Below are 55872 nucleotides of genomic sequence, written 5' to 3' on the forward strand. Positions count from 1 at the left end.
ACCCTACATAAATGGACGCACGAAAACCCAAACCAAACAGAATGACAGTTTTTAGCGAAGGTTATCTATTGAATTTTTTCATAAGGTCTTATATATTTTACTTATAGTCAAAGATAGTCAAGGTCAGATGGGAGGATAGCATGAGAAACATATCTGATGTCATTGAGCAATACTTGAAACAGGTGTTGGAGGGGAGCAGGGAGAATTCTGCAGAGATAAAACGCAGTGAGATTGCAGATAAGTTTGAATGTGTGCCCTCTCAGATTAATTATGTGATTAATACTAGATTTACGATTGAACGTGGATATTTGGTGGAGAGCAAGCGCGGAGGCGGCGGTTATATCAGGATTATCAAAATCAAGCCGCACGACCATTTGCATTTGATCGACCAGCTTATAGAACTAATAGGTGTGAGAGTTTCCCAAGCTAGTGCGGAGGATGTTATCTTTCGTTTAGTGGAAGAGAAGGTGATTTCCGCTAGGGAGGCGAAGATAATGGTTAGTGTCATGGACCGCTCTGTCTTATATTTGGGCTTGCCTGAAAGAGATGAATTGCGGGCAAGGATGTTAACGGCCATGCTGACTACACTGAAGTATAGGTAGGGGGGATAAAGATGGTATGCCAAGAATGTAATGAGCGACCAGCTGCTTTGCATTTTACTAAAATTATAAATGGTGAGAAATCAGAGATTCATATATGTGAGCAATGTGCACAAGAAAAAGGTAGTATGTCGATGTTTACAGGGGGTTCAGGTTTTTCCATTAACAACCTGATTGCCGGATTGTTGAATACGGAACAGGCGATTCAAAGCCCACAGCAGGAAGATCTTGAGCCGAGGAAGATACTGCAGTGTGAGCGTTGTAAGATGACGTTTCCGCAGTTTACGAAGGTTGGCCGGTTTGGGTGTTCGGAGTGTTATCATACTTTTTCCGACAAAATGCAGCCCATTTTGAAAAGATTGCACAGTGGGAATACCTTGCATGCAGGAAAGATTCCGAAAAGAATTGGTGGGAGTATGCATGTTAGGAAAGAAATTGATTCGCTGAGAGAGGAATTACAGGAGCTTATTTTACAGGAAGAATTCGAGAGTGCGGCGAATACTAGAGATAGAATTAGAGAATTGGAAAGGCAACTGAGTGAAAAAAGAGAGGGGGAGCAGTAGATGTCTCTTGAACACTTTTTGAATAATGCGGTGAGTTCTTGGATGAAGCAGGAGGGGCCGGACTCAGATATTGTTCTTAGCAGTAGAGTTAGGCTTGCTAGAAATTTAGAAAAGCTCCAGTTTCCGACTGTGGCGAGCAATGAGGAAGCCAAGCAGATAGTGGATATCATGAAACAGCATTTTGGCGAAAAGAAGTTTCAGGATCTCGGGGAGCTAGAGTTTCTTTTAATGGAGGAATTGAATGCCTTAGAGAAGCGAGTACTGGTAGAAAAGCACTTGATCAGTCCACAACTGGCGGAGGATTCGGCATTTGGAGCATGTTTGTTATCACCGAATGAAGAAGTGAGCATTATGATAAATGAGGAGGATCATATCAGGATTCAATGCTTGTTTCCCGGACTGCAGCTAAATGAAGCGTTGCAGGTGGCCAATTCATTGGATGATTGGATAGAAGAAAAGATTGATTATGCGTTTGATGAAAAACGAGGATACTTAACGAGCTGCCCGACCAATGTGGGAACGGGGCTACGAGCTTCGGTCATGATGCATTTGCCGGCATTGGTGCTGACACAGCAGATGAACAGAATTGTTCCGGCAATTAACCAATTGGGATTAGTTGTTAGAGGAATTTATGGAGAAGGCAGCGAAGCTTTAGGGAACATCTTTCAAATTTCCAACCAAATGACACTCGGCAAGTCCGAAGAGGATATTGTCCAGGATCTTATGGGTGTGGTGCAACAACTTATTTCTCAAGAGCGCTCTGCCAGGGAAGCATTAGTCAAAACTTCGAACATACAATTAGAAGATAGGGTATTTCGCTCATATGGATTGTTGGCACACAGTCGTGTCATGGAGACGAAAGAGGCGGCAAATTGTTTGTCAAATGTGCGGCTTGGTATAGACTTAGGCTATATCACCGACATTTCGAGATCAATTTTGAATGAATTAATGATATTGACTCAACCTGGCTTCTTGCAACAATATGCAGGAGGACCATTAAAGCCTAATGAAAGAGATGTTCGCAGGGCTAGCTTGATTCGGGAAAGAATGCGATTAAATAGATAAATTATTCGGGAGGCGAATGGATATGATGTTTGGTCGATTTACAGAAAGAGCGCAAAAAGTATTGGCATTGGCACAGGAAGAGGCATTACGCCTAAGCCATAATAATATTGGAACAGAGCATATCCTGCTCGGACTGGTTAGAGAAGGTGAAGGGATTGCTGCGAAAGCGCTGATTGCCCTTGGCTTGGGACCTGAAAAGATTCAAAAAGAAGTAGAAAATCTGATTGGAAGAGGTCAGGACAGTGGTCAGGCAATCCCCCACTATACACCTAGAGCGAAGAAGGTAATTGAGCTTTCCATGGACGAAGCGCGTAAACTTGGTCATTCCTACGTAGGAACAGAGCATGTATTGCTTGGTTTGATCCGCGAGGGGGAAGGCGTTGCGGCACGAGTGTTGAACAACTTGGGAGTAAGCTTGAACAAGGCGCGCCAGCAAGTGTTGCAGCTCCTTGGAAGCAACGAGTCTTCCGGAGGACATCAAGGCGGTACATCTAATAATGTGAACACGCCTACACTTGATAGCTTGGCAAGAGACTTGACAGCGGTCGCACGTGAGGGAAGCCTGGATCCTGTTATCGGACGAAGCAAGGAGATTCAGCGTGTGATTGAGGTGCTTAGCCGCAGAACGAAAAATAACCCGGTATTAATCGGGGAGCCCGGTGTAGGTAAAACAGCCATAGCAGAAGGACTTGCACAACAAATCGTGAGCAATGAAGTACCGGAAATTCTTCGGGATAAGCGTGTTATGACTCTCGACATGGGTACGGTTGTTGCAGGTACCAAATACCGCGGGGAGTTTGAGGACCGCTTGAAAAAGGTGATGGATGAAATTCGCCAAGCTGGTAACATCATTCTTTTCATTGATGAGCTTCATACTTTAATTGGTGCAGGTGGAGCAGAGGGTGCCATTGACGCATCCAACATCTTAAAGCCTTCCTTGGCACGCGGGGAATTACAATGTATCGGTGCAACCACACTAGATGAGTACCGTAAATATATCGAAAAGGATGCAGCACTTGAGCGCCGCTTCCAGCCAATCACAGTGGATGAGCCGACAGCCGCGGAATCCATTCAGATTTTAACTGGACTTCGCGACCGTTATGAAGCGCATCATCGTGTATCCATTACAGATGAGGCGATTGAGCAGGCGGTTAAACTTTCCGATCGTTACATTTCCGACCGCTTCCTGCCGGATAAAGCGATCGACTTAATAGATGAAGCAGGATCAAAAGTACGGCTTCGTTCCTTCACCACTCCTCCTAACTTGAAGGAGTTAGAAGTGAAATTGGAGTCTGTTCGAAATGAAAAGGATGCTGCTGTGCAGAGCCAAGAATTTGAAAAGGCTGCATCTTTAAGAGATACAGAGCAGCGTCTTCGTGAACAATTAGAAGAAACGAAAAAAACCTGGAAAGAAAAGCAGGGACAAGAGAATTCTGAGGTGACAGTGGAAGATATTGCAATGGTAGTATCAAGCTGGACGGGAATTCCGGTATCAAAGCTTGCACAAACAGAAACAGATAAACTGTTAAACATGGAATCTTTACTGCACTCCCGTGTCATTGGGCAGGATGAAGCGGTTAAGGCAGTATCGAAAGCGGTTCGCCGTGCACGTGCCGGCTTGAAAGATCCAAAGCGTCCGATCGGTTCCTTCATATTCCTTGGGCCTACTGGTGTGGGTAAAACCGAGCTTGCGAGAGCGTTGGCAGAATCTATCTTCGGTGATGAGGATGCGATGATTCGTATTGATATGTCTGAGTACATGGAGAAGCATTCGACTTCCCGTCTTGTTGGTTCTCCTCCTGGATATGTGGGATATGATGAAGGCGGCCAGCTGACGGAAAAAGTTCGTCGCAAACCGTATTCTGTCATCCTGTTAGACGAAATTGAAAAGGCACATCCTGATGTGTTCAATATTTTATTACAAGTGCTAGAGGACGGCCGCCTGACAGATTCGAAGGGTCGCACGGTAGACTTCCGTAACACGCTTGTTATTATGACATCCAATGTTGGTGCGGACGCCTTGAAGCGCAATAAATATGTCGGCTTTAATGTTCAAGATGAGAACCAGAATTATAAAGACATGAAAGGAAAAGTGATGGATGAGCTGAAAAAGGCGTTCCGTCCAGAGTTCCTGAACCGTGTCGATGAAATGATTGTGTTCCACTCCTTAGAGAAGACGCATTTGAAAGAAATCGTAACCTTGCTATCTGAGCAGTTAACGAAGCGCCTGAAAGAGCAGGATATCGATCTAGAACTGACAGAAGCAGCAAAAGAGAAGATTTCAGAAGAAGGCTACGATCCGGAATATGGTGCAAGACCGTTGCGCCGTGCCATCCAAAAGCATGTGGAAGATAAACTTTCAGAAGAGCTGTTAAAAGGAAATATCGAGAAAGGCAAGAAAATTTCGTTGGATGTAGTTGACGGAGAATTTGTTGTTCGCGATGTGGAAATAGTGAAATAATGTTGCTGGTCGTTTGCATGACTGAATAGAAGTGGAGGTGAGCTCTTATCATAAGGGCTTTCCTCCTTTCTTGTATTTTCCAATGGTTTAGATTAGCGTAATTTGAGTGAAATAAGGTATCATAAAAGAAGGAAAACAATGGTATTTTCATAAAACTCTATTCATAAAGATATTGTTAATATAGAGAGGATTTTTGGATGGCAAAGCGTAAGACAAAGTTTATGTGTAAGGAATGCGGGTATGAGTCACCTAAGTGGATGGGAAAATGTCCTGGGTGCAACGCATGGAATACGATGGTGGAAGAACTAGAAGAGTCCAGGACGCCAAGGCGCGGAGGCTTTACGACATCGTCCTCCACACTCGCTAGAAAAGCAGAATCTATTACGAAAGTGGAAAACATAAAGCAATCAAGGATCTATACAGATATGGAAGAGTGCAATAGAGTGCTTGGAGGCGGATTGGTTCAAGGGTCACTTGTACTGATTGGGGGAGACCCAGGCATCGGGAAGTCTACTTTATTGCTGCAGGTGTGTTGTCAATTGGCATTGAAAAAACATCGTGTCCTTTACATATCCGGGGAAGAATCTGTTCAGCAGACAAAGCTGCGGGCAGATCGTTTAGGCGTACAGGCAGAAGAGTTGTATGTTTTGTCAGAAACGGACTTTGAGCTTGTTGCAAAAGCGGTGGATGATGTCCAGCCTACTTTGCTTGTCGTCGACTCCATTCAAACCGTTTACCATCCTGCCGTTACTTCTGCTCCAGGAAGTGTGTCGCAGGTTAGAGAGTGTACGTCTGAGTTGATGAGGATCGCCAAGACAAAGAATATTGCCGTCTTCATCGTAGGACATGTTACCAAAGAAGGGTCCATTGCAGGCCCGCGTCTTTTGGAGCATATGGTGGACACTGTGTTGTATTTTGAAGGAGAAAGACACCATACGTATCGTATTTTGCGCTCGGTGAAAAATAGATTCGGTTCTACTAACGAAATTGGGATTTTTGAAATGAAGGAAGAGGGGTTGACGGAAGTAAAGAACCCGTCAGAAATCTTTTTAGAAGAACGGTCAAAGGGAGCTGCAGGTTCCACAGTTGTCGCGTCAATGGAAGGTACAAGGCCCGTATTGGTTGAAATTCAGGCATTGATCTCTCCAACAGGTTATGGAAATCCACGAAGAATGGCAACCGGAATCGACCATAACAGAGTTTCGCTCATTATGGCAGTACTCGAAAAAAGGGTCGGGTTGTTGCTTCAGAACCAGGATGCCTATTTAAAGGTGGCGGGTGGGGTAAAACTCGATGAACCAGCCATTGACCTCGCAGTAGCGGTCAGCATCGCTTCTAGCTTCCGGAACCAAACGTCTGAACCAACAGATGTGGTAATCGGCGAAGTGGGGCTGACAGGTGAGATCAGACGCGTATCCCGTATCGAACAACGTGTCCAGGAAGCGGCGAAGCTCGGATTCAAACGAGTGATTATACCCGCGAAAAACCTGGGAGGTTGGACCATTCCGAAAGAGGTCAATGTAATCGGTGTAAACACTATTGACCAGGCTCTTCAATATACTCTAGGGGGATAGAGATGGAAGATCAACGGCAGAAAGAAAAAATCATGGCAGATACATTACAGTTTATTGCACCCGGAACACCTATTCGGGAGGGAATCAATAATATTCTAAGATCCCAAACCGGCGGACTTGTAGTCGTGGGTTTCAATGATAAAGTGAAAGAAATGGTAGATGGTGGCTTTTCTATCAACTGCCATTTCAGCCCGGCATATATTTATGAGTTGGCTAAAATGGACGGTGCCATCATCCTGAATGAAAAAGGGACAAAAATAATTTATGCCAATGCACAATTAACTCCTAACTCTACCATCATTTCTACGGAAACAGGAATGAGGCACCGTACGGCAGAACGGGTGGCGAAGCAGACAGGCTGTCTTGTCGTAGCGATATCTCAGCGTCGTAATGTCATTACCTTATATAAAGGCGACTTCCGGTATGCGCTCCGGGATATTGGGGTTATTTTCACCAAAGCCAATCAAGCGATCCAAACGCTCGAAAAATATAAAACCGTCCTTGACCAAGGAATTACGAATCTTGGTGCCTTGGAATTTGAAGAACAGGTATCATTATCGGAACTTTTACAGGTGATACACCGTATAGAAATGGTACTGCGCATTAAAAACGAAATTCTCAGCTACATTAATGAGCTTGGAACGGAAGGCAGGCTAATCCGTCTGCAAATGACTGAACTCCTTGCCCATATTGAAGAAGAGGCAATTCTACTTATTAAGGATTATTGTGTAGATAAAGAAATGGATGCTTTTATGATTTTAAGCAGATTGCAGGAATTGGCAAATACCGATCTGTTGGACGATGCTGTTATTTTGAAGATGCTCGGATATTCAGGATTTATGAACCCTGATGAGATTGTCCTGCCAAGAGGCTATAGAGTTTTGCATAAGATTCCTAGACTTCCTCCGCTCGTCATTGAAAACCTTGTCTGCAGATTCTGGAATTTAAAGCATATTCTCCAGGCAACAGTGGAAGAATTAGACGATGTGGATGGGATCGGTGAGGTACGGGCCCGGAAAATTAAAGAAGGATTGAAACGGATCCATGACCAGTTGCAAATCGACCGTCAAATGTAAACCTGCCAAGTCAGGAATGTGACAAAATCCTTACAAAAGTAAATTAAAAGTTTTTTCGACGTTTTATTTAAAGGAAACTGTTTATAATGATTAAAGGGAGGTGAGGCAATGTTAAGGCGTACGGTTCAACTATTCTTTTTAATTCTTGGAGGAACATTGGGAATCTTTTTCATTCCCGAGTTGTTTTCCCTTTTGAATCTAGGGGATGTCCCTATTCTTTCGAAGCCTTATACTGTTGCGATTTTAGGAGCAATTATATTTTTCATCCTTACTTTTTGGTTAGTGGATTATGTTGTAGGATTCATTAAATGGATAGAGGAGTCTTTGGTGAAAGCGCCGGTTACCGATGTTTTATTTGGTAGTTTGGGACTAATTTTCGGACTGATTGTCGCGTATCTGGCTGTTATACCTTTAGAAAGAATCCCGTTTGTCAGCGCCATTTTCCCTATTTTCATTACCATTCTATTAGGATATCTTGGCTTTCAAGTAGGCTTTAAAAAACGAGATGAATTAGTGAGTTTATTTTCAATCTCCTCAAAATTCGGGAAGAAAAAATCAGTAGAAGATGACGAATTGGATTTATCCTCAAAAAAGCTTAAAATCTTGGATACAAGCGTTATTATCGATGGCAGAGTCGCAGATATTTGCCAAACCGGCTTTCTAGAAGGGACAATCGTCATACCGCGTTTTGTTCTAGAAGAGCTGCAGCATATCGCGGATTCTTCAGATGTATTAAAACGAAACCGTGGTCGACGCGGTTTGGATATTTTAAACAGAATCCAAAAAGAATTAGCGATAAAAGTAGAGATATATGAAGGTAATTTTGAAGATATCCAGGAAGTGGATTCGAAGCTTGTAAAGCTAGCAAAATTGACCTCTGGTGTAGTAGTCACCAACGACTTCAACCTAAATAAAGTATGCGAGCTTCAAGGTGTGGAAGTATTAAATATCAACGATCTTGCGAACGCGGTAAAACCTGTCGTTCTTCCAGGTGAAGAGCTGACGGTACAAGTGATCAAAGACGGCAAAGAACATAATCAAGGTGTGGCGTATCTTGATGACGGAACCATGATTGTCGTAGAAGAAGGCCGTGATTACATCGGCAAGCACATTCAGGTACTGGTCACAAGCGTGCTTCAAACATCTGCAGGCCGAATGATCTTTGCCAAGCCCAAACAACTAGAACGGGCAGCATTATAAAAAAATATAAGAACTACTTACCCTCTTAAGCGTTGCTTTAGAGGGTATAAGTTATTTGTACATAAAAACCACCACCCACGGGAGAGTAAAACAATGAACTATCAAGTAATCATCCTGGCAGCAGGACAGGGGAAGCGGATGAAGGCAGGAAAAAACAAACAGTTCATCGAGCTTGAGGGAAAACCGGTCATCATACATACCCTCTCCGTCTTTCAAGCAGATCCATGGTGCAACGAAATCAAACTAGTCATCAATGAAAAAGAAAAAGATATATTCAAAGAACTTTTACATCAATATCCGATACCAAAAATTAACGAAATGGTCATAGGTGGAGAAGAACGGCAGGATAGCGTGTATAATGGGCTTAACTCGCTTCAAACCTCAGAAATAGTATTAGTTCATGATGGTGCAAGGCCGTTCATTTCTCACGAAGTCATCCACAACCTGGTGGAAACTGCGACCAGTGAAGGAGCTGCAATAGTAGGGGTGCCTGTAAAAGATACCATCAAACGTGTAAGCAGGGATGGAGTGGTGGAAGAGACTGTGGAGCGCTCCAGCTTATGGTCTATCCAAACACCCCAAGCTTTTCGTTATCCTATCTTAAAAGAGGCGCACGAAAAAGCAAAAACAGAGAGCTATCTAGGAACCGACGAGGCCAGTCTTGTCGAACGGATCAATGTGCCGGTACACATTGTAGAAGGCGAGTACGAAAACTTCAAACTGACCACACCCGAGGATTTAATCCTTGCAAAAGCTTTTTTACAAAAATAATATACTAACATAATTGGAGAGGTGCACTATGTTTCGAATTGGACAAGGTTTTGACGTACATCAGTTTGCAGAAGGCAGACCACTAATAATCGGAGGCATTACCATCCCTTACGAAAAAGGGCTACTCGGACATTCCGATGCCGACGTACTACTACATACAATTTCCGACGCATGCTTAGGTGCTATCGGAGAAGGGGATATCGGAAAACACTTCCCCGACACAGACCCGGCATTCAAAAATGCGGACTCTGCTGTTTTAATGCAACAGGTATGGGCAATAGTAAAAGAAAAAGGCTATACCCTTGGAAACGTGGACTGCACCATCATTGCACAAAAGCCAAAGATGGCTCCGCATATTGAAACGATGCGTAAACGAATTGCCGAATTGCTAGAAGCGGATGTGGAACAAGTCAACGTGAAAGCCACTACCACCGAAAAACTAGGCTTCACAGGCAGAGAAGAAGGAATCGCCGCCCAAGCAGCCGTCCTATTACTAAAGAAATAGCTACGTGCTTCACAACTTTTATGTTAAAATAATGCTTAGTTTTAAAAACCGTCCGGGCCCGAAAGCCGACGGAAAATGGAGGTAACAACACATGACAGTTCGTGTACGATATGCCCCTAGTCCAACAGGGCACTTACATATAGGAAACGCAAGAACCGCACTATTCAACTATCTGTTTGCACGCAGCCAAAACGGAAAATTCATCATCCGTATTGAAGATACAGATAAAAAGCGTAATATCGCAGGCGGAGAAGAAAGTCAGCTCAAATACCTGAAATGGCTGGGAATGGATTGGGATGAAAGCGTCGATGTAGGCGGCGAATTTGGTCCATACCGCCAATCAGAACGTAATGACATCTACACTAAATTCTATAATGAGCTTTTAGAAAAAGACCTTGCCTATAAATGCTATTGTACAGAAGAGGAACTTGAGGCGGAGCGCGAGGAACAGATTGCCCGCGGGGAGAACCCTAATTACTCCGGCAAGCACAGCAACTTGACCGTTGAAGAACAAAAAGCCTTTGAAGATGAAGGAAGAGAGCCGAGTATTCGCTTTCGCGTACCAAAAGGGAAAGAAATCAAGTTCCATGACATGGTAAAAGGAGACGTATCCTTTGAGTCCGACGGCATGGGTGACTTTGTTATCGTGAAAAAGGACGGAACACCTACTTACAATTTTGCAGTAGCTGTTGACGATCACCTTATGCAAATTTCCCACGTCCTTCGTGGCGATGATCATATTTCGAATACCCCTAAACAAATCATGATTTTTGAAGCATTAGGCTGGGATGTTCCAACATTCGGTCACATGACATTGATTGTGAACGAAAGCCGCAAGAAATTAAGTAAGCGTGATGAGTCCATCATCCAGTTTATTGAGCAATATGAGGAGCTCGGCTATCTGCCAGAGGCCTTGTTCAACTTCATTGCCTTGCTTGGATGGTCTCCTGTCGGGGAAGAGGAAGTCTTCTCTAAGGAGCAATTCATTGAGATTTTTGATACAGCGCGTTTATCCAAATCACCAGCTGTATTTGATACAAACAAATTAACGTGGATGAATAACCAATACATCAAGACGATGGACCTTGACCGACTTGTGGACCTTTCTTTGCCGCACCTAGTTAAAGCAGGCCGACTTGAAGCATCCTTAACAGAGGACCAAAAGGTATGGGCAAAAGAACTTATCGGGCTTTACCAAGAGCAGATGAGTTTTGGAGCGGAGATTGTAGACCTGACAGAAATGTTCTTCCAAACGCATATCGACTACGATGAAGAAGCAAACGCTGTCCTAGCTGAAGAGCAGGTGCCAGAAGTGATGGCGGCCTTCCATAAAGAGTTGGAAACGATGGAAGACTTCTCTGTAGACAACATCAAAGCCGCAACCAAGGCTGTACAAAAAGCTACTGGTCACAAAGGGAAGAAGCTGTTCATGCCGATCCGTGTGGCAACAACAGGCCAAACACATGGCCGAGATCTGCCGCAAACGATCCATCTATTAGGAAAAGAAACAGTTTTAGCAAGATTGTCGAAGCTAATCGGTTAACATTTTCGGTAAAACATAATATGATAGAACTAACCTATTTTTAAACGAGATGAACCTATTTTAGGAATGCTGGTTTAATCAGCTCTCTATATATGAGTGAACGTTGAAGAGGAGAGTAGAAAAGGTACATCCTTTCCAGAGAGAATCGCCATGGCTGCAAGCGATTTATGTGATGACTTTTTTGAAATGCCCCTCGGAGTCTGTTGCTAAAAGGCCATAAAGCCGAGTAAGCTACAGCGGCAACCTCCCGTTACGAGGCTTAAGTGGGGATATGGGTCCTTATAAATAGCAACCCATATCCAAACAGAGTGGAACCGCGCCATAAGCGTCTCTGTGTCAATGACACGGAGGCGTTTTTATTTTTGTATAACATTTATGGGAAAAGAAAGGAGGTTCACTCCATGTTTCGCGCACTAAAGGAAGACATTGAAGTCGTATTTGAACAAGATCCCGCTGCAAGAAATTATTTCGAAGTAATCCTAACTTACTCTGGCCTTCATGCAGTATGGGCCCACCGGATTGCCCATGCCTTTTTTAAACGGAAAATGTTCTTCATTGCCAGAGTCATTTCCCAAGTGAGCCGGTTCTTCACCGGAATTGAAATCCATCCAGGAGCCAAAATAGGCCGCAGATTCTTTATTGATCACGGAATGGGAGTTGTCATTGGAGAAACCTGTGAAATTGGGAATAATGTTACTGTCTTCCAAGGAGTAACCCTCGGCGGTACCGGCAAAGAAAAAGGAAAACGGCACCCGACCATACTCGATAACGCATTAATCGCAACAGGTGCCAAAGTATTGGGTTCCATTACAATTGGTGAAAACTCGAAAGTTGGAGCGGGTTCGGTGGTATTAAAAGATGTACCTGCCAACTCCACGGTTGTCGGCATTCCAGGGAAAATCGTCATTCAGGATGGAGTGAAGGTAAAAAGGGATTTGAATCATCACGAAATGCCAGATCCGACAGGTGACAGATTTGTGGAATTGGAAAATCAAATTGCCCGTCTGCAAAATGAACTGCTACTTTTAAAAGAGAGGAAGAAAATAGATGACCATTCATCTTTTTAATACATTAACGCGCCAAAAGGAAAAGTTCGTCCCGCTTGAAGAGGGCAAGGTAAAGATGTATGTGTGCGGACCGACCGTATATAACTACATCCATATCGGAAATGCAAGGCCGCCAATCGTGTTCGATACAGTTAGAAGATACCTAGAATACCGTGGCTATGAGGTAAACTACGTTTCTAATTTCACCGATGTGGACGACAAGCTGATCAAGGCTGCCAAGGAATTGGGAGAAGATGTACCGACTATCGCAGAACGGTTTATAGCGGCGTACCATGAGGATGTCTCTGCATTAGGTTGCAAACAAGCAACTGTCCACCCGAGAGTGACTGAAAGCATGGATATCATCATTGAGTTCATCGAAGCCTTGATTGAAAAAGGATTTGCCTATGAATCTGGAGGAGATGTATATTACAGAACCCGAGAATTCAAAGAGTATGGAAAACTTTCACATCAGCCGATAGAAGACTTGCAGCTTGGAACCCGTATTGAAGTGGGAGATAAGAAACAAGATGCACTTGACTTTGTGCTTTGGAAAGCGGCAAAAGAGGGAGAAATCTATTGGGAGAGCCCATGGGGGAAAGGAAGACCAGGCTGGCATATCGAGTGCTCGGCAATGGCTCGCAAATACCTTGGGGACACCATCGATATCCATGCAGGTGGCCAGGATTTATCCTTCCCGCATCATGAAAATGAAATCGCCCAATCAGAGGCGCTCACAGGCAAGACTTTTGCTAAGTATTGGTTGCATAATGGGTATATTAATATTGATAACGAAAAGATGTCTAAGTCACTTGGGAACTTCGTGCTTGTGCATGACATCATCAAAAAGCATGATCCGCAATTATTGCGTTTCTTTATGCTTTCCGTCCATTACCGTCATCCAATCAACTATAACGAAGAGTTGCTACAAAGCACCAAAAACGGCCTCGACCGTATACGAACCGCTTACTCTAACTTAAAGCATCGTTTGGATAATACAGCAGACCTTGCAACAGATGATATGGAATGGCTCCAAAAGGTAGAGGAATTTAAAAGTGAGTTCATCAAAGTGATGGATGATGATTTTAATACAGCCAATGCAATTTCCGTATTGTTTGATATGGCAAAACAAGCCAACACTTACTTGAACGGGAAAAACACTTCTGAAAAAGTGTTACAGGCATTCATTGCTCAATTCGAAGAACTATTTTCCGTCATCGGTGTATCCCTTACTGCCGAGGAAGAACTTTTGGATGAGGAAATCGAAAGCCTAATCCAACAGCGGATTGATGCAAGGAAGAACCGTGATTTTGCAAGAGCGGATGAGATTCGTGACGAACTGAAGGCCAAAAATATCATCCTTGAAGATACGGCCCAGGGTACGCGATGGAAAAGAGGGTAATACCGGTAATGAGTAAAACAAAAGTAGATGCAAAGCAATTAAATAGTCTTGCGCTTGCCTATATGGGGGATGCGGTGTATGAAGGGTACATACGCCATCACCTCTTAAAATCCGGACAGATTCGTCCAAACCAGCTCCATCGTGCTGCAACCAACTATGTGTCTGCGAAATCGCAGGCACACCTGCTTCATCAGCTGATGGACCGTGAATTTTTTACGGAAGAAGAGCAAGGTGTCATCAGACGGGGGCGCAATGCGAAATCAGGGACTGTGCCGAAGAATACAGATGTGCAGACATACCGCTACTCCACCGCATTTGAAGCGCTGCTTGGCTATCATTATTTAAGTGAAGACATAGACCGCATGGAAGAAATCGTGTTTACCTGCATAGAACTGGTAGACAGCAAGAGAGGTGAATAGAGATGACAAAAGAATTCATTATGGGAAGAAACCCAGTGCTTGAAGCACTAAAATCAAATCGTGAAATTAACAAATTGTGGATTGCAGAAGGTGGGCAAAAAGGCTCTATTCAACAGGTAATCGCAATGGCGAAGGAAGCGAACGTCCTTGTCCAATTCGTCCCTAGGAAAAAAATCGACCAGATGGTAGAGGGAAATCATCAAGGAGTCGTCGCTTCGGTTGCTGCATATGATTATGCGGAGCTTGATGATTTATATAAGATTGCAGAACAACGAAACGAAGATCCATTCTTTCTAATACTGGATGAAATTGAAGATCCGCATAACCTTGGTTCCATCATGCGTACAGCAGACGCAGTCGGTGCACATGGCATTATCATCCCTAAGCGGAGAGCGGTAGGATTGACGGCTACTGTAGCCAAATCCTCCACAGGTGCCATTGAGTATATCCCTGTAGTGCGAGTAACCAATCTTGCCAGAACAGTGGACGAGTTGAAAGAAAAAGGACTTTGGATTTTTGGAACAGATGCAAAAGGAACGGTGGATTATACCAAAATGGACGGCTCCTTGCCGCTTGGGCTTATTATCGGCAGTGAAGGAAAAGGAATGGCCAGACTCCTAAAAGAAAAATGTGATTTCCTAGTATCCTTACCAATGGTGGGAAAAGTTACGTCTCTAAATGCATCTGTCGCAGCAAGTTTATTAATGTATGAGGTTTTCCGCAAAAGATTGTCGGCAGGAGAGTAAGAAAGGATGGATATTCTACTGGTAGATGGATATAACATTATCGGTGCGTGGCCGGAGCTTAGGGTCCTAAAAGATCAGGACCTCGCAATGGCCCGTGATATCCTTATTTCTAGAATGGCAGAGTACCAGGCGTATACAGGTTACAAGGTGATCATTGTCTTTGACGCTCATTTGTCACAAGGAATAGAAACGAAGTATAAAAATCACCGGGTAGAAGTGATCTATACTCGTGAAAATGAAACAGCCGATGAGAGAATCGAAAAGCTTGCCATCAGCCTAAGTGACATCCGCACACAAATACATGTGGCAACATCTGATTTCACAGAACAATGGGCCATCTTCGGTCAAGGTGCACTACGCAAATCCGCCCGTGAACTTCTGAACGAGTCAGAAGCTATTGAAACCAGAATAAAAAAACGAGTAACAAAATTTACCAACGAAAAGCCGTCAAAACGCATAGAATTGGACAATGAAATTTCAGCAATTTTCGAAAAATGGCGTCGAGGACAGCGATGAGTGGTTGACGGTCAATTTATGCCTACTGTATAATATTTCTATCTACTGATTCAGTCGGAGGGATAGGTGTGATAGTGAGCGATCCAAGAAATGCTAACAGGATATTAGAGCTTATGGAAGACGAACAGATGGTAGAACTTGTGCATTTAGGTGATAGTGAAGCGCTAGATTATTTAATCAACAAGTATAAAAACTTCGTTCGCGCGAAGGCTAGATCCTATTTTCTTATTGGTGCAGATCGCGAGGATATTGTGCAAGAAGGGATGATAGGTCTATACAAGGCAATCCGTGACTTTAAAGAGGACAAGCTAACTTCTTTCAAGGCATTTGCCGAACTATGCATCACAAGACAAATCATTACTGCGATTAAAACTGCCACAAGACAGAAGCATATTCCATTGAATTCGTATGTTTCACTGGACAAGCCTATCTATGATGAGGAATCAGATCGTACATTAATGGATGTCATTTCGGGAGCAAAGGTTATGGATCCCGAAGAATTAATTATTAATCAAGAGGAATTTGATGATATAGAGGTTAAGATGGGCGAGTTGCTGAGCGACCTTGAGCGAAAGGTTCTCGCACTTTACTTGGACGGACGTTCTTATCAAGAAATTTCAGAAGATTTAAACCGGCATGTGAAATCCATCGATAACGCATTGCAAAGGGTAAAACGCAAGTTAGAAAGGTACTTGGAGCTTAGAGAGATTACGTTATAATTACTAGATCCTCCAATGCTAATGTATATCATATGATTGCGCCTTCAAATCACATTGACTAATTATTACGGCTATGTTACATTTTTAGGGACATCTATGTTTTGGTGGTGTAACACATGCAAAGTAAGGTAGCACTTGCTTGTGCGGCGTGCTCTTCCCGCAACTATTCAACAGTTAAAGGGAAATCGCAAAGCGCAGAGCGATTAGAGATAAAGAAGTTTTGTAAAGTTTGTAATGCTCACACCGTTCATCGGGAGACAAAATAGATCACTATCTGGGGTTGGAGGTTACATGGATGGGACGTTTGACTAACTTTTTTCGTGATGTAGCTCGCGAAATGAAAAAAGTAAGCTGGCCAAAACGCCAGGAACTAACTCGCTATACAATTACAGTAGTAACAACAGTAATGTTTGTAGCAGTATTTTTCTGGATTATTGACCTTGGTATTTCCGAGTTAATTCGTGCTTTGATTAATTAATAATTTAAGAGTGGACAATAATTTTTATCCTTATTCCTTTTGCTCTTGAATAAGTAATGTTATATCATGGTATAATGTAAATAATACTTTCTGACAAAAAGCCCGTTCAACGGGTTTTTTCATTTGGAAAAAAACACCACGGTGTTTTAATAGTTTCACTGATTTTATATAGGTGGTATTCTTGGCGATTAGCCAAACTCCCCCTGTTGATTGTAGTGAAGGGTGTGAGACTCCTCGAAAATGCTAACGCATTTTCTTCGTGCGATGAATCGCTGCCGAAGCGTTCCTTATCCTGAGGGAGATAGCGGTAGCTTGAGACCCCGCAACGAAGTGAGGAGGCTCAAGCACCGCCCCTAGGAAAGCGAACACCCAAAACGGAAATCAACAGGGAGTCCAACGGAATACTATTATTTATAGTCTCAAAAATAAAATGCTTGAAAAGGGAGGGACGGACACAAGTCCTAAACAATGGAGAAAAACTGGTACGTTGTTCACACTTATTCCGGATACGAGAATAAAGTAAAAGCAAACTTAGAAAAACGAGTAGAATCAATGGGGATGCAAGACAAGATCTTCCGTGTCGTAGTTCCTGAAGAAGAAGAAACAGACATCAAAAACGGCAAAAAGAAAGTAACCAAGAAAAAAGTATTCCCTGGTTACGTCCTAGTGGAAATCGTCATGACCGACGACTCCTGGTATGTTGTTCGAAACACTCCTGGAGTAACAGGCTTCGTAGGATCAAGCGGATCTGGTTCCAAACCAACTCCTCTATTGGATGATGAAATCGCATTTATCCTTAAGAGAATGGGCATGATGGAGAAGCAGATAGAAGTAGATTTCGATGTGAAAGAATCCGTGAAAGTAACAGAAGGACCTTTTGCAAACTTCACTGGTCACATCGTAGAGCTGGATAAAGACAAGCATAAAGTGAAAGTTCTAGTGAATATGTTCGGCCGTGAAACCCCTGTGGAGCTTGACTTTACACAGATTGAAAAATTATAATGTAAAAAAACTTGAAATAGTTTCGTAAAAATGATATTATTTCAAAGGTCAGTATGTCTCTGAAATAGAGACTATTAATAAAAAAATATTCTTTATTAAATATATAAAGAATGAGTTGAGTGGGAGGGAGAAATCCCAGATACCACATCACGGACTTAAGGAGGTGTGTCTCGTGGCTAAAAAAGTTATCAAATTGGTAAAGTTACAAATTCCGGCAGCGAAAGCAAACCCAGCACCACCAGTTGGACCAGCATTAGGTCAAGCAGGTGTTAACATCATGGGTTTCTGTAAAGAGTTCAACGCTCGTACAGCAGATCAAGCTGGATTGATTATCCCTGTTGAAATCACGGTTTTTGAAGACCGTTCATTTACATTTATTACGAAAACTCCACCTGCTGCAGTTTTACTTAAAAAAGCAGCTGGTATCGAGTCTGGTTCTGGTGAACCAAACCGTAATAAAGTTGCAACAGTTAAGCGTGATAAAGTACGCGAAATTGCGGAGACGAAAATGCCAGATCTAAACGCTGCAAGTGTAGAAGCTGCAATGCGCATGGTTGAAGGTACTGCTCGTAGCATGGGTATCACAATCGAAGACTGATCCCATTGCTTTTGATTTAACTGCTGTTCAGGGTTGCGGACTTTGGTTTATAGCCAATTCGCAACCTTTATTCGTGGGAGGTTATTCCGCTAAAACCACATAAGGAGGACGTTTAAAATGGCTAAAAGAGGTAAAAAATACATCGAAGCTGCAAAACTTGTAGACCGTCAAACGGCTTACTCTGTTAACGAAGCTATCGAGTTAGTAAAGAAAACAAACACTGCGAAGTTCGACGCCACTGTGGAAGTTGCATTCCGTCTTGGAGTTGACCCTCGTAAAAATGACCAACAGATCCGTGGAGCAGTAGTGCTTCCTCATGGAACTGGTAAAACTCAAAAAGTCCTAGTTTTCGCTAAAGGCGAAAAAGCGAAAGAAGCAGAAGCTGCTGGAGCTGACTATGTTGGGGATGCTGACATGATCGCGAAAATCAACCAAGGTTGGTTCGATTTCGACGTAATCGTTGCTACACCAGACATGATGGGTGAAGTTGGTAAATTAGGACGCGTATTAGGACCTAAAGGACTAATGCCAAACCCTAAAACTGGTACAGTTACATTTGATGTAACAAAAGCTGTTAACGAGATCAAAGCTGGTAAAGTTGAATACCGCCTTGATAAATCCGGTAACATCCACGTGCCAGTAGGTAAAATCTCTTTCGAAGATGCGAAGCTTGCTGAAAACTTCACAACTATCTATGAGACTTTACTAAAAGCTAAACCGGCTGCTGCAAAAGGTACATTCATGAAGAACGTTGCTGTTACTTCTACAATGGGACCTGGAGTAAAAGTTGATACTTCTACTTTCGTAGCTACCAAAAACTAACATATTGACACGAGATAACTAGACGGTTATAATAATCGTTGTGTTTATAAAATGATATTGTTTGTACCGTAGACAGTAGGTGCCGATTGGCTTAATTTCCTACCGAGGTGTGAATTTTTACGATTTAAAGCCTTGTGCTTTTAACGATAAAACTTCTGCCTCCACCTGCGTGGAGGCATTCTTTATGTACACCGGTCGGTATAAGTGGTAACCAACTTTTTAGGAGGTGTAACGATGAGCAAAGCAGTTGAAGTAAAAAAACAAGCTGTTGGAGAAATCGCTGACAAGTTTAAAGGTTCTGTATCTACTATCGTAGTTGACTACCGCGGACTTAATGTTGCGGAAGTAACTGAACTTCGTAAACAACTTCGTGAAGCAGGTGTTGAGTTCAAGGTTTACAAAAACTCTTTAACTCGCCGTGCGGCTGAAGCAGCAGAAATCAACGGACTTAACGACGCATTAACAGGACCTAACGCTATCGCATTCTCTACTGAAGATGTAGTAGCTCCTGCTAAGATCCTTAATGACTTCGCGAAAAAACACGAAGCGTTAGAAATCAAAGCTGGTGTAATCGAAGGAAATGTTGCAACGGTTGAAGAAGTGAAAGCTCTTGCTGAACTTCCATCCCGCGAAGGTCTTCTTTCCATGTTGCTTAGCGTCCTTCAAGCTCCAATCCGCAACTTGGCTCTTGTTACGAAAGCAGTTGCAGAACAAAAAGAAGAGCAAGGCGCTTAATTTTAATCTAGCAAGTTAAGTAAGTAAAACAAAAACTTATAATATCTAAGGAGGAAATTAACAATGACACACGAACAAATCATTGAAGCGGTTAAAAATATGACTGTTTTAGAATTAAACGACCTAGTAAAAGCAATCGAAGAAGAATTTGGTGTAACTGCTGCTGCTCCTGTAGCTGCTGCTGGTGTAGCAACTGAAGCTGCTGCTGAGCAAACTGAATTCGACGTAATCCTAGCTAGCGCTGGCGCACAAAAAATCAAGGTTATCAAAGTAGTACGTGAAATCACTGGCCTTGGTCTTAAAGAAGCTAAAGAAGTAGTAGACAATGCTCCTAAAGCTCTTAAAGAAGGCGTTGCTAAAGAAGAAGCTGAAGAAATCAAAGCTAAACTTGAAGAAGTTGGAGCTTCTGTAGAAGTTAAGTAATTACAGGCTCTTATAAAGGAAAGCTCGCTACGTGTTAGCGGGCTTTTTTTAAACGGTGCCACACTTGATGTAAGGACCGCTTGGTTACTGTCTTTTTCAAGGGTGCTAATATATGAAGTTGATTTGTTGAAAAGTGATGCAAAATGGCTTTTCAGGTAAGGAGACTAAATATGACGAATCATTATTATACAAACAAGCCATCTGTAGAAAGCAACCGTCAACAATGGAACTTTGATTTAAAAGGTTACAACTTTTCTTTCATAACGGATAGCGGTGTTTTTTCTAAAAAAGAAGTGGACTTTGGATCAAGGGTGCTGATAGAGGCGTTTGAAGAACCGGAAATCGAAGGTCGCATTCTGGATGTTGGCTGCGGTTATGGTCCCATCGGACTTTCTCTTGCAAAATCTTTTCCTCATCGTCATTTGGATATGATTGATGTGAATGAAAGAGCAGTGGAGCTTGCCAAAGAAAATGCTTCTATAAATAAAGTGGAAAATGTCACAGTGTTCACAAGTGATATCTACGAAAAAGTCACTGCCGCCGATTATGCAGCAATTCTTTCCAATCCGCCGATCCGCGCCGGAAAAAAAGTCGTGCATGAGATCTTAGAAAAAGCATGGACGCACTTGGCTCCAAAAGGTGAGTTGTGGATTGTGATCCAAAAGAAACAAGGTGCACCTTCTGCAATCGAGAAATTGGAATCCTTGTTTGAGGAAGTGGAAGTTGTGACGAAGAAAAAAGGCTACTCCATCATCAAATCAAAAAAGGGTTGACTTGGTTTTTTTGTTATGGTAGCATTGTTTAATGCCAATATGTATTTTTCTGAGCACTAATAATTTTATGTATTTTACATGTATAAAATTAGTATGCTTGGAAAAGATAGTAAAATCAATAGAGCGATTGTAAAAACGTGGTTTTCTGTATTGAAACCATTTTTTATTTTTCACATGGATTCTTTTTAGCAATATTGTTTCCATGTTGAATGTTTTTTTATGTTTGGCTTTGAGTGGTTTATATTTTTTGAACTACTATTTAATAACGCTTGATACGAGGGGTGAATCAGTTGACAGGTCAACTAGTTCAATACGGACGACACCGCCAACGCAGAAGTTATGCTCGCATTAGTGAAGTATTAGATTTACCAAATCTAATAGAGATTCAAACATCTTCTTATCAATGGTTCCTTGATGAGGGATTAAGAGAAATGTTTCATGACATTTCCCCTATTGAAGACTTCACAGGAAATCTATCATTAGAATTCATCGATTATAGCTTAGGGGAACCTAAATATTCTGTTGAAGAATCAAAGGAAAGAGATGTTACATACTCAGCTCCTTTACGTGTGAAGGTTCGTCTCATTAACAAAGAAACTGGTGAAGTAAAAGACCAGGATGTATTTATGGGTGATTTCCCGTTGATGACGGATACTGGTACGTTCGTTATTAATGGTGCAGAACGTGTTATTGTATCTCAGTTAGTGCGTTCTCCAAGTGTGTATTACAGCGGAAAAGTAGATAAAAACGGTAAAAAAGGCTTTTCGGCTACTGTTATTCCAAACCGTGGTGCATGGTTAGAATACGAGACTGACGCTAAAGATGTTGTATATGTTCGTATAGATCGTACTCGTAAACTACCAGTAACGGTTCTTTTGCGTGCTCTTGGATTCGGTTCCGACCAGGAAATCATTGATCTTCTTGGCGAAAACGAGTACCTTCGCAATACTTTAGATAAGGATAACACAGAAAGCACGGAAAAGGCATTACTAGAAATATATGAGCGTCTGCGCCCTGGTGAACCACCAACGGTTGAAAACGCGAAAAGTTTATTAGAGTCTAGATTTTTCGATCCTAAACGCTATGATTTAGCAAGTGTTGGAAGATACAAGATTAATAAAAAGCTTCATATCAAGAACAGACTTTTCAATCAACGTATCGCTGAAACACTTGTAGACCCTGAGACTGGGGAAATCATTGTAGAAAAAGGTACACTGTTAGATCGTAGAACTTTAGACCGCATTCTACCTAACATTGAAGACGGCATCGGCCTAACTTCCTTCCATCCGCATGGCGGGGTAGTGGAAGATGAAGTGCCAATGCAATCTATTAAGATATATGCACCGAATGATGCAGAAGGTGAAAAGGAAATCGTCGTTTTAGGCAACGGTTTTATTGAAGAAAAGGTGAAGAACATCGCTCCGGCGGATATCATTGCTTCTATCAGCTATTTCTTTGATCTTCTACATGGTGTAGGTGACACAGACGATATCGACCACCTAGGTAACCGCCGTTTGCGTTCTGTTGGAGAACTTCTTCAAAACCAGTTCCGTATCGGTCTATCTAGAATGGAGCGTGTAGTACGTGAAAGAATGTCCATCCAGGACACTAACACGATCACTCCACAACAATTGATCAATATCAGACCTGTTATCGCATCTATTAAAGAGTTCTTCGGAAGCTCTCAATTATCTCAGTTCATGGATCAAACGAATCCACTGGCTGAATTAACACATAAACGTAGATTATCTGCGCTTGGACCTGGTGGTTTGACGCGTGAGCGTGCCGGCTTTGAAGTACGTGACGTTCACTATTCTCACTATGGTCGTATGTGTCCGATCGAGACTCCTGAGGGACCAAACATTGGATTGATCAACTCCCTTTCTTCTTTTGCGAAAGTAAATAAATTTGGTTTCATTGAAACTCCTTACAGAAGAGTAGACCCTGAAACGGGCAGAGTGACAAACCAGATTGATTACTTGACTGCAGATGAAGAAGATAACTATGTAGTGGCACAAGCAAACGCCCGTCTTGGTGAAGATGGAACGTTCTTGGACCAAAATGTTGTTGCCCGTTTCCGTGGGGAGAACACGGTTGTCGTAAGTGAGAGAATCGACTACATGGACGTTTCTCCTAAGCAGGTTGTATCTGCTGCGACAGCTTGTATTCCTTTCTTGGAAAACGATGACTCCAACCGTGCACTAATGGGGGCGAACATGCAACGTCAAGCAGTACCTTTATTGCAACCGGAATCCCCGATTGTTGGTACTGGGATGGAACACGTTTCCGCAAAAGACTCCGGTGCAGCCGTTATCTGTAAACACCCAGGTGTTGTAGAACGCGTAGAAGCCCGCGAAGTATGGGTGCGTCGTATGGAAGAAGTAGACGGACAACAGGTAAAAGGCAACCTTGATAAGTATAGAATGCTTAAATTCATTCGTTCTAACCAAGGGACTTGCTATAACCAGCGTCCAATCGTTTCCGTTGGAGACGTTGTAACAAAAGGAGAAATCCTTGCAGACGGTCCATCCATGGAAAAAGGTGAATTGGCACTTGGCCGTAACGTAATGGTCGGCTTCATGACATGGGACGGTTATAACTATGAGGATGCCATCATCATGAGTGAGCGTCTGGTAAAAGATGATGTGTACACTTCCATTCATATTGAAGAATATGAGTCAGAAGCACGTGACACAAAACTTGGACCAGAAGAAATCACGCGTGATATCCCGAACGTTGGGGAAGATGCGCTTAAAAACCTTGATGACCGCGGAATCATCAGAGTCGGTGCGGAAGTAAAAGACGGAGACCTATTAGTTGGGAAAGTAACGCCTAAAGGAGTTACCGAACTTACTGCAGAAGAGCGTCTATTACACGCTATCTTTGGTGAGAAAGCTAGAGAAGTACGTGATACATCACTAAGAGTTCCACACGGTGGAGGCGGTATCGTACTTGATGTAAAAGTGTTCAACCGTGAAGACGGCGACGAATTGCCACCGGGTGTTAACCAATTGGTTCGTGCATACATCGTTCAGAAGCGTAAAATTTCTGAAGGTGACAAAATGGCCGGACGACATGGTAACAAAGGGGTAATCTCTCGTATTTTACCGGAAGAAGATATGCCTTACTTACCTGATGGAACGCCAATTGACATCATGTTAAACCCACTAGGGGTACCTTCTCGTATGAACATCGGGCAGGTATTGGAGCTTCACTTAGGTATGGCAGCAAGAACTTTGGGTATCCACGTTGCTTCCGCCGTATTTGATGGCGCGCGAGAAGAAGACGTTTGGAGCACACTTGAAGAAGCTGGCATGGCAAGAGATGCAAAAACTGTATTGTATGACGGAAGAACGGGTGAGCCGTTCGACAACCGTGTATCCGTAGGAATCATGTATATGATCAAACTTGCGCACATGGTTGACGATAAGCTTCACGCACGTTCCACTGGACCTTACTCACTTGTTACGCAACAACCACTTGGCGGTAAAGCGCAATTTGGCGGACAGCGTTTCGGGGAGATGGAGGTTTGGGCACTTGAGGCTTATGGTGCCGCTTATACACTACAAGAAATCCTTACAGTTAAATCCGATGACGTAGTAGGACGTGTGAAAACGTACGAGGCGATTGTAAAAGGTGAAAATGTACCTGAACCTGGTGTACCTGAATCCTTCAAAGTATTGATCAAAGAACTTCAAAGTTTAGGTATGGACGTGAAAATCCTATCCGGCGATGAAGAGGAGATCGAAATGAGAGATCTTGATGAAGATGAAGAACAAGCTTCCGAAGGTATTTCTCTGGATTCAGATAAAGTAGAAGAAGTAAAAGAAACTGTCGCTAAAGACTGATGGCCAACAGTACTTTAAAGATAAGCATTTGGGTAGAACCTGTAGATTATAAGGGAGGTAGGCCCCTTGCTAGATGTTAATAATTTTGAATATATGAAAATAGGCCTTGCTTCACCCGACAAGATCAGATCTTGGTCTTTCGGGGAAGTCAAGAAGCCTGAGACAATTAACTATCGTACATTAAAGCCAGAAAAAGATGGGTTATTCTGCGAAAGAATTTTCGGTCCAACCAAGGATTGGGAATGTCACTGTGGTAAATACAAGCGCGTCCGTTACAAGGGCGTCGTTTGTGACCGCTGTGGAGTAGAAGTGACAAGAGCAAAAGTACGTCGTGAACGCATGGGTCACATTGAACTTGCTGCTCCTGTATCCCACATCTGGTACTTCAAAGGAATCCCAAGCCGCATGGGTCTTGTTCTTGACATGTCCCCTCGTGCGCTAGAGGAAGTAATTTATTTTGCATCTTACGTGGTAACAGAAACAGGGGACACTCCATTGGAGAAGAAGCAACTGCTTTCTGAAAAGGAATTCCGTGCATACCGTGAAAAGTATGGCCAGACGTTCCAAGCAGCCATGGGTGCTGAAGCAATCAAGAAGCTTCTTTTTGATATCGACTTGGAAAAAGAAGTAGATACTCTTAAAGAAGAACTTAAAACTGCTCAAGGCCAACGCCGTACAAGAGCGATTAAGCGTCTTGAAGTATTGGAGTCCTTCAGAGGATCTGGAAATGAACCATCTTGGATGATCCTTGATGTACTTCCTGTCATCCCTCCTGAATTACGTCCGATGGTGCAATTAGATGGTGGTCGTTTTGCGACTTCCGACTTGAATGACTTGTATCGCCGTGTAATCAACCGTAACAACCGTTTAAAACGACTTCTTGATCTTGGTGCTCCTAGCATCATCGTTCAGAATGAAAAGCGTATGTTGCAAGAAGCTGTTGATGCACTGATTGACAATGGTCGTCGGGGCCGTCCGGTAACAGGACCTGGTAACCGTCCATTGAAATCTCTTTCTCACATGCTGAAAGGGAAGCAAGGTCGTTTCCGTCAGAACTTACTAGGAAAGCGTGTTGACTACTCTGGTCGTTCCGTTATCGTAGTAGGACCTAACCTGAAAATGTACCAATGTGGATTACCGAAAGAAATGGCCCTTGAGCTATTCAAGCCTTTCGTAATGAAAGAACTTGTAGAACGCGGGCTTGCACATAACATTAAGAGTGCAAAGCGTAAGATTGAACGTGTTCAACCAGAGGTTTGGGACGTATTGGAATCCGTTATTAGGGAACATCCAGTATTACTAAACCGCGCACCTACTCTTCACAGACTTGGTATTCAAGCATTTGAACCAACACTTGTGGAAGGTCGCGCAATCCGTTTGCATCCACTTGTATGTACAGCATACAACGCGGACTTTGACGGTGACCAAATGGCGGTTCACGTACCACTTTCTGCTGAAGCACAGGCTGAGGCGCGCATCTTGATGCTTGCTGCCCAGAACATCCTTAACCCTAAGGACGGAAAACCTGTAGTAACACCATCCCAGGATATGGTACTTGGAAACTACTACTTAACACTAGAGCGTGAAAATGCTGTTGGTGAAGGAATGGTATTCAAGGACACGAACGAAGCGCTTATCGCTTATTCAAACGGCTACGTACATCTGCACACTCGTGTAGCGGTATATGCAGGTTCCTTGAACAACGAAACATTCACTGAAGAGCAAAAACAAAAGCTTCTAATCACGACTGTAGGAAAGTTGATCTTCAACGAAATCCTGCCGCCGTCATTCCCTTACATTAACGAACCAACAAAGTATAACTTGGAAGTAAACACTCCTGAGAAGTACTTTGTGGAAAAAGGCGCAAATGTAAAAGAAGCGATTCAATCACAAGAGTTAATCGATCCATTTAAGAAGAAAATCCTAGGTAACATCATCGCGGAAGTGTTCAAACGCTTCAAGATTACACAAACATCTGAAATGCTTGACCGCATGAAGAACCTTGGATTCCGTTACTCTACAAAAGCTGGTATTACAGTTGGTGTAGCTGATATCGTAGTTCTTAAAGAGAAAGATGAAATCTTGGTTGAAGCACAAACAAAAGTTGATACGGTTCTTAAGCAATTCCGCCGTGGTTTGATCACAGAGGAAGAACGTTATGACCGCGTTATTTCCATCTGGAGTGCTGCGAAGGATAAGATCCAAGGGAAGCTAATGGAGTCCTTGCCACGCCTGAACCACATCTTCATGATGAGTGATTCCGGTGCCCGTGGTAACGCATCTAACTTTACACAGTTAGCTGGTATGCGTGGACTAATGGCCAATCCATCTGGACGTATCATTGAATTACCGATCAAATCCAGTTTCCGTGAAGGTCTTACGGTATTGGAATACTTTATCTCTACTCACGGTGCGCGTAAAGGTCTTGCCGATACAGCACTGAAAACTGCCGATTCCGGTTACTTGACTCGTCGTCTTGTAGACGTGGCGCAGGATGTTATCGTTCGTGAGATTGATTGTGGAACAGACCGCGGTCTACACATATCTTCTCTGAAGGACGGTACAGAAGTAGTAGAAAAATTAGAAGAACGTTTAGTCGGCCGTTATGCTAGAAAAGCTGTAAAGCACCCTGAAACCGGGGAAGTTCTTGTTGCGGGTAACGATTTAATTACTGAAGACCTTGCTACAACCATTGTAGAAGCAGGCGTGGAAGATGTTTGGATCCGCTCTGTATTTACATGTGACACTCGTCACGGTGTATGTAAAAAATGTTACGGCCGCAACCTTGCGACTGGCTTAGAAGTAGAGGTAGGAGAAGCAGTAGGTATTATCGCTGCCCAATCTATCGGTGAGCCAGGAACTCAGTTGACGATGCGTACATTCCATACAGGTGGGGTTGCAGGAGACGATATCACACAAGGTTTACCGCGTATCCAAGAGATCTTCGAAGCGCGTAATCCGAAAGGTCAAGCGGTCATCTCTGAAATTGATGGTGTTGTAACAGCCATCAACGAAGGTCGCGATCGTCAGCAAGAAATCACTGTCCAAGGTGAAGTAGAAACGAGAAACTACACAGTACCATACACTGGCCGTCTTAAAGTCGGCGTTAATGCAGAAGTTTTACGTGGTCAGGAACTGACAGAAGGTTCCATCGATCCGAAAGAACTACTGAAGGTAAAAGATATGGTTTCTGTACAGGAGTATCTATTGCTTGAAGTTCAAAAAGTATACCGTATGCAAGGGGTAGAAATCGGTGACAAGCACGTAGAGGTAATGGTTCGCCAGATGCTACGTAAAGTACGTGTTATTGATGCTGGTGATACAGATGTACTACCAGGAACACTGCTTGATGTTCACCAATTCACCGATGCAAACGAACGTGTACTTCTTGAAGGCAGAACACCTGCAACTGGACGTCCAGTATTACTAGGTATCACGAAAGCATCTCTTGAAACGGATTCCTTCCTATCTGCGGCTTCCTTCCAGGAAACGACTAGAGTCCTGACAGACGCTGCAATTAAAGGGAAACGTGACGAGTTACTAGGTCTTAAAGAGAATGTTATCATCGGTAAACTAGTTCCAGCTGGTACAGGTATGAACCGCTACCGCAAATTCGATCTTACGAAAGAAGTCGGTAAAGAAGAGCCTGTAACGGTAGAATAAAAGAAAGATTGTCGGGCATCCCCCGACAATCTTTTCAATGTTATTCGATAAAGTATTGACATTCAAAAATAGAGATGGTAATATAGCAAAGGTGCTTATATAACCTGTTGCTTTGGAGGATATGTTAATGTCTTATGAAAAAGTGATGCAGGCAAACACCTTCATTGTTGGTACAAAACAAACAGTGAAGGCGCTGAAATCCGGAACAGTAAAAGAGGTTGTCATTGCAGAAGACGCTGATGTGATTGTCACACAGAAAGTTGTCCAAACTGCCAATGAGTACAACATACCAGTCTTAAAAGTAGATTCGATGAAAAAACTCGGAAAAGCTTGCGGGATTGAAGTGGGTGCCTCCGCTGTTGCGATCATTCATTAAAAACTGTTTTTGTGAGTGTAGATTCGCAAAGACTTTGTTTTTTACCTAAAAATGAACCACCTGGATATGTGGTCTTAAAACATTAGGAAGGAGGAAATATTAATGCCTACTATTAACCAGTTAGTCCGTAAAGGACGTACAAGTAAAGTTGTAAAGTCTAAATCTCCAGCTTTGAACAAAGGTTATAACAGTTTCAAGAAGGCTCAGACTGATGTGTCTTCACCTCAAAAACGTGGTGTGTGTACTCGTGTTGGTACAATGACTCCAAAGAAACCGAACTCCGCATTACGTAAATATGCTCGTGTTCGTTTAACTAACCAAATTGAGGTAACTGCTTATATCCCAGGTATCGGTCACAACCTACAAGAGCACAGCGTAGTATTAATTCGCGGCGGTCGTGTAAAAGATTTACCAGGGGTACGTTACCACATCGTTCGTGGAGCACTTGATACTGCGGGAGTTAACAACCGTATGCAAGGTCGTTCTAAATATGGTACTAAGAGACCAAAAGCACCTAAGAAGTAATAAACTTCAAACTGCTTAACATTAAGTTACCCGAAAGGAGGAAAATATTATGCCACGTAAAGGCCCTGTTGCAAAAAGAGACGTATTACCAGATCCGTTATACAACTCTAAATTAGTAACTCGTCTTGTAAATAAATTAATGATCGATGGTAAGAGAGGAAAATCTCAAGCTATCATCTATAACGCATTCAAACTAGTTGGTGAGCGTTCCGGACAAGAACCTATGGAAGTGTTCGAACAAGCTATGAAAAACATCATGCCTGTTCTTGAAGTTAGAGCACGCCGTGTAGGTGGAGCAAACTACCAAGTACCTGTAGAGGTGCGCCCAGATCGTCGTACAACTCTTGGACTTCGCTATTTAGTTAACTACTCTCGTCTTCGTGGAGAGAAAACGATGGAAGAGCGTTTAGCTAACGAAATCCTTGATGCTGCTAACAACACTGGTGCTTCCGTTAAGAAGCGTGAAGATATGCACAAAATGGCAGAAGCAAACAAAGCGTTTGCTCACTACCGCTGGTAAGATCACATACTATCTGGAGCTGTTAAGACAAGTACTTAACAGCTTTAGGTATAAATTAAATCTAGTTACTTAGGAAGGAGAAATACACTATGGCAAGAGAGTTCTCCTTAGATAAAACACGTAATATCGGTATCATGGCTCACATCGATGCTGGTAAAACAACGACAACTGAGCGTGTTTTGTTCTACACAGGACGTATTCACAAAATTGGTGAAACTCACGAAGGTGCTTCTCAAATGGACTGGATGGAGCAGGAGCAAGAGCGTGGAATCACGATCACATCTGCTGCGACAACAGCTCAATGGAAAGGCCACCGTGTAAACATTATCGATACACCAGGTCACGTAGACTTCACAGTTGAAGTAGAACGTTCCCTACGTGTACTTGATGGTGCGGTAGCAGTTCTTGATGCACAATCTGGAGTTGAGCCTCAAACTGAAACAGTTTGGCGCCAAGCTACAACTTATGGTGTTCCACGTATCGTGTTCGTTAACAAAATGGACAAGATCGGTGCGGATTTCTTATATTCTGTAGGAACTATTCATGACCGCCTTCAAGCTAACGCTCATCCAATTCAACTTCCTATCGGAGCTGAAGATGAGTTTGAAGGTATCATCGACTTAGTAGAAATGGTTGCATATTTCTACGAAGACGACCTAGGTACTCGTTCTGAAGCAAAAGAAATTCCTGCTGAGTACAAAGACCAAGCTGACGAATATCGTCAACGCTTAGTGGAAGCAGTAGCAGAATTAGATGAAGAATTAATGATGAAATACCTAGAAGGAGAAGAGCTTACTACTGAAGAGTTGAAAGCTACTATCCGTAAAGGTACTTGTGACGTTAACTTCTACCCAGTAATCTGTGGATCTGCATTCAAAAACAAAGGTGTTCAGTTAATGCTTGACGCTGTTATCGATTACCTTCCAGCGCCAACAGATGTACCTTCAATCAAAGGTATCATTCCTGACACTGAAGATGAAGTAACTCGTGAACCTGGAGACGACAACCCGTTTGCTGCTCTAGCGTTTAAAGTTATGACTGACCCTTATGTAGGGAAATTAACGTTCTTCCGTGTGTACTCTGGTACATTAAATTCCGGTTCTTACGTTATCAACTCTACAAAAGGTAAGCGTGAGCGTGTAGGACGTATCCTGCAAATGCACGCAAACAGCCGTGAAGAGATTCCTGTTGTATATTCTGGAGATATCGCTGCTGCAGTTGGTCTTAAAGACACAACTACTGGTGACACTCTATGTGACGACAAAAACCAAGTTATCTTGGAGTCCATGGAATTCCCAGAGCCGGTTATCCAACTATCTGTTGAGCCTAAATCTAAGGCTGACCAAGATAAAATGACAACTGCTCTTCAAAAATTGCAAGAAGAAGATCCTACTTTCCGTGCACATACAGATCAGGAAACTGGTCAAACGATCATCGCAGGTATGGGTGAGCTTCACCTTGATATCCTAGTTGACCGTATGAAGCGCGAATTCAAAGTAGAAGCAAACGTTGGTGCACCTCAGGTTGCTTACCGTGAAACGTTCCGCGGATCTGCTAAGGTTGAAGGTAAATTTGCTCGTCAATCTGGTGGACGTGGTCAATTCGGACACGTTTGGATCGAATTCGAACCAAACGAAGAAGGAAAAGGCTTCGAATTTGAAAACAAAATCGTAGGTGGAGTAGTACCTCGTGAATACGTACCTGCTGTTCAAGCTGGTCTGGAAGATTCCATGAAAAACGGTGTACTTGCTGGTTACCAATTAATTGATGTTAAAGCTGCATTAGTTGATGGTTCTTACCATGACGTTGACTCCTCTGAGATGGCGTTTAAGGTAGCTGCATCTTTAGCTCTTAAAAATGCAGTTGCAAAATGTAACCCTGTAATCCTTGAGCCTGTCATGAGAGTTGAAGTAGTGACACCTGAAGAGTACATGGGAGACATCATGGGTGGTATCACTTCCCGTCGTGGTCGTGTAGAAGGTATGGAAGCTCGCGGTAACGCTCAAGTTGTTCGCGCAATGGTTCCACTATCTGAAATGTTTGGTTATGCAACATCCCTACGTTCTAACACACAAGGACGCGGAGTGTTTACAATGCATTTCGATCACTATGAAGAAGTACCAAAATCAATTTCTGAAGAAATCATCAAAAAAAATAAAGGTGAATAATTGATTTTCGCCTAATCTTGTTTTATAAATAGTATGTAGGTTAATAAGTGGAAATCACTTGTTAATGACATATAAAATAAAAACTTATGAAATTCTAAGGAGGATATAACAATGGGTAAAGAGAAATTCGATAGATCCAAGACTCATGCAAATATCGGTACAATCGGTCACGTTGACCACGGTAAAACTACTTTAACAGCTGCAATCACTACTGTTCTTGCTAAGAGAAGCGGTAAAGGTGCTGCAATGGCATACGACATGATTGATGCTGCTCCAGAAGAAAGAGAGCGTGGAATCACAATTTCTACAGCTCACGTTGAGTACGAAACTGAAAACCGTCACTATGCACACGTTGACTGCCCAGGACATGCTGACTATGTTAAAAACATGATCACTGGTGCTGCTCAAATGGACGGCGGAATCCTAGTAGTATCTGCTGCTGACGGCCCAATGCCACAAACTCGTGAGCACATCCTTCTTTCTCGTCAAGTTGGTGTACCTCACCTAGTTGTATTCTTAAACAAATGTGACATGGTTGACGACGAAGAGTTACTAGAATTAGTTGAAATGGAAGTTCGCGACCTTCTTTCTGAGTACGATTTCCCTGGAGACGATGTTCCTGTAATCAAAGGTTCTGCTCTTAAAGCTCTTGAAGGAGACGCTGAGTGGGAAGAAAGAATCGTTGAGCTTATGGCTGCAGTTGATGAGTACATCCCAACACCAGCTCGTGACACTGAAAAGCCATTCATGATGCCAGTTGAGGACGTGTTCTCTATCACTGGTCGTGGTACTGTTGCTACTGGACGTGTTGAGCGTGGACAAGTTAAAGTTGGTGACACTATTGCTATCATCGGTTTAACTGAAGAGCCTAAATCTACTACTGTAACTGGAGTAGAAATGTTCCGTAAGCTTCTTGACTATGCTGAAGCTGGAGACAACATCGGTGCACTTCTTCGTGGGGTTGCTCGTGACGACATCCAACGTGGACAAGTATTAGCTAAGCCTGGTACAATCACTCCACACACAAAGTTCAAAGCTGAAGTTTACGTATTGTCTAAAGAAGAGGGTGGACGTCACACTCCATTCTTCACAAACTACCGTCCTCAGTTCTACTTCCGTACAACTGACGTAACTGGTATTTGTAACCTTCCTGAAGGCGTAGAAATGGTTATGCCTGGTGACAACATCGAAATGACAGTTGAGCTTATCGCTCCAATCGCAATCGAAGAAGGAACTAAGTTCTCTATTCGTGAAGGTGGACGTACAGTAGGCGCTGGCGTTGTAGCGACTATCCAAGAGTAATCTTTGGATCTAGAATAGATCTTTTAAAAGACCGGCATCCCGAATGAGGGGTGCCGGTCTTTTGTGTCCAAATGTAAAGAGTTTAAGCATCTCGCTTAAAGACGTTTCCGCAGGTGTATAGCGGGAGGAAAGGTCTTTATAGGGAGGTTAAAGACGTATGTAGTAGCTAAATAATTGATCAGAGGTCTTTATAATGGTTCTAAAGACGTATGTAGTAGCTAAATAGGAAAGTAGAAGTCTTTATAGGGGTTCTAAAGACGTTTGTTATAGCCAAATAGATAAGTTGCAGTCTTTATGAGGATTATAAAGACGTATGCGCAGGCATTTATCGAGAGGTGAAGGTCTTTATCTCTATGTTAAAGAAGTTTGTAAATGTTCAACCTCAAGTCAAATCCGACTTTCTTCTATATAAAGACCATCACCAAAACACCCCACAAACCACTGGAAAAAACTGAAATGAATAAATCTGCAGCCCACGTGTTGCAATAAACATCACAACTCGTTATAATATGAAAAGTGCTCAGAGATTTATTTGAAATATAGTTGCATTGTCTATGAACACCATGTATAATAGGTAATGTTGGTCTTTGACTGCGATGATGTGAAAGGTTGCTGGCACACCCGGCCGCTTTGCCATGGCGAGTGTGACAGGTTAATTTTCACGGAGAATGTCTATCAATAATATAGGCGAAAAAAGGAGGGAAAAATAATGGCAAAAGAAAAGATTCGCATTCGTTTAAAAGCTTATGATCACAGAATTCTAGATCAATCTTCTGAGAAGATCGTTGAAACTGCAAAACGTTCAGGTGCAACTGTTTCTGGTCCTATTCCGTTACCAACGGAAAGATCTGTATACACAATCTTACGTGCGGTACACAAATATAAAGATTCTCGTGAGCAATTCGAAATGCGCACTCATAAGCGCTTAATCGACATCATTAATCCAACACCACAAACGGTTGATAGCTTAATGCGTTTAGACCTACCATCTGGTGTAGATATCGAAATCAAGCTTTAATCAATAAATACTTAAAAAATCTAGGAGGTGTGACTGATGACCAAAGGAATCTTAGGAAGAAAAGTTGGTATGACTCAAGTTTTTGCTGAAAACGGCGATCTTATCCCTGTAACAGTAATTGAAGCTACACCAAACGTTGTACTTCAAGTTAAAACTGTTGAAACAGACGGATACGAAGCGATTCAGATTGGTTTTGCTGACAAACGCGATAAATTAGCTAACAAGCCACTAAAAGGCCACGTTGCTAAAGCGAACACAGCACCTAAGCGCTTCATTCGTGAAATCAGTGGAGCTAACTTAGAAGTTGGTCAAGAAGTCAAAGTTGATATTTTCGCAGAAGGCGATGTAGTAGATGTAACAGGAATTTCAAAGGGTAAAGGTTTCCAAGGTTCAATTAAGCGCCACGGACAATCTCGCGGCCCAATGACTCACGGTTCCCGTTATCACCGTCGTCCTGGTTCTATGGGACCTGTTGCTCCAAACCGTGTATTCAAAGGTAAATTATTACCTGGACGTATGGGTGGAGAGCGCATTACTATCCAGAACCTTGAGATCGTGAAAGTAGACGTAGAACGTAACCTATTACTAGTTAAAGGTAACGTACCTGGTCCAAAAAAATCTTTAATCACAATTAAAAGTGCGGTAAAAGCAAACTAATTGTATAGGAAAGGAGGAACTACAAATGCCTAAAGTAGCATTATACAACCAAGCTGGCGCAAACGTTGGTGAAGTTGAATTAGCAGATGCTGTATTCGGTATTGAGCCAAATAACAGCGTATTGTTCGATGCGATCGTTATGCAAAGAGCATCTCAACGTCAAGGTACTGCAAAAGTAAAAGGACGTTCTGAAGTAGCAGGTGGTGGACGCAAACCATGGCGTCAAAAGGGTACAGGTCGTGCTCGTCAAGGATCTATCCGCTCTCCACAATGGCGTGGTGGTGGTATCGTATTCGGTCCTACACCAAGAAGCTACAGCTACAAACTTCCTAAGAAAGTTCGTCGCTTAGCTATCAAATCTGCATTATCATCTAAGGTATTAGAAAACGAACTATTAGTATTAGAAGGATTAGCTTTTGATGCACCAAAAACAAGAGAAATGACTTCTGTATTAAAAGGTTTAGAAATCAATCGTAAAGCGTTGATCGTAACAGCTGACGCTGACGAAAACGTTGCTTTATCTGCTCGTAACATTCCTGGAGTAACAGTTGTTACAGTAACTGGTGTTAACGTATTAGACGTTGTAAACCACGATAAAGTAATCTTTACGAAAGACGCTGTTCAAAAATTAGAGGAGGTGCTTGCATAATGAGAGATCATCGTGATGTTCTTAAGCGCCCCGTGATTACTGAGCGTTCTACAGATTTAATGACTGAAAAGAAATACACTTTTGAAGTAGATGTTAGAGCTAATAAAACTGAAGTTAAAGATGCTGTTGAAGCGATCTTTGGCGTAGACGTTGAAAAAGTTAACATCATGAACTACAAAGGTAAATTCCGTCGTGTAGGTCGTCATAGCGGATTAACTAACCGTCGTAGAAAAGCTATCGTAACTTTAAAAGCTGATAGCAAAGAAATCGAATTCTTCGAGGTTTAATACAAAAAATAAAAACATCATCGAAAAGGAGGGAACATGATGGCGATTAAAAAATACAAACCAACCTCTAATGGACGTCGTGGCATGACAGTTTCTGATTTTGCTGAGATCACTACAGACAAACCAGAAAAAAGCTTGCTTGCACCGTTACACAGAAAAGGTGGTCGTAATAACCAAGGTAAATTGACTGTACGTCACCAAGGTGGTGGACACAAACGTCAATACCGCGTCATCGACTTTAAACGTGATAAAGATGGTATACCAGGACGCGTTGCTACAATCGAGTACGATCCTAACCGTTCCGCTAATATCGCGTTAATCAACTATGCAGATGGGGAAAAGCGTTACATCCTTGCTCCTAAGAACTTAGAAGTAGGAATGACTATAATGGCTGGTCCTGAAGCAGATATCAAGGTAGGAAATGCATTACCACTAATCAACATCCCAGTTGGTACTGTAATCCACAACATCGAGTTAAAACCAGGTAAAGGTGGACAATTAGTTCGCTCTGCAGGAACTTCTGCTCAAGTACTTGGTAAAGAAGGTAAATACGTACTTGTACGTTTAACTTCTGGTGAAACTCGTATGATCCTTTCCACTTGCCGCGCTACTGTAGGTCAAGTTGGTAACGAACAACACGAACTTATCAACATTGGTAAAGCAGGACGTTCTCGTTGGATGGGTATTCGCCCAACTGTACGTGGTTCTGTAATGAACCCTAACGATCACCCACACGGTGGTGGTGAAGGACGTTCTCCAATCGGACGTAAGTCACCTATGACTCCTTGGGGCAAACCGACTCTTGGATTCAAAACTCGTAAGAAAAAGAACAAGTCTGACAAATTTATCGTTCGTCGTCGTAAAAAATAACGGGGTTGTACTACGGTTCAACGGAGCCGTAGAGCAATCACGAAGGGAGGTTTCCACATGGGTCGCAGCTTGAAAAAAGGGCCTTTTGTAGATGATCATTTACTTACTAAGATTGAAAAGTTAAATGAAACTGATGGTAAACAAGTTGTTAAAACTTGGTCTCGTCGTTCTACTATTTTCCCACAATTTATCGGACATACAATCGCTGTATATGATGGCCGTAAACACGTACCAGTTTATGTGACAGAAGACATGGTAGGACACAAGCTTGGAGAATTCGCTCCATCTCGTGCTTACAAAGGTCACGGAAATGATGATAAGAAAACAAAACGCTAATTAGAGAGGAGGCTTTTACATGCAAGCTAAAGCTGTTGCAAGAACAGTTCGTATTGCTCCTCGTAAAGCTCGTCTAGTTATGGATTTAATTCGAGGCAAGCAAGTAGGCGAAGCGGTAGCTATTTTGGCATTAACTCCAAAGGCTGCTTCACCAGTAATCGAAAAGGTTCTAAAGTCCGCTATTGCAAATGCAGAGCACAATTTTGAAATGGACGCAAACTCACTTGTTGTAACTGAGGCATACGTTAACGAAGGTCCAACTTTGAAACGTTTCCGCCCTCGTGCAATGGGTCGTGCGAGTCAAATTAACAAACGTACTAGCCACATTACAATCGTGGTATCAGAAAAGAAGGAGGGATAACCAGTGGGTCAAAAGGTAAATCCGATCGGTCTTCGTGTAGGAGTCATTCGTGACTGGGAGTCCAAATGGTACGCAGGCAAAGATTATGCTAACCTGCTACATGAAGACATCAAAGTTCGCGAATACATCGCAAAACGTCTAAATGACGCATCTGTTTCTAAAGTAGAAATCGAACGTGCAGCAAACCGTCTGAACGTTACTGTTCACACTGCTAAGCCAGGTATGGTTATTGGTAAAGGTGGTACGGAAGTCGAAGCGTTACGTAAAGCACTTAACCAATTAACTGGTAAACGTGTACACATCAACATCCTAGAAATCAAGAGAGCAGATTTGGATGCTAAATTGGTAGCTGAAAACATCGCTCGTCAATTAGAAAACCGTGTATCTTTCCGTCGTGCTCAAAAGCAATCACTTCAACGTGCAATGCGCGCTGGTGCGAAAGGTATTAAAACGATGGTTTCTGGTCGCTTAGGCGGAGCAGATATCGCTCGTTCTGAACATTATAGTGAGGGTACAGTTCCACTTCATACTCTTCGCGCTGATATTGACTATGGTACAGCAGAAGCTGATACAACTTACGGTAAATTAGGTGTGAAAGTATGGATCTACCGTGGAGAGGTCCTTCCTACAAAGAAGAAAACTGAGGAAGGAGGAAAATAATATGTTATTACCAAAACGCGTAAAATATCGCCGCGAACATCGTGGTAAAATGCGTGGTAAAGCGAAAGGCGGCACAGAAGTACATTTCGGAGAGTTTGGTTTACAATCTCTTGAAGCTTCTTGGATCACAAACCGTCAAATCGAAGCTGCGCGTCGTGCGATGACTCGTTATATGAAACGTGGCGGTAAAGTTTGGATTAAAATTTTCCCTTCAAAACCATACACTGCAAAACCTCTAGAGGTCCGAATGGGTTCCGGTAAAGGTGCTCCAGAAGGATGGGTAGCAGTTGTTAAACCTGGAAAGGTTATGTTTGAAATTTCAGGTGTATCTGAAGAAGTAGCTCGTGAAGCATTACGTTTAGCTATGCACAAGTTGCCAGTTAAATGTAAGTTTGTAAAACGTGAAGAAATTGGTGGTGAATCTAATGAAAGCTAATGAACTACGCGACTTAACCACTGCCGAGATTGAACAAAAAGTGAAATCTTTAAAAGAAGAGTTATTCAACCTACGCTTTCAATTAGCGACTGGTCAATTAGAAAACACTGCTCGTATTCGCGAAGTACGTAAGTCAATCGCTCGTATGAAAACAGTAGTTCGCGAGAGAGAGATCGCTTCTAACAAATAATCAAGAGGAGGTTCGCGAAAATGAGTGAACGTAACCAACGTAAAGTTTACACTGGACGTGTTGTGTCTGACAAAATGGACAAAACAATCACAGTTCTTGTAGAAACTTATAAAACTCACGCACTCTACGGCAAACGTGTTAAGTACTCTAAAAAGTACAAAGCGCATGATGAGAATAGCATGGCTAAAACTGGCGACATCGTAAAAATCATGGAGACTCGTCCATTATCTTCTACGAAGCGTTTCCGTTTGCTAGAAGTTGTAGAGAAAGCTGTAATTATCTAATATATAAGTTCGGATATCTAATTCCGAAGGGAGGTACCATGCATGATTCAACAAGAATCTCGTTTGAAAGTTGCTGATAACTCAGGTGCTCGTGAAGTGCTTGCTATTAAAGTACTAGGTGGATCTGGTCGTCGCTACGCTAACATTGGTGATGTAATCGTTTGTACAGTGAAACAAGCAACACCAGGGGGCGTTGTTAAAAAAGGTGACGTAGTCAAAGCTGTTGTTGTACGTACAAAGCGCGGAGTTCGTCGTAATGACGGTTCATACATCCGTTTCGATGAGAACGCATGCGTAATCATCAAGGATGATAAGAGCCCTCGTGGAACTCGTATCTTCGGACCAGTTGCACGTGAATTACGTGATAACAACTACATGAAGATTGTATCTTTAGCTCCAGAAGTTCTGTAATAAATCGAAAAGATGTTTGTCAAGGAGGTGCGAAAGGATGCATGTCAAAAAAGGTGATAAAGTTGTAGTTATCTCTGGTAAGGATAAAGGTAAGCAAGGAGTTATTCTTGAATCTTATCCTAAGAAAGACCGTGTTCTTGTAGAAGGTGTCAACGTGATCAAAAAGCACGCTAAACCATCACAAGAAAATCCTCAAGGTGGAATCATCAACCGTGAGGCACCTATTCATGTATCAAACGTTATGCCTTTAGATCCTAAGTCCGGTGAACCGACTCGTGTAGGATACAAGGTAGTAGACGGTAAAAAAGTACGTGTTGCAACAAAATCAGGTGAACAATTAGATAAATAGAACGTTGAAGAAAGGAGGTACTTTTGATGAACCGCCTAAAAGAAAAGTATCAAAGCGAAATTATTCCTGCTCTAATGGGCAAGTTTAACTATAAATCCGTGATGCAAGCTCCAAAGCTTGAGAAAATCGTTATCAACATGGGTGTTGGTGATGCAGTATCAAACTCTAAGGCTTTAGATGCAGCAGTTGAAGAATTAGCTTCAATTACTGGTCAAAAACCTATGGTTACAAAAGCAAAGAAATCTATCGCTGGTTTCCGTCTTCGTGAAGGAATGCCTATCGGTGCTAAAGTTACATTACGCGGCGAGCGTATGTACGAATTCCTAGATAAGTTAGTATCTGTTTCTTTACCACGTGTACGTGACTTCCGTGGAATCTCCAAGAAGTCTTTCGATGGTCGTGGAAACTACACTCTTGGAGTGAAAGAGCAACTTATCTTCCCTGAAATTGATTACGATAAAGTTAGTAAGGTTCGTGGTATGGATATCGTTATCGTTACTACTGCTAACACTGATGAAGAAGCTCGTGAGCTTTTAACATCATTCGGAATGCCATTCCAAAAATAATACCAGCGTGTGGTAGAGGGAGGCGAAAATGTGGCTAAAAAATCAATGATTGCGAAACAAAAACGCACACCTAAACATAATGTGCAAGCTTATACTCGTTGCGAACGTTGTGGACGTCCCCACTCTGTAATCCGTAAATTTAAGCTTTGCCGTATTTGTTTCCGTGAATTAGCTTATAAAGGCCAAATTCCTGGCGTTAAAAAAGCAAGTTGGTAAAACCCGATAATTGGGAAGGAGGTAAATTAAATGGTTATGACAGATCCTATTGCAGATATGCTTACTCGCATCCGCAATGCGAACATGGTACGTCACGAGAAGCTTGAACTTCCTGCTTCTAAAATCAAAAAAGAAGTTGCTGAAATCTTAAAGCGTGAAGGTTTCGTGCGTGACGTAGAATTTATCGAAGACAACAAACAAGGTATCATTCGTATTTTCTTGAAATACGGTGCAAACAACGAGCGTGTAATTACTGGTCTTAAACGTATCAGTAAGCCTGGTCTTCGTGTATATGCAAAAGCAAATGAAGTACCTCGTGTATTAAACGGTTTAGGTATTGCGATCATCTCTACTTCTCAAGGTGTTATCACTGATAAAGAAGCTCGTCAAAAACAAGCTGGTGGAGAAGTATTAGCGTACGTTTGGTAATATATTTCTTTAAATGAACGGAGGTGTAACTATGTCACGTGTAGGTAAAAAACCTATTGAAATCCCAACTGGGGTTACAATCACAAACGACAACAACACAGTTACCGTAAAAGGTCCTAAAGGTGAATTAACTCGTACATTCAGCCAAGAAATGGCTATTACAGTGGAAGAGAACGTATTAACAGTAGTACGTCCTTCTGATAGCAAAGAACACCGTACAATCCACGGAACAACTCGTGCACTTTTAAACAACATGGTTCAAGGTGTTACAGCTGGTTTCGAAAGAGGATTGGAACTAATCGGGGTAGGTTACCGTGCATCTAAGCAAGGTAACAAGCTAGTTCTTAACGTTGGTTACTCTCATCCAGTTGAAATCACTCCTGAACAGGGGATTGAAGTGGAAGTACCGGCAAACACAAAGATCGTCATTAAAGGTATTGATAAAGAGCGCGTAGGTGCTTTAGCAGCTAACATTCGTGACGTTCGCCCACCAGAGCCTTACAAAGGTAAAGGTATTCGTTATGAAGGTGAACAAGTACGTCGTAAAGAAGGTAAAACTGCTAAGTAATACGGCATAAGCAGATAGAAAGGAGTGACTGCACGATGATTACAAAACCTGATAAGAATTCTACTCGTAAGAAAAGACACACTCGTGTTCGTGCTAAGTTATCAGGAACTGCAACTCGTCCACGTTTAAATGTGTTCCGTTCAAACCAACACATCTACGCTCAAGTGATTGACGATGCTAACGCTGTAACAATCGCAAGTGCTTCTACACTTGATAAAGATGTAACAGTAAACGGTAGCAACGTTGAGTCCGCGAAAGCAGTTGGAGAACTTGTTGCAAAGCGCGCAATTGAAAAAGGAATCAAATCAGTAGTATTCGACCGCGGTGGATACTTATATCACGGCCGTGTAAAAGCATTAGCAGATGCTGCACGTGAGGCTGGTCTAGAATTTTAATCGGAAAAGGAGGGACACTGATGCGTCGTAGTATTGACCCAAACAAATTAGAACTTGAAGAACGCGTTGTTACGGTTAACCGCGTTGCGAAAGTAGTAAAAGGTGGACGTCGTTTCCGCTTTGCTGCTCTAGTAGTAGTAGGAGATAAAAACGGTAATGTTGGTTTTGGTACTGGTAAAGCTCAAGAAGTACCTGAAGCTATCCGTAAAGCAATTGAAGATGCGAAAAAGAACTTAGTTGCTGTGCCAATCGTTGGTACAACAATTCCTCACCAAGTACTTGGAGAATTCGGTTCTGGAGAAATCCTATTGAAACCTGCTTCTGAGGGTACTGGGGTTATCGCTGGAGGACCAGTTCGTGCGGTTCTTGAGTTAGCGGGTGTTCAAGACATCCTTTCTAAATCTTTAGGATCTAACACACCAATCAACATGATCCGTGCAACACTTAACGGATTGAAGCAATTGAAACGTGCAGAGGACGTTGCTAAATTGCGTGGTAAAACGGTAGAAGAACTGTTAGGATAAGGAGGGAAACAAAATGGCGAACAAATTAGCAATCACCCTCACTCGCAGTGTAATCGGTCGTCCACAAGATCAACGTGCGACTGTTCAAACTCTTGGTTTGAAAAAGATGCACCAAACAGTTGTCCATGAGGATAACGCAGCTATCCGTGGAATGATTAACAAGGTATCTCACCTTGTTACTGTGAACGAGCAATAAATAGATACGTTTTTTAAATAAGGAGGTGCCACAATGAAACTTCATGAGTTAAAACCTAACGAAGGATCTCGTAAAGAGCGCAACCGTGTAGGTCGCGGAACTGGTTCTGGTAACGGAAAAACTTCTGGTAAAGGTCATAAAGGTCAAAATGCACGCTCAGGCGGTGGCGTTCGTCCTGGATTCGAAGGTGGTCAAACACCTCTATTCCAACGCTTACCTAAGCGCGGATTCACGAACATCAATCGCAAAGAGTATGCAATCATCAACCTTGATACTTTAAACCGCTTTGACGAGGGAACTGAAGTTACTCCTGAATTACTTCTTGAAACAGGTTTAGTTAGCAAATTAAACGCTGGTCTTAAAGTATTGGGTAACGGTTCAGTTGAGAAAAAGCTTACAGTTCGTGCTCATAAATTTTCCTCAGCAGCTAAGGAAGCTATCGAAGCAGCTGGCGGTTCAGTTGAGGTGATTTAATGTTCCAGACATTCTCCAATTTTATGCGCGTGGGTGATATAAGAAAGAAAATTGTCTTCACCCTTTTAATGTTAGTAATTTTCCGTATCGGTACGTTTATCCCAGTACCAGGGGTGAACGCTGACATTTTGAAATTCCAGGATGAACTTAGTGTCTTTGGTATTCTGAATACATTTGGTGGTGGAGCTCTTCAGAACTTCTCTATTCTTGCCATGGGTGTAATGCCATACATCACAGCGTCCATCATCGTGCAATTATTGCAAATGGATGTTGTTCCGAAGTTTACGGAATGGTCAAAACAAGGAGAAGCTGGACGTCGCAAACTAGCTCAATTCACTAGATATTTCACCATTGTACTTGGTTTCATCCAGGCAATTGGTATGTCAATCGGTTTCAATACAATGGCCAATGGGCAGTTGATTACGAACCCGACATTCACTACTTATTTGCTTATAGCATTAGTGTTAACAGCAGGTACTGCATTCTTGATGTGGCTTGGTGAGCAAATCACGGCACATGGCGTAGGAAACGGAATCTCCATTCTAATCTTCGCTGGTATCGCGTCTGCAATCCCAACCGGTGCAAATCAGATTTATGCTTCTTTGATCCAGGATGCTGGTGATCAGTTGTTCTTGAATCTTGTAATCGTCGCTCTTATCATTCTTGCAATCTTAGCTGTTATCGTAGGTGTAATCTTCATTCAGCAAGCGTTACGTAAAATTCCGATTCAGTATGCGAAGAAGATGGCGGGTCGCGCTCCTACTGGTGGAGGACACACTACACACTTACCTTTAAAGGTTAATGCAGCAGGGGTAATTCCGGTTATCTTTGCAGTATCCTTTATCATTACACCACCGACTATCGCTTCATTCTTTAACGAGAATGCTGTGACAAGATGGATCATTAGTACATTTGACTACACGAATCCAATCGGTATGGTAGTATATGTTGCTCTTATAATTGCCTTCACTTATTTCTACACATTTGTTCAGTCTAATCCTGAGCAGATGGCAGAAAACTTAAAGAAACAAGGCGGATATATTCCAGGAATTCGTCCTGGTGTAAATACACAGGAATATTTGACAAAGATTATTTACCGACTAACTTTTGTTGGTGCGTTATTCTTAGCAGCTATTTCTATCCTACCTATTATCTTTATGAGCGTTGCCGGTCTTCCTGCAGCAGTGCAGATTGGCGGTACTAGCTTACTAATCGTTGTAGGTGTTGCACTTGAAACGATGAAGCAGCTAGAAAGTCAGTTAGTGAAGCGTCATTATAAAGGGTTTATCAAGTAATGAAGTAATTGGGATAAAATTATCCCAATATACTTCACAAGATACTGAGGGGGCAAAAAGATGAATTTAGTTCTAATGGGACTTCCGGGTGCCGGTAAAGGTACTCAAGCAGAACGAATTGTCGAAAAGTACAATATCCCTCATATCTCTACTGGAGATATGTTTCGTGCTGCTATGAAGGAAGAAACTGAACTAGGCATGAAAGCTAAGTCTTTCATGGATCAAGGTCAGCTTGTTCCGGATGAAGTGACGATCGGTATCGTTCGTGAAAGATTAGAAAAAGAAGATTGCAAAGACGGCTTTCTATTAGACGGTTTTCCAAGAACGGTTCCACAAGCAGATGCTCTTGAGCAGATGCTAGAAGAACTAGGTCGCAAAATTGACTTTGTCATCAATGTCAATGTGGACCAAAGCATTCTTATGGAACGTTTAACAGGGCGTCGTATTTGTAAAGATTGTGGTTCTACTTACCACTTGGTATTCAACCCGCCTGCTAAAGACGGTGTTTGTGATAAGTGTGGAGGAGAGCTATACCAACGTGCTGATGACAACGAAGAGACAGTGGGTAACCGTCTTGAAGTAAACGTTAAACAATCTAAGCCATTGCTAGACTTTTACGAGTCCAAAGGTTATCTTCGCAATATCAATGGCCAACAAGCGATCGATAAAGTATTCGCTGATATAGAAGAACTTCTTGGAGGTCGTGCGTAATGATTATCTGTAAAACTCCTCGTGAACTTGAGATCATGAGAGAAGCAGGTAGAATTGTCGCTCTGACACACCAAGAATTAAAAAAGCACATTGTACCTGGTGTAACAACGAAGCAATTGGATGATATTGCTGAGAAATTCATCCGCAAACATGATGCAATTCCTTCGTTTAAGGGGTATAATGGTTTTCGCGGAAGCATCTGCGCTTCTGTCAATGAAGAACTTGTTCATGGTATCCCCGGCGATCGTGTACTGAAAGACGGAGATATCATTAGCATAGATATTGGTGCTAAGTATAATGGGTACCACGGTGACTCCGCTTGGACGTATGCTGTTGGTAACATATCCGATGAAACAAAGCGATTACTTGAAGTCACGGAACAATCATTGTATGAAGGCATCAAGGAAGTAAAACCGGGCGCTCGTCTCTCTGATGTTTCCCATGCGATTCAAACGTATGCGGAATCACACGATTTTTCAATTGTGAGAGAGTATGTAGGGCATGGAATTGGTCAAGACTTACATGAAGACCCACAAATTCCTCATTATGGACCTCCTAACAAAGGTCCACGGTTAAAACCTGGTATGGTTCTTGCAATTGAACCAATGGTCAATGCAGGCACCCGCTACGTAAAAACGCTAGCAGATGACTGGACTGTTGTTACTGTTGACGGTAAAATGTGTGCTCATTTTGAACATACGGTCGCTATTACAGAAACAGGCTACGAGATCTTAACAAAAGCCTAAGAGGTGATATTGCTTGATCGAATCTGATTCGACTTTGCAAGTAGGCCAAATTGTTTCGATTACTCAAGGCAGAGATGCCGGACAGTATGCCGTAATTATTAAAATTCTTGATGAGCGTTTTGTCGTCCTAGCGGATGGAGACAAGCGGAAGTTTGACCGCCCAAAGAAAAAGAACATTCATCATCTTGAATTTTTTGATTACGTGTCTCCAGAAGTTCAGAACAGTATGAAGGAAACAGGCCGTGTGACAAATGGAAAGCTGCGTTTCGCACTGACTAAGTTTGTCAATGAGCTTGTTACTGATTTGAAGAAGGGAGAACTTAATTAATGGCGAAAGACGATGTAATTGAAGTAGAAGGTACGGTCATTGAGACTTTACCAAATGCTATGTTTAAAGTAGAATTGGAAAATGGTCATACTGTGTTGGCTCATGTATCTGGGAAAATACGTATGCACTTTATTCGAATCCTACCAGGAGATAAAGTAACGGTGGAGCTTTCTCCATACGATTTAACACGCGGTAGAATAACGTATCGTTTTAAATAAACCTATTTTAGCACTCCGTACTATCAGGGAGGTAATATAAGATGAAAGTGAGACCATCTGTTAAGCCAATCTGCGAAAAATGTAAAGTTATTCGTAGAAAAGGTAAAGTCATGGTTATTTGTGAAAACCCGAAACACAAACAAAAACAAGGATAACTTGAGGGAGGTGCGCATATATGGCACGTATTGCTGGTGTTGATGTTCCTCGCGACAAGCGCGTTGTAATTTCATTAACATATGTTTTCGGTATTGGTCGTTCTACAGCTGAGAAAGTTTTGGCTGAAGCAGGTGTTTCTGAAGACACTCGCGTTCGCGACTTAACGGAAGAAGAATTAGGAAAGATTCGTGACATCGTAGACAAGATTAAAGTTGAGGGAGACCTTCGTCGTGAAGTATCTCTAAACATTAAACGTCTAATCGAGATCGGTTGCTACCGTGGTCTTCGTCACCGTCGTGGTTTACCGGTTCGTGGTCAAAACACTAAAAACAATGCTCGTACACGTAAAGGACCTCGTCGTACTGTAGCAAACAAAAAGAAATAATTTTAAGTAAGTAAGGAGGTAAGTTAAATATGGCACGCAAAACTAATACACGTAAACGCCGTGTGAAAAAGAATATTGAACAAGGTATCGCGCATATCCGTTCTACATTCAATAACACAATCGTAACGATTACTGACTCTCACGGAAATGCAATTGGGTGGTCTAGTGCAGGTGCTCTTGGCTTCAGAGGTTCTCGTAAATCTACTCCATTCGCAGCGCAAATGGCAGCTGAAACAGCAGCTAAAGCTTGCATGGAGCACGGTTTAAAGACTCTTGAAGTTACAGTTAAAGGCCCTGGTGCTGGTCGTGAAGCAGCAATCCGTGCTTTACAAGCAGCTGGTCTTGAAGTTACTGCTATCAGAGACGTAACCCCAGTACCTCATAACGGTTGCCGTCCACCAAAACGTCGCCGTGTTTAATTTGTCTGTATAGATTTTGTATACATGTCAATAATGGCTGATGATACAGTTAAAAATATACAGAGATAATTAAATGTTGTTGTTGTGCACAATCGGGACATACCTATGGGGAATTTCGGTAAGACATTTCATGTCTTTCCGGGGTTTCGACGTTTTGAAGGAGGGTTATGAATGTTAGAAATCGAAAAACCAAAAATCGAAACGGTTGAAATCAGCGATGACGCCAACTATGGTAAATTCGTCGTCGAGCCACTTGAGCGTGGATATGGAACAACTTTGGGTAACTCCTTACGTCGTATTCTTTTATCCTCACTTCCTGGTGCCGCTGTAACATCTATCCAAATAGATGGTGTACTGCATGAGTTCTCAACAATTGAAGGCGTCGTTGAAGATGTTACAACAGTTATTTTGAACGTTAAGAAGCTAGCATTAAAAATCTATTCAGATGATGAGAAGACGTTAGAGATTGATGTTCAAGGAGAAGGAGCTGTAACAGCTGCTGACATTACACATGACAGCGATGTGGAAGTTCTTAACCCTGACCTTCATATCGCAACGTTAGCGAAGGATGCTCACCTTCGTATCCGTTTCACTGCTAAGCGCGGTCGCGGATATGTAACGGCGGACGGAAACAAACGTGAAGATCAACCGATCGGTGTTATTCCGATTGATTCTATTTTCACTCCAGTTTCTCGCGTTTCTTATTATGTTGAAAATACACGTGTAGGCCAAGTCTCTAACTATGACAAGCTTACATTAGATGTATGGACAGATGGTAGTAACGGTCCACAAGAAGCAGTAGCACTTGGGGCAAAGATTTTAACTGAACACTTAAATATATTTGTAGGTCTGACAGATGAAGCGCAAAACGCGGAAATCATGGTAGAAAAAGAAGAAGATCAGAAAGAGAAAGTTCTAGAGATGACTATCGAAGAACTAGATCTATCCGTTCGTTCTTACAACTGCCTGAAGCGTGCTGGCATCAACACTGTTCAAGAACTTGCAAATAAAACAGAAGAAGATATGATGAAAGTTCGTAACTTAGGCCGTAAATCTTTAGAAGAAGTCAAGCATAAATTAGAAGAGCTTGGACTTGGCCTGCGTAAAGATGACTAGTTTTTACTTGGAAAACTAGGCATCTTTATGTGTTTGAACGTTTCATGACTTTCTACAGAAGGAGGGAACATCAACATGGGATACAGAAAATTAGGTCGTACTAGCGCACAGCGTAAAGCAATGTTACGTGACTTGACTACTGACTTGATCATCAGCGAGCGCATTGAAACTACAGAAGCACGTGCGAAAGAATTACGTTCTTTAGTAGAAAAAATGATTACTCTTGGTAAGCGTGGTGACTTACACGCTCGTCGTCAAGCAGCTTCTTACGTTCGTCATGAAGTAGCGAACGCAGAAACTGGTCAAGACGCAGTTCAAAAGTTATTCGCTGATATCGCTCCACGTTACGAAGAGCGTCAAGGTGGATACACTCGTATCATGAAACTTGGACCTCGTCGTGGAGACGGAGCTCCAATGGTAATCATTGAACTTGTATAATATATATTAGATGATAGTGGGTTAAAGAGGAGGAAACGAATCTTTTAACTTACTATAGTCAGTCATAAATAAGGGCGGACAGTTGTAATGACTGATCTATGCCCTTTATTTTTTTGCCTTGATTTCATTGGGTTGGTATAACGCCCTTGTTGCTTTGCGTTCCAGGTGTTCGCTTTCCACGGGACAGTGCTTGAGCCTCCTCACTTCGTTGCGGGGTCTCTACCAACCGTTATCCCCGTAGGAGTCTCACACCTTGCACTCCAAGCAACCGGGGGCTACACATATACCTATTTTCTTTTTTTGAAGGTTAAGTCTATAGTAGAGAGAGTTAGTTAAGCGGAGAAGAGAGGAGTTGTATTTTCGATGGCCATCTTAGAAGTGAAGGATTTATCCTTCCGCTACGCAAACCAAGAAGAGGATACGTTAAAGAATATCAATCTTAAAGTGGAACATGGAGAATGGACAGCAATCGTTGGTCATAACGGCTCCGGAAAGTCCACGTTGGCTAGAATCCTGAACGGATTACAACTTCCTACAGAAGGATCTGTAAAAGTTCAGGGAGTAGAGTTAACAGAGAATACAATTTGGGATATTAGAAGGCAGGTAGGAATGGTCTTTCAAAACCCTGATAATCAATTTGTAGGTTCGACGGTAGAGGACGATGTTGCGTTTGGTTTAGAAAATATTGGCGTCCCCCGTGAAGAAATGCTAACGCGAGTGGCGGAGGGTATTGAAAAGGTAGGGATGGAATCTTTTTTAACCCAAGAGCCACATCAGCTCTCTGGAGGGCAAAAACAGCGTGTGGCCATTGCTGGCTTAATTGCGTTGCAACCATCTATCATCATTTTGGATGAAGCTACAAGTATGCTTGATCCTATCGGACGGAAGGAAGTAATTGACACCATTGAGGAGCTCAGGCAAGCGGTGGGGGTAACCGTTATCTCCATCACCCATGACTTGGAAGAGGCAGCGAGAGCAGACCGGATTATTGTGTTGAACGGCGGAGAAGTGTATGGGGAAGGAACCCCGGAAGAAGTTTTCCATATGGGAGACAAACTTGTGGAGATAGGGCTTGATTTACCTTTTCCCATCATCTTGGCAAATAAACTGCAGCAGTTGGGTTTGGAGTTTGATACAGATCCGACCAATAGGGAAAGGCTGATGGATGAAATATGCAAATTACAATTAAAGATTTAGAGCATCGCTATCAGCTGAATACTCCTTTTGAAAGGGTTGCTCTTTTTGATGTAGACATGATCATCCCTGAGAACTCCTACACCGCCATAATTGGACATACAGGTTCCGGAAAGTCTACATTGCTACAGCATCTGAATGGCTTGTTAAGGCCTACAAATGGCAGTCTGCAAGTTGGAGATATCACATTGCATGCTAATAAAAAGGAAAAGAACATCAAGGCTTTGCGCAAAAAGGTCGGGATTGTTTTTCAATTTCCTGAGCATCAGCTGTTTGATGAAACAGTGGAGAAGGATGTTTGTTTTGGTCCGCTTAATTTTGGCGTGCCGGAAGAGGAAGCAAAAAGGCGGGCAAGAGCAGCGCTTAAGCTTGTTGGCCTCCCGGAGAAGTACTTTACATCTTCCCCGTTCGATTTGAGTGGAGGACAGATGCGCCGAGTGGCCATTGCTGGTGTCCTTGCGATGCAGCCGGAGGTTCTTGTGTTGGACGAACCGACGGCAGGGCTAGATCCACGGGGACGTAAAGAAATCATGGACCTTTTTTACAAGTTGCATAAAGAGCAGAAGCTCACTACCATTCTAGTGACCCACAGTATGGAGGATGCGGCAAGGTATGCTGATTCTATAGTGGTCATGAACAAAGGGACAGTAGGGTTAAGAGGGACACCAAGGGAGATATTCAGCCAGGCAGAGGAAATAAAGAGACTTGGGCTGGATGTACCGGAGACAGTTCTGTTTATGAAAGAGCTGGAATCCCGGCTGAAATTGGAGTTCAATGAAGTCTGTTTGACGGTTGAAGAAGTGGCAGAAGCCATCGCCTCCCGCTTGAAAAAGGGGGATGAGGGTTGATGAATAACTTAATTATCGGCCGTTATGTACCGGGAACCTCTCTTATTCACCGGATGGACCCGAGAGCAAAACTGCTGCTTGTATTTATTTTCGTGATGGTTGTGTTCCTTGCCAATAATGTCTGGGGCTACGGGATGCTGGGTGCCTTTACCTTGTCGGTCGTATTGCTTACTAGAATACCGATACCTTTTATCATAAAAGGACTTAAACCGATCATCTGGATTATTATCTTCACGATGCTTTTTCATGTTTTTTTGACAAAAGAGGGGACATTGCTTTTTGAAGTAGGCTTTATTCAGGTATACGAAGAAGGCATTATACAAGCTATCTTTATATCCTTGCGTTTTTTATTCTTGATCACCATTACTACCATCCTTACCTTGACCACTACACCAATTGAGGTGACAGACGGGATGGAGACGTTATTTGGTCCGTTTAAAAAGGTGGGGGTACCAGTCCATGAACTGGCCCTAATGATGTCTATTTCTTTGCGGTTTATCCCGACATTGATGCAGGAGACTGATAAAATCATGAAGGCGCAGAGCGCAAGAGGTGCTGACTTCACTGTAGGGCCTCTGAAGGAGCGTGTAAAGGCGCTGGTTCCTTTGCTTGTCCCGTTGTTCATCAGTGCGTTCAAACGCGCAGAGGAGCTTGCTACGGCGATGGAAGCGCGAGGGTATAAAGGCGGCGAAGGAAGAACGAAATTTCGTCTGCTAGAATGGCAGGCCAAAGACACTTTGTTGATGGTGACACTTGCTGTCCTTACGTTTATCTTAGTTCTTATCCGAACATAATGGAGTTAGATATGATGAATAGATTAAAATGTACCCTTACCTATGACGGAGCACATTTTGAAGGCTATCAGATTCAAAAGGAGAAGCGAACCGTCCAGCTGGAGGTGCAAAAGGCCTTATCTCGGATCCATAAAGGGACGGAGATCAAGGTTTCCGCTTCTGGTCGCACCGATGCAGGAGTTCATGCCGTCGGTCAGGTGCTGCACTTTGATTCGCCTCTTAGTATCCCGGATGTTGCGTGGCAGAAGGCGCTGAATGCCCATTTGCCCAATGATATATGGATGAAGAGGGTGGAGTCTGTCTCAGGGGACTTCCACGCCCGTTTTGACGTAGTAAAAAAGGAGTACCGTTACAGGGTGAGCCTGGCAAAGGACTTTAATGTGTTTGACCGGGACCAAGTGTTTCACTATCCTTTTGCATTGGATCTAGAAGCAATGGAAGAGGCATGTGGGCATTTCATTGGAGAACACGACTTTACCAGCTTCTGTTCGGCCAAAACAGAAGTAGAGGACAAGGTGAGGACGATTTACTCGTTGCAAGCTGTGAGGAACGGCGAGGAGCTTGAGTTTCGCATTGTCGGCAACGGCTTTTTATACAACATGGTCCGTATCATTGTTGGTACTTTACTGGAGATTGGCCAAGGAAAAAAATTACCAAAAGATATTTTTTCAATCTTGAAAGCCAGAGATCGGGGAGCGGCAGGAAAAACTGCACCAGCACACGGTTTATACTTATGGAACGTGGTTTATGATGACAACTAATCCTGGTGTAACATCTTCTTGACAATCTCGCAAAAAAGAGATAAGATATCACATGGTATGTATTTTAACCCCACGATCAAGCCCCGGAAGAGTTTCATCGTGATGAATAAAATATATTAAGAAATGAAAAATAAAAGCTTTATTTTTTTTAGGAGGGAAATTTAATGCGTACAACGTTTATGGCGAAAGCTAGCGAAATTAATCGTAAATGGTACATGGTTGACGCTGAAGGTCAAACTTTGGGTCGTCTTGCAAGTGAAGTTGCATCCATTTTACGTGGTAAACATAAACCAACTTTTACTCCAAACGTAGACACTGGAGATCATGTAATCATTATCAATGCAGAAAAAATCCACTTAACTGGTAACAAATTGAACGGTAAGATCTACTACCGTCACACAATGCACCCAGGTGGATTAAAACAAAGAACGGCTTTGGAAATGCGTACTAACTATCCTACAAAGATGTTAGAACTAGCAATCAAAGGCATGCTTCCAAAAGGAAGTCTTGGCCGCCAACAAGCTAAAAAATTGAACGTGTATGCTGGAAGCGAGCATCCACACCAAGCACAACAACCTGAAGTTTACGAACTTCGCGGTTAATTAATAAGGAGGGTATAACTTTGGCACAAGTACAATACTACGGCACAGGTCGTCGTAAAAGCTCCGTTGCACGTGTACGTCTAGTTCCTGGTAACGGACAAATCGTGATCAACGATCGTGATATCGAAAACTACATCCCATTCGAAGCTCTACGTAACGTTGTTAAACAACCATTGGCAGTTACTGAAACAGAAGGTAACTACGATGTATTAGTAAACGTTGACGGTGGAGGATATACTGGTCAAGCTGGTGCGATCCGTCACGGAATCGCTCGTGCATTATTGCAAGCTGATCCTGAGTTCCGTGCTACTTTAAAGCGTGCAGGGTTCTTAACTCGTGACGCGCGTATGAAAGAGCGTAAAAAATACGGACTTAAGGGCGCTCGTCGTGCACCTCAGTTCTCAAAACGTTAATCTTCGGATTCCAATATGGAAAACCCCCGGCCCTTTGTGGTTGGGGGTTTTTTGGTGTTTTGGAGATCTTCATGCGACCGATGAAGACGTGTCAGCGTGGTAAATGGTGCGAGAGAGGTCTTCATACGACTGATGAAGACGTGTCAGCGTCGTACTGTGTGCAAGAGAAGTCTTCATAAGGTTGGATAATTTGTCGGATAGGTTTATAGAGCGGGAGTTCCGTTGGAGCGGTCTGGAAAACTAACGACCACAAGAAAATACCAAGCCTCACCACAAACTTCGACCCCCCCATACTACCTAAGCAGATTCTCACACACAAACCTGGAAATTAAGTAAAAATTAGGTAATAACAACCAATAACGTCTGTTCTATATAATGAATAAAATAGGCATTATGCAACTTAATATATTTTAGAACATGCTATATCATTAGTTCTTAATAAAGAAAAAAGGAGGTAACTTGTCATAAGACATAAGTTAACGGTTCCAATTCTGATTCTGGCCTGTTTTTTCTTCGCCGGCACTCACGTTCAAGCAACTAGCTGGATTAACCTCAAAGACTGGATGGCAGATAATCTTAATGGGTATCTACATCATGAAAACTCCAACAGCATCTTCTCAGAACAACTCCAAGAAATAGACAACTCCCATTACTCCTTAGAAATAAACGAATTTTTCAAGTCCACCACAACCTCAACTAAGAGAAATATCCAAGACCACCAAGCCCAATACATACAAGAACTCACCCAGGCAAAACATCAATTGAAACAAAATACACTGGACAGCTATTACGAGGAACGCCAAGCAAAGTTAGATGATGAACTGACGCAGGAACTTGAGCAATATCTCGCAGAATTATTGGATGAAAATAATAAACCTTAAGAGGAGAGATATAGGATGACGTGGAAAAAGAAATTAGTAGCAGGTACATTAGCGGTAGGATTGGTTTCTGGTGTTGGCATGACGTTTGCAAGTGCAAGTGAAGGATCACCGTTGAGACAGTGGTACAACGGGCTTTTTGGTCAAACGCAACAATCCATTTTGGCGGATAATGAGGCGAATGCAACTGCTGCATTCGAAAGCTGGGCGGCAAACACGGAGCAGCTTAAAGCAGGGGCGGGTTTGAAGATCAATGAAACAATGGCAACCGAGCTAACAAGGGTCGGCACGGAAATTATGACTGTAAAAGAGGGGCACCTTGCTTCCTTAGATGCAGAAAAATTGGCTCTGCTTGATAATATGAACTATCAGGTGTACCAGCATATCTTTTTAGAAGGGTTTTTTGCGATCCAAAACCAGGGTGATGCAGCTATGGGTACTGTTCAGCAAAACTTTAGGAATTATACCAGTGAAACAGGACAAGCTGCAGTAAATGAAATGACGCAAGAGTTGACCTCCGCAAAAGATTCCGCGGTTACAGAGTTGGAAGGGGCCATTGCACAGGCCAAAGCGGAACTATCCGCACAACTTGCCATGGAAGAGCAGGTAAGCAGACATAATCTGGAGCGGCAGATCACATTCAAGTTGAACGACTTGCGTGAAGCATTGACAACTATCATCAATGGTTTAGTAAGAGAACAACAAAATATCATCACATCAAAGGCTCTAGAGTTGGAAGAAGAAGCAAAAGCAAGCCTCGATGAAGTAATGGAAAGCATTAATGACTAACAAACGCCAACAAAGACTGTTCATTGTGGTGATGATGGTCTTGGCACTTCTTTTTACAGCAGAACTGAAAACGGCATTTGCCAGTTCTACTATCCAATCGTTGCTGACAGGCTGGTTTGAAGGGAAGCAACAGGAATCCATTCAATCCTTGGAAGAGGAGATCATGATAGAAAAGGAAGCTCAGATGGCCATTTTAAAAAAAGAAATTGCCGAATCATTAGAGCATGCAAATAAGGAACTTTCCCATTTTACGTCTATAGAGGCAGAAAAGAGCAAGCAAGAGCTCCAAAACTATACCGAGCAACTTATTCAATCCATCGAAATAGAGGAGGAAGGTAAGCAGGAGGAGTTTTTGAGTGAACTGGAGAAAATTATGGAGGAAGCGTATTCGAAGATAGAACAAGCCCGTGAAGATGCGCTTCATCAAATCGAATAGTTCAATTGCCTGCGCCTTGTTGTGCAGGTTT

The 55872-nt window shown here is 42.6% G+C and carries 71 protein-coding genes and 2 other annotated features; all 71 genes read left to right on the forward strand.

The features are described from left to right. Nucleotides 1-140 precede the first annotated feature (140 nt). Nucleotides 141-602, forward strand: a complete 462-nt coding sequence (locus LG307_RS00560; protein WP_404446883.1) for a CtsR family transcriptional regulator — start codon at nucleotides 141-143, stop codon at nucleotides 600-602. Nucleotides 603-613: 11 nt separating this feature from the next. After that, nucleotides 614-1162 carry a UvrB/UvrC motif-containing protein gene (locus tag LG307_RS00565; protein ID WP_404446886.1) on the forward strand — a complete coding sequence of 183 codons (549 nt, stop codon included), beginning with the start codon at nucleotides 614-616 and terminating at the stop codon, nucleotides 1160-1162. Further along, nucleotides 1163-2227: a protein arginine kinase gene (locus tag LG307_RS00570; RefSeq protein ID WP_404446889.1), complete on the forward strand. Its 1065-nt coding sequence runs from the start codon at nucleotides 1163-1165 to the stop codon at nucleotides 2225-2227. A gap of 22 nt (nucleotides 2228-2249) precedes the next feature. Further along, complete coding sequence (gene clpC, locus LG307_RS00575) at nucleotides 2250-4688, forward strand: ATP-dependent protease ATP-binding subunit ClpC (protein ID WP_404446892.1); 2439 nt, start codon at nucleotides 2250-2252, stop codon at nucleotides 4686-4688. 197 nt (nucleotides 4689-4885) lie between these two features. Beyond that, entirely contained in the window at nucleotides 4886-6262 is a 1377-nt protein-coding gene (gene radA, locus LG307_RS00580; RefSeq protein WP_404446894.1) for a DNA repair protein RadA, read from the forward strand. A 2-nt stretch (nucleotides 6263-6264) separates the two neighbouring features. Continuing rightward, nucleotides 6265-7338, forward strand: a complete 1074-nt coding sequence (gene disA, locus LG307_RS00585; RefSeq protein ID WP_404446897.1) for a DNA integrity scanning diadenylate cyclase DisA — start codon at nucleotides 6265-6267, stop codon at nucleotides 7336-7338. 108 nt (nucleotides 7339-7446) lie between these two features. Further along, entirely contained in the window at nucleotides 7447-8538 is a 1092-nt protein-coding gene (locus tag LG307_RS00590) for a PIN/TRAM domain-containing protein (protein WP_404446899.1), read from the forward strand. Between the two features lie 93 nt (nucleotides 8539-8631). Continuing rightward, nucleotides 8632-9309 (forward strand): 2-C-methyl-D-erythritol 4-phosphate cytidylyltransferase, encoded by a 678-nt coding sequence (ispD, locus tag LG307_RS00595; protein WP_404446902.1) that lies wholly within the window; start codon nucleotides 8632-8634, stop codon nucleotides 9307-9309. Between the two features lie 28 nt (nucleotides 9310-9337). Continuing rightward, a complete protein-coding gene (ispF, locus tag LG307_RS00600; protein ID WP_404446905.1) occupies nucleotides 9338-9814 on the forward strand; it encodes a 2-C-methyl-D-erythritol 2,4-cyclodiphosphate synthase in 477 nt (158 codons plus the stop codon). A 91-nt stretch (nucleotides 9815-9905) separates the two neighbouring features. Continuing rightward, nucleotides 9906-11357 carry a glutamate--tRNA ligase gene (gltX, locus tag LG307_RS00605; protein WP_404446908.1) on the forward strand — a complete coding sequence of 484 codons (1452 nt, stop codon included), beginning with the start codon at nucleotides 9906-9908 and terminating at the stop codon, nucleotides 11355-11357. 94 nt (nucleotides 11358-11451) lie between these two features. Next, nucleotides 11452-11693 (forward strand) — a binding site (T-box leader). A 65-nt stretch (nucleotides 11694-11758) separates the two neighbouring features. Further along, nucleotides 11759-12424, forward strand: coding sequence for a serine O-acetyltransferase (gene cysE, locus LG307_RS00610; RefSeq protein ID WP_404446911.1), 666 nt, complete (start codon nucleotides 11759-11761; stop codon nucleotides 12422-12424). Next, entirely contained in the window at nucleotides 12405-13805 is a 1401-nt protein-coding gene (gene cysS, locus LG307_RS00615) for a cysteine--tRNA ligase (RefSeq protein WP_404446914.1), read from the forward strand. Before cysE ends, cysS begins: the two co-directional genes overlap by 20 nt. Nucleotides 13806-13813: 8 nt before the next feature. After that, the gene (locus LG307_RS00620; protein ID WP_404446917.1) at nucleotides 13814-14224 is read left to right on the forward strand and encodes a Mini-ribonuclease 3; all 411 of its coding nucleotides are present in this window, start codon (nucleotides 13814-13816) and stop codon (nucleotides 14222-14224) included. Nucleotides 14225-14226: 2 nt separating this feature from the next. Further along, the gene (gene rlmB, locus LG307_RS00625) at nucleotides 14227-14970 is read left to right on the forward strand and encodes a 23S rRNA (guanosine(2251)-2'-O)-methyltransferase RlmB (RefSeq protein ID WP_404446920.1); all 744 of its coding nucleotides are present in this window, start codon (nucleotides 14227-14229) and stop codon (nucleotides 14968-14970) included. 6 nt (nucleotides 14971-14976) lie between these two features. After that, nucleotides 14977-15486 (forward strand): NYN domain-containing protein, encoded by a 510-nt coding sequence (locus LG307_RS00630; protein ID WP_404446923.1) that lies wholly within the window; start codon nucleotides 14977-14979, stop codon nucleotides 15484-15486. A 113-nt stretch (nucleotides 15487-15599) separates the two neighbouring features. Beyond that, nucleotides 15600-16205: an RNA polymerase sporulation sigma factor SigH gene (gene sigH / locus LG307_RS00635; protein WP_087942026.1), complete on the forward strand. Its 606-nt coding sequence runs from the start codon at nucleotides 15600-15602 to the stop codon at nucleotides 16203-16205. Between the two features lie 116 nt (nucleotides 16206-16321). Next, nucleotides 16322-16471: a 50S ribosomal protein L33 gene (rpmG, locus tag LG307_RS00640; protein ID WP_088016674.1), complete on the forward strand. Its 150-nt coding sequence runs from the start codon at nucleotides 16322-16324 to the stop codon at nucleotides 16469-16471. A gap of 29 nt (nucleotides 16472-16500) precedes the next feature. After that, nucleotides 16501-16683, forward strand: coding sequence for a preprotein translocase subunit SecE (gene secE / locus LG307_RS00645; RefSeq protein ID WP_404446926.1), 183 nt, complete (start codon nucleotides 16501-16503; stop codon nucleotides 16681-16683). 468 nt (nucleotides 16684-17151) lie between these two features. Next, a complete protein-coding gene (gene nusG, locus LG307_RS00650) occupies nucleotides 17152-17685 on the forward strand; it encodes a transcription termination/antitermination protein NusG (RefSeq protein ID WP_404446929.1) in 534 nt (177 codons plus the stop codon). Between the two features lie 172 nt (nucleotides 17686-17857). After that, on the forward strand, nucleotides 17858-18283 hold the full coding sequence (rplK, locus tag LG307_RS00655; RefSeq protein WP_156515538.1) for a 50S ribosomal protein L11: 426 nt from the start codon (nucleotides 17858-17860) through the stop codon (nucleotides 18281-18283). A 117-nt stretch (nucleotides 18284-18400) separates the two neighbouring features. Beyond that, on the forward strand, nucleotides 18401-19105 hold the full coding sequence (gene rplA / locus LG307_RS00660; RefSeq protein ID WP_404446932.1) for a 50S ribosomal protein L1: 705 nt from the start codon (nucleotides 18401-18403) through the stop codon (nucleotides 19103-19105). 48 nt (nucleotides 19106-19153) lie between these two features. After that, nucleotides 19154-19297, forward strand: a sequence feature (ribosomal protein L10 leader region). Between the two features lie 42 nt (nucleotides 19298-19339). Next, nucleotides 19340-19840, forward strand: a complete 501-nt coding sequence (gene rplJ / locus LG307_RS00665; protein ID WP_404446935.1) for a 50S ribosomal protein L10 — start codon at nucleotides 19340-19342, stop codon at nucleotides 19838-19840. A gap of 63 nt (nucleotides 19841-19903) precedes the next feature. Beyond that, nucleotides 19904-20263, forward strand: a complete 360-nt coding sequence (gene rplL, locus LG307_RS00670) for a 50S ribosomal protein L7/L12 (RefSeq protein ID WP_404446938.1) — start codon at nucleotides 19904-19906, stop codon at nucleotides 20261-20263. 170 nt (nucleotides 20264-20433) lie between these two features. Further along, entirely contained in the window at nucleotides 20434-21036 is a 603-nt protein-coding gene (locus LG307_RS00675) for a class I SAM-dependent methyltransferase (protein WP_404446941.1), read from the forward strand. A 290-nt stretch (nucleotides 21037-21326) separates the two neighbouring features. Beyond that, nucleotides 21327-24884 (forward strand): DNA-directed RNA polymerase subunit beta, encoded by a 3558-nt coding sequence (gene rpoB / locus LG307_RS00680; RefSeq protein ID WP_404446944.1) that lies wholly within the window; start codon nucleotides 21327-21329, stop codon nucleotides 24882-24884. Between the two features lie 66 nt (nucleotides 24885-24950). Continuing rightward, complete coding sequence (gene rpoC / locus LG307_RS00685; RefSeq protein ID WP_404446947.1) at nucleotides 24951-28547, forward strand: DNA-directed RNA polymerase subunit beta'; 3597 nt, start codon at nucleotides 24951-24953, stop codon at nucleotides 28545-28547. Between the two features lie 127 nt (nucleotides 28548-28674). Further along, nucleotides 28675-28923: a 50S ribosomal protein L7ae-like protein gene (locus LG307_RS00690; RefSeq protein WP_148967034.1), complete on the forward strand. Its 249-nt coding sequence runs from the start codon at nucleotides 28675-28677 to the stop codon at nucleotides 28921-28923. Between the two features lie 102 nt (nucleotides 28924-29025). Continuing rightward, on the forward strand, nucleotides 29026-29448 hold the full coding sequence (rpsL, locus tag LG307_RS00695) for a 30S ribosomal protein S12 (protein WP_010191479.1): 423 nt from the start codon (nucleotides 29026-29028) through the stop codon (nucleotides 29446-29448). A 49-nt stretch (nucleotides 29449-29497) separates the two neighbouring features. After that, nucleotides 29498-29968, forward strand: a complete 471-nt coding sequence (gene rpsG / locus LG307_RS00700) for a 30S ribosomal protein S7 (protein WP_010191480.1) — start codon at nucleotides 29498-29500, stop codon at nucleotides 29966-29968. A gap of 89 nt (nucleotides 29969-30057) precedes the next feature. Beyond that, nucleotides 30058-32136, forward strand: a complete 2079-nt coding sequence (gene fusA, locus LG307_RS00705; protein ID WP_404446950.1) for an elongation factor G — start codon at nucleotides 30058-30060, stop codon at nucleotides 32134-32136. A gap of 111 nt (nucleotides 32137-32247) precedes the next feature. After that, complete coding sequence (tuf, locus tag LG307_RS00710; protein WP_386645268.1) at nucleotides 32248-33438, forward strand: elongation factor Tu; 1191 nt, start codon at nucleotides 32248-32250, stop codon at nucleotides 33436-33438. A 709-nt stretch (nucleotides 33439-34147) separates the two neighbouring features. Beyond that, entirely contained in the window at nucleotides 34148-34456 is a 309-nt protein-coding gene (rpsJ, locus tag LG307_RS00715) for a 30S ribosomal protein S10 (protein WP_010191483.1), read from the forward strand. Nucleotides 34457-34492: 36 nt separating this feature from the next. Then, nucleotides 34493-35113 (forward strand): 50S ribosomal protein L3, encoded by a 621-nt coding sequence (gene rplC / locus LG307_RS00720; protein WP_404446954.1) that lies wholly within the window; start codon nucleotides 34493-34495, stop codon nucleotides 35111-35113. Between the two features lie 25 nt (nucleotides 35114-35138). Next, a complete protein-coding gene (gene rplD / locus LG307_RS00725) occupies nucleotides 35139-35762 on the forward strand; it encodes a 50S ribosomal protein L4 (protein ID WP_404446957.1) in 624 nt (207 codons plus the stop codon). Next, nucleotides 35762-36049, forward strand: coding sequence for a 50S ribosomal protein L23 (gene rplW, locus LG307_RS00730; protein ID WP_010191491.1), 288 nt, complete (start codon nucleotides 35762-35764; stop codon nucleotides 36047-36049). Before rplD ends, rplW begins: the two co-directional genes overlap by 1 nt. A gap of 39 nt (nucleotides 36050-36088) precedes the next feature. Then, nucleotides 36089-36919, forward strand: a complete 831-nt coding sequence (gene rplB, locus LG307_RS00735; protein ID WP_010191493.1) for a 50S ribosomal protein L2 — start codon at nucleotides 36089-36091, stop codon at nucleotides 36917-36919. A gap of 57 nt (nucleotides 36920-36976) precedes the next feature. Next, nucleotides 36977-37255, forward strand: a complete 279-nt coding sequence (rpsS, locus tag LG307_RS00740; RefSeq protein WP_047972349.1) for a 30S ribosomal protein S19 — start codon at nucleotides 36977-36979, stop codon at nucleotides 37253-37255. A gap of 19 nt (nucleotides 37256-37274) precedes the next feature. Beyond that, entirely contained in the window at nucleotides 37275-37616 is a 342-nt protein-coding gene (gene rplV / locus LG307_RS00745) for a 50S ribosomal protein L22 (RefSeq protein ID WP_010191496.1), read from the forward strand. A 3-nt stretch (nucleotides 37617-37619) separates the two neighbouring features. Further along, the gene (gene rpsC, locus LG307_RS00750; protein WP_088016683.1) at nucleotides 37620-38276 is read left to right on the forward strand and encodes a 30S ribosomal protein S3; all 657 of its coding nucleotides are present in this window, start codon (nucleotides 37620-37622) and stop codon (nucleotides 38274-38276) included. A 1-nt stretch (nucleotide 38277) separates the two neighbouring features. After that, nucleotides 38278-38712 carry a 50S ribosomal protein L16 gene (rplP, locus tag LG307_RS00755; protein ID WP_010191498.1) on the forward strand — a complete coding sequence of 145 codons (435 nt, stop codon included), beginning with the start codon at nucleotides 38278-38280 and terminating at the stop codon, nucleotides 38710-38712. Then, nucleotides 38702-38902, forward strand: coding sequence for a 50S ribosomal protein L29 (rpmC, locus tag LG307_RS00760; RefSeq protein ID WP_010191499.1), 201 nt, complete (start codon nucleotides 38702-38704; stop codon nucleotides 38900-38902). Before rplP ends, rpmC begins: the two co-directional genes overlap by 11 nt. A gap of 20 nt (nucleotides 38903-38922) precedes the next feature. Continuing rightward, on the forward strand, nucleotides 38923-39186 hold the full coding sequence (gene rpsQ / locus LG307_RS00765) for a 30S ribosomal protein S17 (protein WP_010191500.1): 264 nt from the start codon (nucleotides 38923-38925) through the stop codon (nucleotides 39184-39186). Nucleotides 39187-39228: 42 nt separating this feature from the next. Then, nucleotides 39229-39597 carry a 50S ribosomal protein L14 gene (gene rplN, locus LG307_RS00770; RefSeq protein WP_010191501.1) on the forward strand — a complete coding sequence of 123 codons (369 nt, stop codon included), beginning with the start codon at nucleotides 39229-39231 and terminating at the stop codon, nucleotides 39595-39597. A gap of 37 nt (nucleotides 39598-39634) precedes the next feature. Beyond that, nucleotides 39635-39946 (forward strand): 50S ribosomal protein L24, encoded by a 312-nt coding sequence (gene rplX / locus LG307_RS00775; RefSeq protein ID WP_404446960.1) that lies wholly within the window; start codon nucleotides 39635-39637, stop codon nucleotides 39944-39946. 26 nt (nucleotides 39947-39972) lie between these two features. Then, nucleotides 39973-40512: a 50S ribosomal protein L5 gene (gene rplE / locus LG307_RS00780; RefSeq protein ID WP_404446962.1), complete on the forward strand. Its 540-nt coding sequence runs from the start codon at nucleotides 39973-39975 to the stop codon at nucleotides 40510-40512. 30 nt (nucleotides 40513-40542) lie between these two features. Then, on the forward strand, nucleotides 40543-40728 hold the full coding sequence (locus tag LG307_RS00785; protein ID WP_010191505.1) for a type Z 30S ribosomal protein S14: 186 nt from the start codon (nucleotides 40543-40545) through the stop codon (nucleotides 40726-40728). A gap of 30 nt (nucleotides 40729-40758) precedes the next feature. Then, entirely contained in the window at nucleotides 40759-41157 is a 399-nt protein-coding gene (gene rpsH / locus LG307_RS00790) for a 30S ribosomal protein S8 (protein ID WP_010191507.1), read from the forward strand. Between the two features lie 31 nt (nucleotides 41158-41188). Next, nucleotides 41189-41725 (forward strand): 50S ribosomal protein L6, encoded by a 537-nt coding sequence (gene rplF, locus LG307_RS00795; RefSeq protein ID WP_010191508.1) that lies wholly within the window; start codon nucleotides 41189-41191, stop codon nucleotides 41723-41725. Nucleotides 41726-41760: 35 nt separating this feature from the next. After that, the gene (gene rplR, locus LG307_RS00800) at nucleotides 41761-42120 is read left to right on the forward strand and encodes a 50S ribosomal protein L18 (RefSeq protein ID WP_404446964.1); all 360 of its coding nucleotides are present in this window, start codon (nucleotides 41761-41763) and stop codon (nucleotides 42118-42120) included. Nucleotides 42121-42140: 20 nt separating this feature from the next. Continuing rightward, a complete protein-coding gene (gene rpsE, locus LG307_RS00805; protein ID WP_010191510.1) occupies nucleotides 42141-42644 on the forward strand; it encodes a 30S ribosomal protein S5 in 504 nt (167 codons plus the stop codon). Between the two features lie 13 nt (nucleotides 42645-42657). Then, nucleotides 42658-42840, forward strand: coding sequence for a 50S ribosomal protein L30 (rpmD, locus tag LG307_RS00810; RefSeq protein WP_223491778.1), 183 nt, complete (start codon nucleotides 42658-42660; stop codon nucleotides 42838-42840). A gap of 33 nt (nucleotides 42841-42873) precedes the next feature. Further along, on the forward strand, nucleotides 42874-43314 hold the full coding sequence (gene rplO, locus LG307_RS00815) for a 50S ribosomal protein L15 (protein ID WP_404446967.1): 441 nt from the start codon (nucleotides 42874-42876) through the stop codon (nucleotides 43312-43314). After that, nucleotides 43314-44609 (forward strand): preprotein translocase subunit SecY, encoded by a 1296-nt coding sequence (gene secY / locus LG307_RS00820; RefSeq protein WP_404446970.1) that lies wholly within the window; start codon nucleotides 43314-43316, stop codon nucleotides 44607-44609. The genes rplO and secY overlap by 1 nt, the downstream gene beginning before the upstream one ends. Nucleotides 44610-44669: 60 nt before the next feature. After that, on the forward strand, nucleotides 44670-45320 hold the full coding sequence (locus LG307_RS00825) for an adenylate kinase (protein WP_404446972.1): 651 nt from the start codon (nucleotides 44670-44672) through the stop codon (nucleotides 45318-45320). Beyond that, a complete protein-coding gene (gene map / locus LG307_RS00830; protein WP_404446974.1) occupies nucleotides 45320-46066 on the forward strand; it encodes a type I methionyl aminopeptidase in 747 nt (248 codons plus the stop codon). The genes LG307_RS00825 and map overlap by 1 nt, the downstream gene beginning before the upstream one ends. A gap of 13 nt (nucleotides 46067-46079) precedes the next feature. Next, nucleotides 46080-46394 carry a KOW domain-containing RNA-binding protein gene (locus LG307_RS00835; RefSeq protein WP_168864263.1) on the forward strand — a complete coding sequence of 105 codons (315 nt, stop codon included), beginning with the start codon at nucleotides 46080-46082 and terminating at the stop codon, nucleotides 46392-46394. Continuing rightward, on the forward strand, nucleotides 46394-46612 hold the full coding sequence (gene infA / locus LG307_RS00840; RefSeq protein ID WP_010191517.1) for a translation initiation factor IF-1: 219 nt from the start codon (nucleotides 46394-46396) through the stop codon (nucleotides 46610-46612). Before LG307_RS00835 ends, infA begins: the two co-directional genes overlap by 1 nt. 41 nt (nucleotides 46613-46653) lie before the next feature. Beyond that, nucleotides 46654-46767: a 50S ribosomal protein L36 gene (gene rpmJ / locus LG307_RS00845; protein WP_003156543.1), complete on the forward strand. Its 114-nt coding sequence runs from the start codon at nucleotides 46654-46656 to the stop codon at nucleotides 46765-46767. Between the two features lie 20 nt (nucleotides 46768-46787). Next, the gene (rpsM, locus tag LG307_RS00850; RefSeq protein WP_404446977.1) at nucleotides 46788-47153 is read left to right on the forward strand and encodes a 30S ribosomal protein S13; all 366 of its coding nucleotides are present in this window, start codon (nucleotides 46788-46790) and stop codon (nucleotides 47151-47153) included. A gap of 29 nt (nucleotides 47154-47182) precedes the next feature. Further along, nucleotides 47183-47572 carry a 30S ribosomal protein S11 gene (gene rpsK / locus LG307_RS00855; RefSeq protein ID WP_010191537.1) on the forward strand — a complete coding sequence of 130 codons (390 nt, stop codon included), beginning with the start codon at nucleotides 47183-47185 and terminating at the stop codon, nucleotides 47570-47572. A gap of 171 nt (nucleotides 47573-47743) precedes the next feature. After that, nucleotides 47744-48688: a DNA-directed RNA polymerase subunit alpha gene (locus tag LG307_RS00860; RefSeq protein WP_010191539.1), complete on the forward strand. Its 945-nt coding sequence runs from the start codon at nucleotides 47744-47746 to the stop codon at nucleotides 48686-48688. A 75-nt stretch (nucleotides 48689-48763) separates the two neighbouring features. Then, nucleotides 48764-49126 carry a 50S ribosomal protein L17 gene (gene rplQ / locus LG307_RS00865; protein ID WP_010191541.1) on the forward strand — a complete coding sequence of 121 codons (363 nt, stop codon included), beginning with the start codon at nucleotides 48764-48766 and terminating at the stop codon, nucleotides 49124-49126. Nucleotides 49127-49489: 363 nt separating this feature from the next. Next, nucleotides 49490-50323, forward strand: a complete 834-nt coding sequence (locus LG307_RS00870; protein ID WP_404446979.1) for an energy-coupling factor ABC transporter ATP-binding protein — start codon at nucleotides 49490-49492, stop codon at nucleotides 50321-50323. After that, a complete protein-coding gene (locus LG307_RS00875; protein ID WP_404446981.1) occupies nucleotides 50299-51168 on the forward strand; it encodes an energy-coupling factor ABC transporter ATP-binding protein in 870 nt (289 codons plus the stop codon). The genes LG307_RS00870 and LG307_RS00875 overlap by 25 nt, the downstream gene beginning before the upstream one ends. Next, entirely contained in the window at nucleotides 51165-51962 is a 798-nt protein-coding gene (locus LG307_RS00880) for an energy-coupling factor transporter transmembrane component T family protein (RefSeq protein ID WP_404446984.1), read from the forward strand. Before LG307_RS00875 ends, LG307_RS00880 begins: the two co-directional genes overlap by 4 nt. 14 nt (nucleotides 51963-51976) lie before the next feature. Next, a complete protein-coding gene (gene truA, locus LG307_RS00885; RefSeq protein WP_404450343.1) occupies nucleotides 51977-52723 on the forward strand; it encodes a tRNA pseudouridine(38-40) synthase TruA in 747 nt (248 codons plus the stop codon). Between the two features lie 164 nt (nucleotides 52724-52887). Beyond that, a complete protein-coding gene (gene rplM, locus LG307_RS00890) occupies nucleotides 52888-53325 on the forward strand; it encodes a 50S ribosomal protein L13 (RefSeq protein WP_404446986.1) in 438 nt (145 codons plus the stop codon). A gap of 20 nt (nucleotides 53326-53345) precedes the next feature. Then, the gene (rpsI, locus tag LG307_RS00895; protein WP_010191551.1) at nucleotides 53346-53738 is read left to right on the forward strand and encodes a 30S ribosomal protein S9; all 393 of its coding nucleotides are present in this window, start codon (nucleotides 53346-53348) and stop codon (nucleotides 53736-53738) included. A 563-nt stretch (nucleotides 53739-54301) separates the two neighbouring features. Further along, a complete protein-coding gene (locus tag LG307_RS00900; protein WP_404446989.1) occupies nucleotides 54302-54619 on the forward strand; it encodes a hypothetical protein in 318 nt (105 codons plus the stop codon). A 15-nt stretch (nucleotides 54620-54634) separates the two neighbouring features. Continuing rightward, entirely contained in the window at nucleotides 54635-55405 is a 771-nt protein-coding gene (locus tag LG307_RS00905; protein WP_404446992.1) for a hypothetical protein, read from the forward strand. Then, nucleotides 55398-55841 (forward strand): hypothetical protein, encoded by a 444-nt coding sequence (locus LG307_RS00910; RefSeq protein WP_404446995.1) that lies wholly within the window; start codon nucleotides 55398-55400, stop codon nucleotides 55839-55841. The genes LG307_RS00905 and LG307_RS00910 overlap by 8 nt, the downstream gene beginning before the upstream one ends. Nucleotides 55842-55872: the final 31 nt, after the last annotated feature.

Source organism: Sutcliffiella horikoshii, from assembly GCF_044809035.1.
GTDB classification, from domain to species: Bacteria; Bacillota; Bacilli; order Bacillales; family Bacillaceae_I; genus Sutcliffiella_A; species Sutcliffiella_A horikoshii_G.

Bases quoted from the DNA above. Each gene is read 5' to 3' on its own strand.
- rpsJ (WP_010191483.1), top strand. From the start codon at position 34,148: ATGGCAAAAGAAAAGATTCGCATTCGTTTAAAAGCTTATGATCACAGA.
- rpmD (WP_223491778.1), top strand. From the start codon at position 42,658: ATGGCGAACAAATTAGCAATCACCCTCACTCGCAGTGTAATCGGTCGT.
- LG307_RS00560 (WP_404446883.1), top strand. From the start codon at position 141: ATGAGAAACATATCTGATGTCATTGAGCAATACTTGAAACAGGTGTTG.
- rpmG (WP_088016674.1), top strand. From the start codon at position 16,322: ATGCAAAGTAAGGTAGCACTTGCTTGTGCGGCGTGCTCTTCCCGCAAC.
- LG307_RS00590 (WP_404446899.1), top strand. From the start codon at position 7,447: ATGTTAAGGCGTACGGTTCAACTATTCTTTTTAATTCTTGGAGGAACA.
- map (WP_404446974.1), top strand. From the start codon at position 45,320: ATGATTATCTGTAAAACTCCTCGTGAACTTGAGATCATGAGAGAAGCA.
- LG307_RS00900 (WP_404446989.1), top strand. From the start codon at position 54,302: ATGGCAGATAATCTTAATGGGTATCTACATCATGAAAACTCCAACAGC.
- LG307_RS00565 (WP_404446886.1), top strand. From the start codon at position 614: ATGGTATGCCAAGAATGTAATGAGCGACCAGCTGCTTTGCATTTTACT.
- rplV (WP_010191496.1), top strand. From the start codon at position 37,275: ATGCAAGCTAAAGCTGTTGCAAGAACAGTTCGTATTGCTCCTCGTAAA.
- rplW (WP_010191491.1), top strand. From the start codon at position 35,762: ATGAGAGATCATCGTGATGTTCTTAAGCGCCCCGTGATTACTGAGCGT.
- rpsE (WP_010191510.1), top strand. From the start codon at position 42,141: ATGCGTCGTAGTATTGACCCAAACAAATTAGAACTTGAAGAACGCGTT.
- ispF (WP_404446905.1), top strand. From the start codon at position 9,338: ATGTTTCGAATTGGACAAGGTTTTGACGTACATCAGTTTGCAGAAGGC.
- gltX (WP_404446908.1), top strand. From the start codon at position 9,906: ATGACAGTTCGTGTACGATATGCCCCTAGTCCAACAGGGCACTTACAT.
- cysE (WP_404446911.1), top strand. From the start codon at position 11,759: ATGTTTCGCGCACTAAAGGAAGACATTGAAGTCGTATTTGAACAAGAT.
- rplN (WP_010191501.1), top strand. From the start codon at position 39,229: ATGATTCAACAAGAATCTCGTTTGAAAGTTGCTGATAACTCAGGTGCT.
- cysS (WP_404446914.1), top strand. From the start codon at position 12,405: ATGACCATTCATCTTTTTAATACATTAACGCGCCAAAAGGAAAAGTTC.
- LG307_RS00570 (WP_404446889.1), top strand. From the start codon at position 1,163: ATGTCTCTTGAACACTTTTTGAATAATGCGGTGAGTTCTTGGATGAAG.
- nusG (WP_404446929.1), top strand. From the start codon at position 17,152: ATGGAGAAAAACTGGTACGTTGTTCACACTTATTCCGGATACGAGAAT.
- LG307_RS00825 (WP_404446972.1), top strand. From the start codon at position 44,670: ATGAATTTAGTTCTAATGGGACTTCCGGGTGCCGGTAAAGGTACTCAA.
- rplB (WP_010191493.1), top strand. From the start codon at position 36,089: ATGGCGATTAAAAAATACAAACCAACCTCTAATGGACGTCGTGGCATG.
- LG307_RS00910 (WP_404446995.1), top strand. From the start codon at position 55,398: ATGACTAACAAACGCCAACAAAGACTGTTCATTGTGGTGATGATGGTC.
- rplJ (WP_404446935.1), top strand. From the start codon at position 19,340: ATGAGCAAAGCAGTTGAAGTAAAAAAACAAGCTGTTGGAGAAATCGCT.
- rpmC (WP_010191499.1), top strand. From the start codon at position 38,702: ATGAAAGCTAATGAACTACGCGACTTAACCACTGCCGAGATTGAACAA.
- rpsS (WP_047972349.1), top strand. From the start codon at position 36,977: ATGGGTCGCAGCTTGAAAAAAGGGCCTTTTGTAGATGATCATTTACTT.
- LG307_RS00860 (WP_010191539.1), top strand. From the start codon at position 47,744: ATGTTAGAAATCGAAAAACCAAAAATCGAAACGGTTGAAATCAGCGAT.
- LG307_RS00630 (WP_404446923.1), top strand. From the start codon at position 14,977: ATGGATATTCTACTGGTAGATGGATATAACATTATCGGTGCGTGGCCG.
- rpsL (WP_010191479.1), top strand. From the start codon at position 29,026: ATGCCTACTATTAACCAGTTAGTCCGTAAAGGACGTACAAGTAAAGTT.
- rpsM (WP_404446977.1), top strand. From the start codon at position 46,788: ATGGCACGTATTGCTGGTGTTGATGTTCCTCGCGACAAGCGCGTTGTA.
- rplP (WP_010191498.1), top strand. From the start codon at position 38,278: ATGTTATTACCAAAACGCGTAAAATATCGCCGCGAACATCGTGGTAAA.
- rplL (WP_404446938.1), top strand. From the start codon at position 19,904: ATGACACACGAACAAATCATTGAAGCGGTTAAAAATATGACTGTTTTA.
- rplX (WP_404446960.1), top strand. From the start codon at position 39,635: ATGCATGTCAAAAAAGGTGATAAAGTTGTAGTTATCTCTGGTAAGGAT.
- rpmJ (WP_003156543.1), top strand. From the start codon at position 46,654: ATGAAAGTGAGACCATCTGTTAAGCCAATCTGCGAAAAATGTAAAGTT.
- LG307_RS00675 (WP_404446941.1), top strand. From the start codon at position 20,434: ATGACGAATCATTATTATACAAACAAGCCATCTGTAGAAAGCAACCGT.
- rplQ (WP_010191541.1), top strand. From the start codon at position 48,764: ATGGGATACAGAAAATTAGGTCGTACTAGCGCACAGCGTAAAGCAATG.
- rlmB (WP_404446920.1), top strand. From the start codon at position 14,227: ATGACAAAAGAATTCATTATGGGAAGAAACCCAGTGCTTGAAGCACTA.
- rplD (WP_404446957.1), top strand. From the start codon at position 35,139: ATGCCTAAAGTAGCATTATACAACCAAGCTGGCGCAAACGTTGGTGAA.
- ispD (WP_404446902.1), top strand. From the start codon at position 8,632: ATGAACTATCAAGTAATCATCCTGGCAGCAGGACAGGGGAAGCGGATG.
- rplF (WP_010191508.1), top strand. From the start codon at position 41,189: ATGTCACGTGTAGGTAAAAAACCTATTGAAATCCCAACTGGGGTTACA.
- sigH (WP_087942026.1), top strand. From the start codon at position 15,600: ATGGAAGACGAACAGATGGTAGAACTTGTGCATTTAGGTGATAGTGAA.
- rpsH (WP_010191507.1), top strand. From the start codon at position 40,759: ATGGTTATGACAGATCCTATTGCAGATATGCTTACTCGCATCCGCAAT.
- secY (WP_404446970.1), top strand. From the start codon at position 43,314: ATGTTCCAGACATTCTCCAATTTTATGCGCGTGGGTGATATAAGAAAG.
- rplR (WP_404446964.1), top strand. From the start codon at position 41,761: ATGATTACAAAACCTGATAAGAATTCTACTCGTAAGAAAAGACACACT.
- rplM (WP_404446986.1), top strand. From the start codon at position 52,888: ATGCGTACAACGTTTATGGCGAAAGCTAGCGAAATTAATCGTAAATGG.
- fusA (WP_404446950.1), top strand. From the start codon at position 30,058: ATGGCAAGAGAGTTCTCCTTAGATAAAACACGTAATATCGGTATCATG.
- LG307_RS00870 (WP_404446979.1), top strand. From the start codon at position 49,490: ATGGCCATCTTAGAAGTGAAGGATTTATCCTTCCGCTACGCAAACCAA.
- radA (WP_404446894.1), top strand. From the start codon at position 4,886: ATGGCAAAGCGTAAGACAAAGTTTATGTGTAAGGAATGCGGGTATGAG.
- rplC (WP_404446954.1), top strand. From the start codon at position 34,493: ATGACCAAAGGAATCTTAGGAAGAAAAGTTGGTATGACTCAAGTTTTT.
- secE (WP_404446926.1), top strand. From the start codon at position 16,501: ATGGGACGTTTGACTAACTTTTTTCGTGATGTAGCTCGCGAAATGAAA.
- rplA (WP_404446932.1), top strand. From the start codon at position 18,401: ATGGCTAAAAGAGGTAAAAAATACATCGAAGCTGCAAAACTTGTAGAC.
- truA (WP_404450343.1), top strand. From the start codon at position 51,977: ATGAATAGATTAAAATGTACCCTTACCTATGACGGAGCACATTTTGAA.
- rplO (WP_404446967.1), top strand. From the start codon at position 42,874: ATGAAACTTCATGAGTTAAAACCTAACGAAGGATCTCGTAAAGAGCGC.
- LG307_RS00905 (WP_404446992.1), top strand. From the start codon at position 54,635: ATGACGTGGAAAAAGAAATTAGTAGCAGGTACATTAGCGGTAGGATTG.
- LG307_RS00875 (WP_404446981.1), top strand. From the start codon at position 50,299: ATGCAAATTACAATTAAAGATTTAGAGCATCGCTATCAGCTGAATACT.
- rpsK (WP_010191537.1), top strand. From the start codon at position 47,183: ATGGCACGCAAAACTAATACACGTAAACGCCGTGTGAAAAAGAATATT.
- clpC (WP_404446892.1), top strand. From the start codon at position 2,250: ATGATGTTTGGTCGATTTACAGAAAGAGCGCAAAAAGTATTGGCATTG.
- disA (WP_404446897.1), top strand. From the start codon at position 6,265: ATGGAAGATCAACGGCAGAAAGAAAAAATCATGGCAGATACATTACAG.
- rplE (WP_404446962.1), top strand. From the start codon at position 39,973: ATGAACCGCCTAAAAGAAAAGTATCAAAGCGAAATTATTCCTGCTCTA.
- LG307_RS00690 (WP_148967034.1), top strand. From the start codon at position 28,675: ATGTCTTATGAAAAAGTGATGCAGGCAAACACCTTCATTGTTGGTACA.
- infA (WP_010191517.1), top strand. From the start codon at position 46,394: ATGGCGAAAGACGATGTAATTGAAGTAGAAGGTACGGTCATTGAGACT.
- rpsQ (WP_010191500.1), top strand. From the start codon at position 38,923: ATGAGTGAACGTAACCAACGTAAAGTTTACACTGGACGTGTTGTGTCT.
- tuf (WP_386645268.1), top strand. From the start codon at position 32,248: ATGGGTAAAGAGAAATTCGATAGATCCAAGACTCATGCAAATATCGGT.
- rpsG (WP_010191480.1), top strand. From the start codon at position 29,498: ATGCCACGTAAAGGCCCTGTTGCAAAAAGAGACGTATTACCAGATCCG.
- LG307_RS00620 (WP_404446917.1), top strand. From the start codon at position 13,814: ATGAGTAAAACAAAAGTAGATGCAAAGCAATTAAATAGTCTTGCGCTT.